This is a genomic window from Paenibacillus sp. FSL A5-0031, assembly GCF_001956295.1.
Lineage (GTDB): Bacteria > Bacillota > Bacilli > Paenibacillales > Paenibacillaceae > Pristimantibacillus.
Genome location: NZ_MRTD01000029.1, coordinates 1 through 57,671, shown reverse-complemented (window position 1 = coordinate 57,671; position 57,671 = coordinate 1). Strand labels below are relative to the sequence as shown.

Annotated in this window: 37 protein-coding genes and 1 rRNA gene (1 of these 38 running past the window's edge); 29 read left to right on the top strand and 9 right to left on the bottom strand. The window is 44.7% G+C overall.

Annotated elements, in window-relative coordinates:
- Positions 1-31 carry the final stretch of a M48 family metallopeptidase gene (locus tag BK120_RS31850; protein ID WP_076271498.1) on the top strand. It extends 623 nt beyond the left edge of the window, so the window shows 31 of its 654 coding nt (coding positions 624-654); its start codon lies off the left edge, out of view; the stop codon is at positions 29-31.
- 161 nt (positions 32-192) lie between these two features.
- Here BK120_RS31850 and BK120_RS31845 read toward each other — a convergent pair whose 3' ends face one another.
- The gene (locus BK120_RS31845; RefSeq protein WP_076271491.1) at positions 193-735 is read right to left on the bottom strand and encodes a DUF6022 family protein; all 543 of its coding nucleotides are present in this window, start codon (positions 733-735) and stop codon (positions 193-195) included.
- 261 nt (positions 736-996) lie between these two features.
- On the opposite strand from BK120_RS31845, the gene BK120_RS36205 reads away from it, so the two are divergent.
- The 9 genes from BK120_RS36205 (at position 997) to BK120_RS31805 (ending at position 8,393) form a co-directional block, all read left to right on the top strand.
- Entirely contained in the window at positions 997-1,119 is a 123-nt protein-coding gene (locus BK120_RS36205) for a hypothetical protein (protein ID WP_256711082.1), read from the top strand.
- A 209-nt stretch (positions 1,120-1,328) separates the two neighbouring features.
- Positions 1,329-1,805 (top strand): GNAT family N-acetyltransferase, encoded by a 477-nt coding sequence (locus BK120_RS31840; RefSeq protein ID WP_076271490.1) that lies wholly within the window; start codon positions 1,329-1,331, stop codon positions 1,803-1,805.
- Between the two features lie 173 nt (positions 1,806-1,978).
- Positions 1,979-3,124, top strand: a complete 1,146-nt coding sequence (locus BK120_RS31835; RefSeq protein ID WP_083682686.1) for a DEAD/DEAH box helicase — start codon at positions 1,979-1,981, stop codon at positions 3,122-3,124.
- A gap of 65 nt (positions 3,125-3,189) precedes the next feature.
- On the top strand, positions 3,190-3,477 hold the full coding sequence (locus BK120_RS31830; protein WP_076271489.1) for a hypothetical protein: 288 nt from the start codon (positions 3,190-3,192) through the stop codon (positions 3,475-3,477).
- A gap of 104 nt (positions 3,478-3,581) precedes the next feature.
- Complete coding sequence (locus BK120_RS31825; protein ID WP_305953931.1) at positions 3,582-4,754, top strand: ABC transporter permease; 1,173 nt, start codon at positions 3,582-3,584, stop codon at positions 4,752-4,754.
- On the top strand, positions 4,754-5,479 hold the full coding sequence (locus tag BK120_RS31820; RefSeq protein WP_179089941.1) for an ABC transporter ATP-binding protein: 726 nt from the start codon (positions 4,754-4,756) through the stop codon (positions 5,477-5,479). Before BK120_RS31825 ends, BK120_RS31820 begins: the two co-directional genes overlap by 1 nt.
- 266 nt (positions 5,480-5,745) lie before the next feature.
- Complete coding sequence (locus BK120_RS31815) at positions 5,746-6,618, top strand: glycerophosphodiester phosphodiesterase (RefSeq protein WP_076271486.1); 873 nt, start codon at positions 5,746-5,748, stop codon at positions 6,616-6,618.
- A gap of 109 nt (positions 6,619-6,727) precedes the next feature.
- Positions 6,728-7,552, top strand: a complete 825-nt coding sequence (locus BK120_RS31810) for a polysaccharide deacetylase family protein (RefSeq protein WP_076271485.1) — start codon at positions 6,728-6,730, stop codon at positions 7,550-7,552.
- Between the two features lies 1 nt (position 7,553).
- A complete protein-coding gene (locus BK120_RS31805) occupies positions 7,554-8,393 on the top strand; it encodes a class I SAM-dependent methyltransferase (protein ID WP_076271484.1) in 840 nt (279 codons plus the stop codon).
- Between the two features lie 101 nt (positions 8,394-8,494).
- Here the strand turns inward: BK120_RS31805 and BK120_RS31800 are convergent, their stop codons facing one another.
- Complete coding sequence (locus BK120_RS31800; protein ID WP_076271483.1) at positions 8,495-9,505, bottom strand: LacI family DNA-binding transcriptional regulator; 1,011 nt, start codon at positions 9,503-9,505, stop codon at positions 8,495-8,497.
- 257 nt (positions 9,506-9,762) lie between these two features.
- Here BK120_RS31800 and BK120_RS31795 point away from each other — a divergent pair, with 257 nt between their 5' ends.
- From BK120_RS31795 to BK120_RS31780, 4 genes are all read left to right on the top strand, one after another.
- Positions 9,763-11,856: an amylo-alpha-1,6-glucosidase gene (locus BK120_RS31795; protein WP_076271482.1), complete on the top strand. Its 2,094-nt coding sequence runs from the start codon at positions 9,763-9,765 to the stop codon at positions 11,854-11,856.
- A 58-nt stretch (positions 11,857-11,914) separates the two neighbouring features.
- The gene (locus tag BK120_RS31790) at positions 11,915-13,234 is read left to right on the top strand and encodes an ABC transporter substrate-binding protein (protein ID WP_076271481.1); all 1,320 of its coding nucleotides are present in this window, start codon (positions 11,915-11,917) and stop codon (positions 13,232-13,234) included.
- Positions 13,235-13,310: 76 nt separating this feature from the next.
- Positions 13,311-14,210, top strand: a complete 900-nt coding sequence (locus tag BK120_RS31785; RefSeq protein ID WP_076271480.1) for a carbohydrate ABC transporter permease — start codon at positions 13,311-13,313, stop codon at positions 14,208-14,210.
- 12 nt (positions 14,211-14,222) lie between these two features.
- Positions 14,223-15,053, top strand: coding sequence for a carbohydrate ABC transporter permease (locus tag BK120_RS31780; RefSeq protein WP_076271479.1), 831 nt, complete (start codon positions 14,223-14,225; stop codon positions 15,051-15,053).
- Positions 15,054-15,472: 419 nt separating this feature from the next.
- On the opposite strand, the gene BK120_RS31775 is transcribed toward BK120_RS31780, so the two are convergent.
- The 3 genes from BK120_RS31775 to BK120_RS31765 form a co-directional block, all read right to left on the bottom strand.
- Complete coding sequence (locus tag BK120_RS31775) at positions 15,473-15,886, bottom strand: DUF5412 domain-containing protein (protein ID WP_372239035.1); 414 nt, start codon at positions 15,884-15,886, stop codon at positions 15,473-15,475.
- Positions 15,887-16,065: 179 nt separating this feature from the next.
- Positions 16,066-16,938 carry a carbohydrate ABC transporter permease gene (locus BK120_RS31770; protein ID WP_076271478.1) on the bottom strand — a complete coding sequence of 291 codons (873 nt, stop codon included), beginning with the start codon at positions 16,936-16,938 and terminating at the stop codon, positions 16,066-16,068.
- A gap of 15 nt (positions 16,939-16,953) precedes the next feature.
- Entirely contained in the window at positions 16,954-17,904 is a 951-nt protein-coding gene (locus tag BK120_RS31765; protein ID WP_076271477.1) for an ABC transporter permease, read from the bottom strand.
- Between the two features lie 141 nt (positions 17,905-18,045).
- Here BK120_RS31765 and BK120_RS31760 point away from each other — a divergent pair, with 141 nt between their 5' ends.
- The 4 genes from BK120_RS31760 (at position 18,046) to BK120_RS35050 (ending at position 24,086) form a co-directional block, all read left to right on the top strand.
- Complete coding sequence (locus BK120_RS31760; protein WP_256711081.1) at positions 18,046-19,887, top strand: cache domain-containing sensor histidine kinase; 1,842 nt, start codon at positions 18,046-18,048, stop codon at positions 19,885-19,887.
- Positions 19,865-21,475: a response regulator transcription factor gene (locus tag BK120_RS31755; protein ID WP_076271475.1), complete on the top strand. Its 1,611-nt coding sequence runs from the start codon at positions 19,865-19,867 to the stop codon at positions 21,473-21,475. The genes BK120_RS31760 and BK120_RS31755 overlap by 23 nt, the downstream gene beginning before the upstream one ends.
- A 105-nt stretch (positions 21,476-21,580) precedes the next feature.
- Complete coding sequence (locus BK120_RS31750) at positions 21,581-23,266, top strand: type 2 periplasmic-binding domain-containing protein (protein WP_076271474.1); 1,686 nt, start codon at positions 21,581-21,583, stop codon at positions 23,264-23,266.
- A 616-nt stretch (positions 23,267-23,882) separates the two neighbouring features.
- Positions 23,883-24,086 carry a hypothetical protein gene (locus tag BK120_RS35050; protein ID WP_144376901.1) on the top strand — a complete coding sequence of 68 codons (204 nt, stop codon included), beginning with the start codon at positions 23,883-23,885 and terminating at the stop codon, positions 24,084-24,086.
- 736 nt (positions 24,087-24,822) lie between these two features.
- Here BK120_RS35050 and BK120_RS31740 read toward each other — a convergent pair.
- Positions 24,823-25,446: a sensor domain-containing protein gene (locus tag BK120_RS31740; RefSeq protein ID WP_076271472.1), complete on the bottom strand. Its 624-nt coding sequence runs from the start codon at positions 25,444-25,446 to the stop codon at positions 24,823-24,825.
- Between the two features lie 129 nt (positions 25,447-25,575).
- Positions 25,576-29,124 (bottom strand): Npt1/Npt2 family nucleotide transporter, encoded by a 3,549-nt coding sequence (locus tag BK120_RS31735; protein ID WP_076271471.1) that lies wholly within the window; start codon positions 29,122-29,124, stop codon positions 25,576-25,578.
- 263 nt (positions 29,125-29,387) lie between these two features.
- On the opposite strand from BK120_RS31735, the gene BK120_RS31730 reads away from it, so the two are divergent.
- The 4 genes from BK120_RS31730 to BK120_RS31715 all read left to right on the top strand — a co-directional run bounded on the left by BK120_RS31730 (position 29,388) and on the right by BK120_RS31715 (position 33,872).
- The gene (locus tag BK120_RS31730) at positions 29,388-31,343 is read left to right on the top strand and encodes an AraC family transcriptional regulator (RefSeq protein ID WP_076271470.1); all 1,956 of its coding nucleotides are present in this window, start codon (positions 29,388-29,390) and stop codon (positions 31,341-31,343) included.
- 78 nt (positions 31,344-31,421) lie between these two features.
- The gene (locus BK120_RS31725; RefSeq protein ID WP_076271469.1) at positions 31,422-32,432 is read left to right on the top strand and encodes a FecCD family ABC transporter permease; all 1,011 of its coding nucleotides are present in this window, start codon (positions 31,422-31,424) and stop codon (positions 32,430-32,432) included.
- Positions 32,425-33,423 (top strand): FecCD family ABC transporter permease, encoded by a 999-nt coding sequence (locus BK120_RS31720; RefSeq protein WP_083682680.1) that lies wholly within the window; start codon positions 32,425-32,427, stop codon positions 33,421-33,423. The genes BK120_RS31725 and BK120_RS31720 overlap by 8 nt, the downstream gene beginning before the upstream one ends.
- A 122-nt stretch (positions 33,424-33,545) precedes the next feature.
- Positions 33,546-33,872, top strand: a complete 327-nt coding sequence (locus tag BK120_RS31715) for a nucleoside triphosphate pyrophosphohydrolase (protein WP_076271467.1) — start codon at positions 33,546-33,548, stop codon at positions 33,870-33,872.
- Positions 33,873-33,951: 79 nt separating this feature from the next.
- Here BK120_RS31715 and BK120_RS31710 read toward each other — a convergent pair whose 3' ends face one another.
- A complete protein-coding gene (locus tag BK120_RS31710) occupies positions 33,952-34,788 on the bottom strand; it encodes an SHOCT domain-containing protein (RefSeq protein ID WP_076271466.1) in 837 nt (278 codons plus the stop codon).
- A 186-nt stretch (positions 34,789-34,974) separates the two neighbouring features.
- On the opposite strand from BK120_RS31710, the gene BK120_RS31705 reads away from it, so the two are divergent.
- The 5 genes from BK120_RS31705 (at position 34,975) to BK120_RS31685 (ending at position 55,107) form a co-directional block, all read left to right on the top strand.
- A complete protein-coding gene (locus BK120_RS31705; protein ID WP_076271465.1) occupies positions 34,975-36,903 on the top strand; it encodes a 3'-5' exonuclease in 1,929 nt (642 codons plus the stop codon).
- Between the two features lie 160 nt (positions 36,904-37,063).
- Complete coding sequence (locus BK120_RS31700; protein ID WP_076271464.1) at positions 37,064-38,893, top strand: sensor histidine kinase; 1,830 nt, start codon at positions 37,064-37,066, stop codon at positions 38,891-38,893.
- On the top strand, positions 38,874-40,025 hold the full coding sequence (locus BK120_RS31695) for a response regulator (RefSeq protein WP_076271463.1): 1,152 nt from the start codon (positions 38,874-38,876) through the stop codon (positions 40,023-40,025). Before BK120_RS31700 ends, BK120_RS31695 begins: the two co-directional genes overlap by 20 nt.
- Positions 40,026-40,224: 199 nt before the next feature.
- Positions 40,225-53,967 (top strand): S-layer homology domain-containing protein, encoded by a 13,743-nt coding sequence (locus tag BK120_RS31690; protein ID WP_179089940.1) that lies wholly within the window; start codon positions 40,225-40,227, stop codon positions 53,965-53,967.
- A 228-nt stretch (positions 53,968-54,195) separates the two neighbouring features.
- Positions 54,196-55,107 carry a Rossmann-fold NAD(P)-binding domain-containing protein gene (locus BK120_RS31685; protein WP_076271461.1) on the top strand — a complete coding sequence of 304 codons (912 nt, stop codon included), beginning with the start codon at positions 54,196-54,198 and terminating at the stop codon, positions 55,105-55,107.
- A gap of 69 nt (positions 55,108-55,176) precedes the next feature.
- Here BK120_RS31685 and BK120_RS31680 read toward each other — a convergent pair whose 3' ends face one another.
- The gene (locus tag BK120_RS31680) at positions 55,177-55,740 is read right to left on the bottom strand and encodes a guanylate kinase (protein ID WP_076271460.1); all 564 of its coding nucleotides are present in this window, start codon (positions 55,738-55,740) and stop codon (positions 55,177-55,179) included.
- A gap of 98 nt (positions 55,741-55,838) precedes the next feature.
- Here BK120_RS31680 and BK120_RS31675 point away from each other — a divergent pair, with 98 nt between their 5' ends.
- The gene (locus tag BK120_RS31675) at positions 55,839-57,158 is read left to right on the top strand and encodes an anti-phage deoxyguanosine triphosphatase (RefSeq protein ID WP_083682674.1); all 1,320 of its coding nucleotides are present in this window, start codon (positions 55,839-55,841) and stop codon (positions 57,156-57,158) included.
- Positions 57,159-57,594: 436 nt separating this feature from the next.
- Positions 57,595-57,671, top strand: a 16S ribosomal RNA gene (locus BK120_RS31670); the annotation flags it as partial.

Genomic DNA, 57,671 nt, shown 5'->3' with positions numbered 1-57,671 from the left:
AGCAAGGCATGGTCAAGCTATGACACTGTAATCATGATAACTGGCCTCCCGTCAAAAGGAGGTTTTTTGCTGTATCTCTATTATATCGTCTATTTTTCAAATGGTTATGTTTACTTCTTATACATACTAATGATTTTTATCACTAATCGAGGGAAATCGTGAACTTTAGATGCAGCGTGCTTTATTTCCGTTCTAGCCTTGCTGGCTCCGCAGGTAATTTTCGTATTCAACGGTAAACTCGAGTGCATGCTCAAAGTCTGGAGACAGGAGAGAAAGTGCCGCTATGACATCTGCTTTCGATGTGGCGCTTAATGCGATGATTTGAGGTTGGCGAGGAATACGGAACAACGTATGATCGTGAAATGTGATGGTGACGATGGTTCCTATTGCCTCGTCATTGGAGGAATAAACCGTGCTCCACATCCAACGCTGCTGGTCGGTTTCTTCCGTATTTCCCCATTCCCGCGACAGGTCGAAATGGCCTGGAAGTTTGGGTTCGAGATGGAAACCGGACTCTTTAAATTGCCTATGAACAGGTAGGAACAACAGATTGAGAAATGTACCATAAGCAGCATCTCCTGCCTCGTTGTAAGCTTTTTGCAGTATATCTTGATGGTTTAGAAGGATGGTTTCCCAGCTTTCATTCATATGATTTGTAATATAGCTTCCAATCGCAGCAATGGTACTTTCGTCACTTTCCTCAAGAAATGCTTTTAATGGATTTGTATGCTTCATACGTAATCCCCTTTCAATTTTCTTCGATTTTTGGAGTTACATTTCAATCTTACAACATTCATGCAAATGAAAAGGTTTGCCGTATTTTTCTTAGAATCAGCGGGTCTTTAATAAACAAAACCTTATCATGGTGGTTTAATCTTCAAAAAATATAGCAAGACGATAAATGAAGTTGAAATGGAAAATGCGAAACATAATGTGCTTAAAAACTCAATAAACAGGGTACATTCATACAAAGACGAATTCAGGGAGGTAGTACCCATGAGCAAGAAAAAACTATTGATAACTGCAATTGGAGCTGGCGTCACTTATTTAATGAAAAACAAGGATGCGCGAGATAAGCTTGTCCATACGCTGCAAAATTTCAGGAAAAAGAATCGTTAATGGAATGATCGATATTGGGCTTGGCAAATCAGCTTAGATGACAATTGGAAAAGAGAACGACTAGTTGGCTTCGATCATTTATGGTAAGATGTCTAAGACTAATAAACGATAAAAAATCAATCAATAGGAGAAGCAGGGTACAAGATGATACCCTGCTTCTTTTTGTTTGGAAACGTTATATGCTTTGAGTAGCAAAAAGGGGATTGAAAATGCCTACTATTATTGCGAAACCATTTGATCAAGAAATGCAAAACCTGTTAAGCGATATACATTCCGCCTATCACGCAGGGGAGCTTAGCCAAAAGGACAAATCAGAGCTTCCGGAAAATATTTACGTCATCGAGGCTGAGGACGAGATGGTTGGATACGGAGTCGTTTGGGAGTACGATAACGCCAAGCAGCTGATTCAGAAAGCAGAACAAGATTATTTTAGCGATGATGAGAAGTATTTGGAGCGGGACTTTTATATTGAGATTAAAAACAAAAAGAACTTTGTATTTATAGAAGCACTTGATGTTTTAAAGGAATTTGAAGGCAAGGGTTACGCTGCTGCCTTTATTCAATGGGTAAAAGCAAAATATCCGAATAAAAAGATATATGTATACACGTTGGATAAAACAAGGAACTTTTGGTATAAGCAAGGCTTTGAGCCTTTGGGAAATACTGTATGGATGACTTTTAACTAAAGGTTAAAAATGGGCCTAGGCTGCTGTCTCAAGGATAGAGGTTTATGTCGATTATATCGTTTTATTATGCTATACTTACTTGTTATGTCTTAAAGGAACGGTTTTTGGAAATGCTATGCGATTATAAAAAGCAGCATGATTGAGAATATAAGGCTTCAAATGAAGGAGAAAAGATGACTTTTAATGATCTAAATTTTAGCCCTGCAATACTGAAGGCGCTAACCAAGGAAAACTACACAAAGCCTACGCCTATTCAGGAGCAGGCCATTCCCGTCGTACTAGCGGGCAGAGATTTGTTTGGCTGCGCTCAGACAGGGACCGGGAAAACGGCTGCATTCGCATTACCCATCATTCAGTTATTAAGCGGCCAACCCGCTAAACCGGGGGCACAGCGACGTATTCGCTCATTGATTTTGACACCTACAAGAGAGCTTGCTCTCCAGATAGAAGAAAACATGCGTGCGTACGGACAATTTACCGACTTGCGCAGTGTAGCTATCGTGGGCGGCGTTTCACAGAAGGTTCAAGAGCGTGCACTTCGACAAGGCGCTGATGTTATTATTGCCACTCCAGGCAGACTTATCGATCTTATTAATCAAAAGTTTGTTGATTTGCAATATGTACAAATATTAGTGCTTGATGAAGCAGATCGAATGCTCGATATGGGTTTTATTCACGACGTGAAGAGAATCATCGCCAAAATGCCAAGAAAAAAGCAAACACTCTTTTTCTCGGCTACGATGCCTCCAGAAATTTCGAAGCTTGTCAAAACGCTGCTTGTTAATCCGGCGAAAGTGGAAATAACTCCAGCTTCCTCAACAGTGGATCGAATAGAGCAATCTGTCTATTTTGTAGATAAAGGTAATAAACAAGATTTATTGAATGACCTGCTGCAGGATAAATCCATCGCTTCGGCGCTTGTGTTTACTCGGACGAAGCATGGTGCAGATCGCGTAGTGCGCGGACTGACTAAAGTGAATATTTCTGCACAGGCTATTCATGGAAACAAGTCTCAAAATGCCCGCCAAAATGCGTTAACTAATTTTAGAAGCGGTGCAACTCGAGTACTGGTTGCCACAGATATTGCGGCGAGAGGTATCGATATTGACGAGCTTTCGCATGTCATTAATTTCAACCTTCCTAATATTTCAGAAACGTATGTTCATCGCATTGGCCGTACAGGCAGAGCTGGATTAAGTGGAATCGCCATCTCTTTTTGCGAAGTGGATGAAATTCCTTATTTGAAGGATATTGAGAAAATGATTCGCAAAACTATACCTGTAGTAACCGAACGTCCTGATGGGGTTCTGATCAGTTAAGCAACGAAGAAAGCCGAAATATAATAAATTGACCTAGGGGTGATCGTCTGAGAAAGCAAAAGCCAATGTCATTCGAAGATTTATTGAAGGAATTGCAAGGACAGAAGTCGATTCAGGAAGATCCGAATCATGTTTCATTTGATGATTTGTTTAAAGAATCGTTTATGAGCAAGCATTCCAGCTTTACAAGCTTTAGCGCGTTTCTTGAGAAGGGCAACTTTCAAGTAGAAACAAGAGAAGATGTTCAGAACATTCCGGATGAACTATTTGATCGTCACGTTGCAAGAGAAACGGATTTTGCCAATTGGCAGTCTATGCTCGATACAGCAACTTCGGAATATAGCGGCAAGTAGAACAGTAGAAGTGCCAGCATTGCATAATTATAGGCAAGTAGAAGCTTGAGCCCATCGCGGCTTGAGCTTTTTTTTGTTTATTTTGAGGTTAATTTCACATTGTAATGAGCCATTCACGCTCTGTTCATATTCCAAACGTAAACTTCAGCTATCAAGAGAAGGAATGGAGATGGTTGAACATGTTTCTAGCGCTGCGCGAATTGAAATATGCGAAAGGCAGATATTTTCTAATTGGATTAATAATGGTTCTGGTCGCATGGTTAACCTTTATGGTTTCAGGATTAGCCAATGGGCTTTCATCAGATAATGCATCCATTCTAAAAAATATGGACGCCGATTATTTCGTGCTTCAGACGGATTCCGAGCATAAGCTGACGCGGTCCGCACTAGGTACCGAGAAGCTGGAAGAGGTCAGGCAATTAGAAGGACTCTCACAATCCGAACCGCTTGGGCAAACGATGCTCTCTGTATATCGGAATGATTCCAAGAAGAAGATAGATATTGCTTTGTTTGGCATCGAGCCAAGCGGGAAGGTAATGCCAAGTATTACTGAAGGGAAAAGCATGGGGGCAAGCAATGAAGTGGTCGTTGACTCCTCTTTAAAAGAACAAGGCGTGCAAATTGGCGATACGCTAGGGGATCAAGAGCTCGGCATTGAATGGAAAGTAGTCGGCTTTGCCACTAATCAGAAGTTCAGTCATACGCCGGTAGCATTCATGGATATCCAAAATTTTAATAAGCTGATGCAAGCATCCTTTGGTAAACAAACAGCTTCCTATAACGCTATTGTCATTCATACAGATAAACTAAACAAAGAATCATTGCAAAAGAGTGTAGCAGATACGGAGGTTATTACAAAAAAAGAAGCGGTACAGGGCATTCCGGGTTTTAAAGAGGAGCAAGGCTCCCTGACGATGATGATCGCTTTCTTAATTGTTATTGCCGCTTTCATACAAGCTGTTTTCTTCTATGTCATTACACTGCAGAAAATTAGCCAATTTGGAGTGTTGAAGGCAATCGGAGCAAAGACGTCCTATCTGGCAGCAAATTTAGTGGGTCAAGTATTGCTTTTGGCCATTGTGGCTGTTGCAATAAGCATCGGACTTACTTTTGGCGTAAGTGCAATTTTGCCAGCGAGCATGCCTTTTGAGTTAGGTGTAAATATATTGTCTCAATATTCCGGTTTACTTATTCTAGTCTCGATTATCGGCGCGTTGCTGTCCTTAAATCGGATTGCAAAAGTAGATGCGATTGAAGCGATTGGGAGGGTTGAATAATGAAGGAAAAACTTATTCTTGAGCATGTAAATAAAGTGTATGGCGAAGGTGAAACGGCTGTTACGGCGCTGCAAAAGGTTTCTTTAAGCGTAAAAGCAGGTGAGTTTGTCGCTGTTGTTGGACCATCGGGTTCGGGCAAAAGTACTTTTCTTTCCATAGCGGGGGCGCTGCTCTCACCGTCAAGCGGACGGATTTTAATTAATGAGAAGGATGTCACGAATTTATCCTCTAGCGAATTAAGTGAGGTTAGAGTCAAAAATCTTGGTTTTATTTTTCAAGCATCCAATCTTGTTCCTTATTTAAGAGTAGTGGATCAACTGCTGCTCGTATCGAAGCTAGCAGGTACAGATGGAAAAGAAGCGCTTGTGAAAGCTAAAGCGCTTCTTGAGAAAGTAGGACTGCTGCATCGGATGAATTATTATCCTGAGAAGCTGTCCGGCGGAGAACGCCAACGGGTTGCCATTGCTAGGGCATTCATGAATGATCCCGGCGTTATTCTAGCCGACGAGCCGACAGCCAGCCTCGATTCTAAACGGGGTAGAGCGGTAGTGGAGCTCATGGCTACTGAGGTTAAGCAACGGGGTAAGGCGGCTGTTATGGTTACCCATGACGAGCGTGTATTGGATTTATGTGACCGGATCGTAACGATCAAGGACGGTATGCTTTTTGAGCAAGATGATCATGCTGCTGCGAGCAATAGGCCAGATGCAGTCGCACATAGGTGAATGAAGGTTGATTAAGCAGTGTTCTCTTGCACGTCTTGCATCAAGCTTAGATGGGATGTTTCTGAAGGTCTATGACCTTTAGGGACATCCTTTTTTTCTGAAATTCCCCTTGAGGAAGAGGGAGTGTGAGTTCATCGGCAGCAACTGTTTTGGGAAAATGCGTTTCGGTTCATACATTGCATGTTTAATAAAGTAAGACCCTGCTGCAGCTAATATTGAATATGCATATAGTCAGGTTGAGAGTTCATACAGAAGGAGATGAGACGATGGGCAAATGGAAAACATCGCGGGTTTGGCGCAGTATTGGTTTGCTATTGCTCATGCTTTGCTGCATGACGTTAATCGTATCTGCTTCTAATCCGAATACCCCTGAAGGTTTTTTAATTATCGCACATCGCGGGGCTTCTGGTGATGCTCCTGAGAATACGATGGCTGCCTTCGAGCAAGCGGAACGTCTAGGTACTGATTTTATCGAATTTGATGTACAGCTAAGTAAAGATGGTGAACTAGTTGTCATTCATGATGATACGGTGGATAGAACGACGCAATATACTGGCGCTGTGGACGATTATACATTAAATGAACTTGAAAATATGGATGCCAAGAATGATGAAAAAACAGACGATACGGATGAGAAGATCGTTTCTTTCGAAGAAGTTATGCATCGTTTTGCTGGAAAGCTAGGCATGCTCATCGAGATTAAAGAATCAAAGCTTTATCCTGGCGTGGAAGAGAAGGTCGCTGAGGTCGTACGTCGTTATGAGCTTTTGCTCCAAGTTAATGGCTTAGAGAAGGGCCGGAATTTTACAGCGGTTGAACATGTCAAAAATAGCGTGGGTATCATTATTCAATCCTATGACTTTCAATCGACCCGTCTGATTCACTCCCTGCTGCCGGACATCCCAATTGCTGCGCTTATTCAAGAGGATCAGCATCCTCTGTCAGAGAAGACGCTGGATGAACTTGTTTCTTTCGCGGATTACATTCATTACAATCATGAATTGCTTGACGAGAAGATTGTAGAGCAAATTCATCATCGCAACCGGAAGGTCATGGCGTGGACGATACAGTCAGAGCAAGATATGATACGGATGAAAAAGCTCGGAGTGGATGGGGTTATTACCGATTTTCCGGGGTAAGGAACATACAAGAAACTCTACTCCCTTCTATACAAAATTATTCAATCAAATACAAATGTTGCCATAATGTGAGGTTTGATGAATAATAGGGGAGAAGGGTGGGATAGTCATGAAAATGGCTTTTACTGTCGATGTAGAGGATTGGTTTTGCAGTCCGAACCTGTCTCTTTCCGAATGGGCTGATTGCGAAATAAGGCTTGAGCAGCCCGTTCATCAAATATTGGACCTTCTGGACGAATATGAGGCGACGGGCACTTTTTTTGTCCTAGGCTGGATCGCTGAGAAAAGGCCTGATTTGGTGAAAGAAATATATCGAAGAGGTCATGAAATTGCATCACACGGCTATTCCCATCGTCTCGTTTATGATCAATCAACACTAGAATTTAAAGCGGATATTAGGCTGTCAAAAGATATTTTAGAGCATTTGATCGGTTCAAAGGTGAGTGGGTATCGTGCCCCCTGTTTTTCTATGACAGATTGGGGACTTGATATTTTAATAGAAGAAGGATTCTCTTACGATTCTAGTATTAGTCCGAATACACCAAATAACCTATATTCCAAGTTTAATTTGTCCTCGAAAGTTGCACATTCTTTTAAAATAAAAGATCATCTTTGGGAAGTGCCGTTGCCTGCTATTCGCTTAGGCGGCGTTAATATTCCATGGGGCGGCGGAGGGTATTTTCGAATTTATCCTTATCGTTTTTTTTATAGCGGAGCAAGAAAAATTATAGGCGATAAAGATTATTTCGTTTATTATATCCATCCCTATGATTTAGACTACGATCAACCGCAAATTTTTAACACCTCTTGGTCAAATGGCATTCGAAGATACTACGGATTAAGGGATACATACGCAAAAATAAAACAATTATTGTCGGATTTCAACTGTATGTCCATAAGTAAATATGATCCTCAAATCGGAGGGATACATTAGCGTGACCACGAAAACGGAGATTATGTCTAACCGGCGTTTATTGGATGGTGTCGCTTATTTATTTTGCAGAGAAATGGGGATTAGAAGGGTAAAGATACAGAAACCATCGACAGAAGAAGTGAATACGCTCCTTATGAACGGCATTGTATCCGAAGATCTTAAGCTTGTGGAAAAATCATTTGGTTACGCTTGTTATGAATATTACAGGCAGCTTTATGATCCCGATTCCTTTGATCACCTTCTTATCGCAGAGGCTAAAAATCGAAAGAAAATGCTGGACTTGTGCTGCGGGGGAGGGGCTACCGTATTCTCTTTACTTCAGAATGAGCCGGATATTATATATGGAATCGACTCGGATGCGTACCAGATTGGTCTTCTAGAAGCACTGCTCCACAGAAGTGAAGCTTCTAGCAAAGTAGTCACAACGGTAGCAGATGCGCACCATATTCCGCTTGCGAACCATTCCGTTGATTTTGTCGTTTGTAGAGTAGCGCTGCAATATCTTCAGGTGGAGCAGGTGCTGCAGGAGGTTTTTCGTGTTTTGTCCCCGCGAGGAAGGGTGTTTTTTCTCGTACATGGCTCGGGATATATTTTGGATTATTTATTTGCGCGCAGAGCTATATTGAATAAAAAAAGTTTGAAATTTGCAATACACAAGCTTTTTCATTTAAGCAGTAAGCCTAAGGCGTTTAACCGCGCGCAAGCGAATTTTTTGACCGCAAAGGATTTGAATGAGAAGCTGGCTGCTGCAGGATTTCGAGACATGAAGGTGCACACCCATAAAGAATGGATGAAAATGGGGGTGTTTCCGGTTTATTTTGCGGTAACGGCGGAGAACTGAATATAGTCTGCTCAAAGACAACAGTAACCCAAGGTAAGTAGACCTTGGGTTATTGCTGCTTGAATATGTACTTTGTTTGCACTTTCGAGTCAAAGCACATATTAAATACTGCGTACGCTGTCTCTAATCATAAGTTCTGTACCAAGCATGACATGGTGAATGATTTCTTTACCTTCGAGCATTTCAATAAGAATTTGCGCCGCTTGGGAGCCTAACTCGTATTTATGCTGGTGAACGGTAGTGAGCGCGGGCGTGCAATAAGCCGTCAAATCAATGTTGTCGAAGCCGATGATAGATATATCATCAGGTACCTTTTTCCCCATATCCTTAACGCCCTGCAAAGCCCCGAGAGCCATTAAGTCGCTTGAGCAAAATATAGCAGTCACTTCAGGACGGCTGGACAATATTTGTCGTGCGGCCTCTCTTCCGCCATGCTCGGAAAATGAACCATTCAGCACAAGTGTTTCATCAAAGGGAACACTGCTGTTTTGCAGTGCTTGTCGGTAGCCCTCTAGTCTAAGCAGGCTTACAGCTGCTTGCTCATGACCGTTTATCATGGCGATTTGGCGATGTCCCGATTCGAGCAGATGGTTGGTTGCTGCAAGAGCACCCGTTGTATTATCCGAAGTAACATATCCAACGTTAGGACCTTGGAGAGTGATATCAATAAGAACGCATGGAATATCAGACGATACGATTTCCTCCAAATAAGGATCGTCTAATCGAATACCCATGATGATAACCCCGTCTACGCCTCGTTCCTGGCATAATGTTTTATATGATTTTACCTTTTGTTTCTGAGGTGTTGTACTGAATAGGACAAGGTCATAATCGAGTTCGCCTGAACGATCATTTATTCCGCAAAGCACTTCGAAAGCGATATTGTCTTTGGAGCTGTCTCTTGTAACATTGGAGAGAAGGAGGCCGAGCGTCTTTGTTTTTTTCGATATGAGCGACCTTGCAGCCATATTAGGGCTATAACCGAGTTGGTCTGCTATAGTCTTAATTTTGAGCCGAGTGCCCTCGTTAACGTCGTCATAGCCGTTCAAGGCACGCGATACTGTAGTAACAGATACACTAGCAGCTTTAGCTATATCTTTAATTGTAACCATACAATACCTCCGAAATGTTGAAAAACATGTAATGTATTATGATAAAAATTAAAAAAAAAATTGACTCTTGTAAATGCTTTCATCATGATCTATAATTCGATTATAACTTATCCGAAACGTTTTGGAAAGTTAGATTGCTTCGTCGAAAATGAGTAAGCATATTTTTTTGCCTCTTTTCCGAAACGTTTCGGATAAACGAATGTTTGTATGATTTAAGGGAATAAAAAAGCTATTACAAGAAGAAATGAGGGAAACACTTGGATTATCGAGTCATCAAAGAAAACGATCTATTCCTCATGACGGACCGGAATGGAGATATTCCGGAAGGTGATGTTTCAGGTCAGGGTCTTTACACAAAAGATACCCGGTTCATAAGCAGGATGGAGATCCGAATCAACGGTCAGAAGCCGATACTGCTGTCTTCAGCAGCGGATGAGAATTATATCTCTACGATTCGCCTTACCAATCCACATATGGAAGAGAAGGGCGAGCTTATCTTGTGGCGTGAGTCCGTAGAAATTGAACGTACACGCTTCATTTATGACGGAGCATTGTATGAGACGTTCAAGCTCACAAGCTATTATCCTAAAGCCATTACATTTGATTTCTCCGTGTTATTGGATGCGGATTTTGCAGATATGTTTGTCGTTCGCGGCTTTCAGCATGGCGATTTGGGAAGAAAGACGGCAGAGAAAAGCGGCCAACGGGAAAGAGTTATTGGCTATCTCGGAGCTGACGATATACGCCGTGAAACGAAGATTAAATGGGATACAAATGAAAGTCGCATAGGCGAGACAGGCGAGCTTCATTTCGATGTGGAACTGAACCATCGGGAAAGCCATGCAATCGCTTTCTATATTGCACCAATCATTGACGGCAATGAGCCGCAGCAGCACGATCCGGCGGAAGCGATGGTTAAGCTTAGACAATCGTACGCGGATTGGAATGGATCATCCACATCCATCCAAACGGATGTACCGCTATTTAACAAGCTGCATCATCGCGGAGTGCAAGACTTAAGAGTTCTGCTTACGGATATCGGATATGGAGCATTCCCAGTGGCAGGCTTGCCTTGGTTCTCAGTTCCATTTGGCCGTGATAGTTTAATTACTGCGCTGCAGATGTTATCCTTAAACCCGCAAATTGCTAAGGGAACTTTGCTCACGATGGCCGCTTATCAAGGCCAGAATGAAGATGAGTGGCGCGATGAGCAGCCAGGTAAAGTGATGCATGAAATTCGGTATGGCGAACTGGCAAGCACAAATCAGGTTCCATTTACGCCGTATTACGGCACGATTGATGCGACGCCGCTATTCCTTCTATTAGCTGCCGAGTATTATCACTGGACCGGAGATGCTCAGTTTGTTAAAGAGCTAATGCCTCATCTTAATGCAGCGCTCGCTTGGGTGAAAGAATATGGCGACTGCGACGATGATTCCTTTGTTGAGTATTATCAGAAATCGTCTAAAGGGATTGCCAATCAGGGCTGGAAAGATTCTGCGGATTCCGTTGTTCACCGCAACGGCGATTATGCAGAGGCTCCGATCGCGCTTGTCGAAGTTCAAGGTTATGTCTACCAAGCGCTTACAAGGCTTGCCCCTATATTCAAGAGCTTAGGCCACGAGGAACAAGCCGCTGGCATGGAGCAAGATGCAGAACAGCTTAGAGTTCGCTTTGAGCGCGATTTCTGGATGGAGGATGAGCAGTTTTACGCGATTGCGCTTGATAAGGATAAGAAACGCGTAGATTCCGTCACTTCGAATTCAGGACATATTCTAATGTCGGGCATTGCTTCTCCTGAGCGTGCAAGCGCTGTTGCGAAAAGACTGGTTGCTCCTGACATGTTCGGTGGTTACGGCATTCGTACGATGAGTACGGAAGCAGCCGGCTACAACCCGATGAGCTACCATGACGGCAGCGTATGGCCGCATGACAACTCCGTTTGTTTGCTAGGTCTTAGTTATTTAGGCTTCCAAGAAGAAGCGATTACCGTCATGCAAGGACTATTGAATGCAGCAGCAAAGTTTGAGTATTACAGATTGCCTGAGCTGTTTTGCGGGTATGATGATTCGCTTAATGCGCCAGTTCCTTACCCCGTTGCTTGCTCTCCGCAGGCATGGGCAGCAGGGACGCCGCTCACATTTGTACAAGCCTTGCTTGGGCTTCAGCCTAACGCTCTAACGAAGCAGATTACAATTAAGCCTTCTTTGCTTCAAGGGATGAACGAGCTTCTGGTAGAGCAAATGCAAATTGGCAGCGGCGCTCTAAGCCTGCGCGTTACTCGCGGTATCAATGGCTCAGAGGTGGAAATACTGTCTAATCTGACAGGATATGAGCTTCTCATTTCATAGGTTTCACGCTTTATGCTTTATATACAAAGTTCATATTACTAAGGAGGTTGTATGTAAGATGAAGAAAACAGGGGTTTCGATTTTATCTTTAATGCTGGTAGTTGTTCTTATGTTAACGGCTTGCGGCAAGGGCAATGAAGGCAACAAAAACACAGGTAATACAGCAACGAACGGCGGTACAGAACAAGAGGCGACAAAAGAGCCAGCCGCTGAGAAGGTAACCGTTACACTTGCAGGTTGGGGAGCAAGTCCAGAAGAGCAGGATTTGCTAAACCAAACGTTGAAGGAATTTGAAGCAAAATATCCAAATGTAAAGGTTAATTATGAAGTAATTGCCGATCAGTACATGGATGTTATCAAAACAAGACTTATTGGCGGTGAAGGCCCAGACGTCTTCTACCTGGATGCATTCGAAGCACCTGCACTCATTGAGCGTAATGTTCTAGAGCCGCTTGATAGCTATGTGACACCAGAATTTGATGTTGCAGACTTTGAACAGCCGATGGTTGATGCTTTCAAACAAGATGGCGTTTCCTATGGTTTCCCTAAAGATTTCTCTACGCTTGCAATGTTCTACAACAAAAAAGACTTTGCAGAAGCAGGAATTACTGCTCCGCCAACAACTTGGGATGAGCTGAAAGAAGCTGCAGTTAAGCTTACTAAAAAAGAAGGCGACAAAACGGTTCGCTTCGGCTTTGGTGTTGCGCCTGAGCTTGCACGTCAAATGTTCATGATTCAAGCATTCGGCGGTAAAGTAGCAGATGAGAATGGCAATGCTGCATTCGCGGCTCCAGATGCTCTTAAAGGTTTGCAGCTTGTAACGGATATGCACAATGTAGACAAATCATCCGGCGAGCCAAAAGAAGTAGGCGCTGGCTGGGGTGGCGAAATGTTTGGTCAAGGCAAAGCTTCCATCGTATTCGAAGGAAACTGGGCAATTCCATTCTTGGAGTCCAACTACAAGGATCTAGATTACGGCACAGCTGAGCTTCCAACTGTAAATGGCAAACAAGGCACTATGGCTTTCACTGTTGCTTATGTAATGAACAAGGAATCGAAGAAAAAAGAAGCAGCTTGGCAGTTGATCTCCTTCTTGACTGGTAAAGAAGGAATGAAAACGTGGACGAGCAAAGGTTTCGCGCTTCCAACTCGTAAATCGGTATCACAAGAGCTTGGCTACGACAAAGATGAGCTTCGCAGCGCAATTGTAGCGGGCGCTTCTTATGCAACGCCTTGGCAAGCAGGCTCCACACTTCCTACAATCATGAGCAACTTCAACAACCAATTCGTTGATACATTTATGGGTAATTCGAAGCTTGAAGATGCAATGAAAAAAGCAGAAGCTGTTGCGAATAAGGAAATCGCTGCAGCGAAGTAAGCGAGGTGAAGGAGGGAGAGCGCAAGACGCTCCCTCCTTCAAACTCTGATTTTGATATGAAAGGAGAAGGTGCAGCATGAGCCATGTCTCTTCATGGAGAAGAAAGCTGAAAAATAACGTAACCGGCTATCTGTTCCTGCTTCCAACCATTCTAGTTCTTGGTACTTTTTTGTTCTTGCCTGTTTTCTATTCCCTTTATTTATCGGGACATAAGGTTAATCTGCTTGGCGAAGTAAGTTACAAATGGGTAGGATTTAAAAATTTCACGCGTATGGCAGGCGATGAAAGAGCCTGGATAGCGCTTAAGAACACGGCATCCTTTGCTTTGTTTGTTGTGCCGCTGCAAACGGTGTTTGCAATTTTACTAGCTGTTATTTTGAATGCTAAGCTCAAATTCAAAAACTTCTTCCGTATCGTATTTTTTATGCCGACCATTACTTCGTCGGCGGTACTATCACTTATATTTATGTGGATTTACAATTCAAACGGTCTTTTGAACCGAGTGCTTGAATTTATCGGTTTGCATGGATACAACTGGCTTGGAGATCCTGCGGTCGCCATGAAGGCGATCATGCTTATGAATATATGGTCTACCGCTCCATTCTTTATGGTTGTTTTCTTGGCTGCATTACAAGACATTCCTGATGCGCTTTATGAGTCAGCTATGCTTGACGGAGCAGGGGGCTGGAGGAGATTTATTTCCATCACGCTGCCGCTAATCAAGCCTGCGACCTTCTTTACGGTCGTAATGGGTATTATCGGTACCTTCCAACTCTTTGACCAATCTTATATTTTCTCAGCAGGTTCAGGCGGACCGAATAACTCGACCTTGACCGTAGCTCTGCTTATTTATCAATATGCTTTCAAAAATCTCGACTTCGGCTATGCCTCTGCGCTCGCTGTCATGCTGGCTGCTGTCATTATGATCGTAACGCTGATACAGCGTAAGCTATTTGCCGAAGAAAAGCTGAACTAGGAGGGCGACTAGATGGTATTTCAACAATCCAAATGGGGAAAGGCGATTCTTTATTTCCTGTTATTCTCATACGGCTGCATCACTGTTGCTCCCTTTCTATGGGCGCTTTCCTCTTCGTTTAAGCCGCTCAGTGAGATTGTTTCCGGGGGCATCAACTTTATTCCGAAAGAATTCACCTTGCAGAACTATTATGATATTTTCGTGAAAGAGCCGCTTTTCCTCAGGTGGATGTACAACAGTGCCTTGATTGCAGTTGTTGCGACGGTTTGCAATACGCTGTTCAACTCAATGGCGGGTTATGCACTAGCACGTATTGAATTTGCCGGCAACAAGATCATGTTCATCCTTATCTTAGCGGTGCAAATGATCCCAGGCCAACTGACGATCGTACCTGCTTACTTAATTATGAAGCAGCTCGATTTGTTGAACACGTATGCTGCACTGACTTTGCCGATGATGGCGAATGCGACGTTTATCTTTATGATGCGGCAATTTTTCCTTAGCTTCCCCAAGGAGCTTGAGGAGGCAGCCGAGATGGACGGGCTTAATCGGTTCGGCGTGTTTTTCCGCATTGCATTGCCGCTTGCCATACCTGCATTAGCAGCTCAAACGATCTTCGTTTTCATGGGCGCATGGAACGAGTTCCTGAAGCCGCTCATGTTCATGTCCGATAAGTCGATGTTTACGTTAACGCTCGGTCTGAATACGTTCAAAGGGCAGTACATTAGCCACTGGAACTACATTATGGCTGCATCGATGGTATTTACGCTTCCAGCGCTGCTAATTTATGCGTTCTTCAATCGATTCTTTATAAAAGGAATTACGTTTACCGGCGGTAAATAACATAGTAACGAAACGGGGCTGTCCTGAGGTCATTTAGACCTCTTGGGACAGCCCCGTTTTGATGCGTTCACGTATGCATAATGATACATAGTGTACTTAGTGGGCAGGCTGTGAACGGTAATAAGGCTATTTTTTAGCTCTATTTATGCGTATAGGGCTGATTGGGCGAAAATAAGACTAGATTGTAGCTCTATTTTTGTCAGAAACGGATACTATGGGGAAATTGGCAGGTTTTGAGCGGTAATAAGCCTATTTTTTAGTCCTATTTTTGCGAAGAGGGCTGTTTTGATGAAAATAGGGCTAGATTGTAGATCTAAATTTGTTTGAGTCGAGTATGGGGTCATTTGGCAGAAGAGACTAAGTCTATACGCACATTCTCGAAATGATAATGTATGCTGTGCAGGCAATGCAGCTCGTCATTATGGATGTCTAAAGTCGAATTTATCGTGAGGAACGTCAAGACTATGACCATTAATGATGACGGTATCGTTATCGCTCCAAGTGATGACCGCTTGATCCTCGTGAGAGCTCCAATAAATATTTTTGGTTTTATGATTGCGTTTATTGAATACCAATTCACCGCGAATCATAAAAGGAGTAGTCGCTCCTCCATTTATAAGGTACGCTTTTAAACTGTAAGTCCCTTCAGGAGAAGCTGCCTCAATAAGAAATTTCCCTTTCGGCAGTCTGCCCATATCATAGAAGAGCCAATAAACACCATAACCAATGGTTAAGGTGATGAATGTGCAGATAGAAATAAATATGATGAGCAGCGTTTTTAAAATTTTCTTTTTCTCGGTCTTCGCTTGAACATCAATATCTTCATCGAACACGGATATTACCTCCTGGAAAATTTGGATAACATTAGAATATCATAAGTTGAACTCAGGAGAAACGAAATGCGAGTCATTACAACAATTAGATATAAAAAATGCCCTGCCGAATAAAACAAAAAGCAGCCCAATCGGGCTGCTTTTTACTTTATTAATCGGAGCTGGGAAGCAGCAAGAACTTATTCCTTAACCGCGCCAATAACAATCCCTTTTACAAAGTAACGCTGCAAGAAAGGATAAACCAACAGAATCGGCAAGGCGCCGATAAAGATCTGCGATGCGCTAATGGTTCTTTGCGACATATTGGCAACCATTTGCGGATCAAGCTTAGTCATATCCTTTTGAACGATAATCGTTTGCATGAAGCTTGCAAGAGGCAGCTTCTCGGCATCCTTCATATAGATAATACCGTCGAAATAGGAATTCCAATGTCCGACCATAATAAACAAGGAAACCGTTGCAATCGCAGGTAAGGAGATCGGCAAATAGATCATGAAGAAAGTACGAAGCTGGCCTGCTCCATCAATAAAAGCAGCTTCTTCCAGATCCTTAGGAACAGTACGGAAGAAGTTTAGCAAAAGAATAACGTTATAAACGCCGACTGTACCTGGTAGGATAAGCGCCCATAAAGTATTCATTAGTCCGAGCTTAAGGATGAGGAGGTAGCTTGGAATAAGTCCGCCTGCAAATAGCATCGTAACGACAAAATACCAAAGATAAACGTTGCGAGCACGGAAGATATGAGAATCTTTGGACAGCGCATAAGCAGCAAGTGTACTAACTAGCATAGCAAGCGCCGTACCAAGGATGGTCCGCTGTGTCGACACCCACAAGGAAGTTAGGAAATTGCTGTTGTCGAACGTCTTGGCGTAGGCTTCTAATGTGAAACCGATCGGCCAAAAAGTGACCAATCCCGCGTTGGCGGGAGCGGACGCACTCATGGAAACCATGAGAAGGTGATATAGCGGCAGCAAGCATAGTATGGAAAGAAGAATCAAAAACACATTGTTAAATATGCTGAAAATACGGTATGGCAGTGTTTTATGGTGCATACGTTGTCACCCTTTCTAGAAGATTCGGTAACCGGCAAATTTATAAGCAAGACGATAAGAAATTACGATTAGAATTAAGCTGATCATCGATTTGAATAAACCTACGGCTGTTGCAAAGCTGAATTGACCGCTGAGTAGACCTTCACGATAGACAAAGGTGTCAATAATATCACCCTGCTGATAAATCAAAGGACTGTACAAGTTGAACACTTGGTCGAAGTTTGCATTCAGTACGTTACCAAGCGCCAAGGTTGCAACTACAATCGCAATTGGAATGAGTGATGGAATCGTAATATGCGTCGTTTGCTTGATACGGCCTGCACCGTCAACTTCAGCAGCTTCATAAAGTGCTGGATTAATACCGGCAAGCGCTGCAAGGAAGATAATCGTATTGAATCCAAATTCCTTCCACACATCACTAAAAATAATGGTGAAGCGGAACCAGGCGCCATCGCCCAAAAAGAAAATCGGCTTAATGCCGAATACATTGCTAATAAATTGATTAATAATTCCTGTCTGTGCGAGCATATCGATCAAAATTCCGGATAGCGTGACCCAGGAAAGGAAATGCGGCAGATAGACGAGCGTTTGGATTGATCTTTTGAGCCCCATGTTCCTGACTTCATTCAGAAGCAAAGCAAAAATGAACGGAATGATTAAGTTCAGCACGATTTTGGAGCAAGCAAAAAATAGGGTGTTCCACGTAATTTGCAAGAAATAATCATTTTGAAACATGTATTCAAAATGCTTCAAGCCTACCCATGGAGAGCCCATCATTCCAAGTGAAGCTTTATAATCTTGAAACGCCATCATAATACCTGTCATCGGTATATAGGAGAAGATGAAAACCGAAAGTACCGCCGGCAGCACCATGAAATGCAGCATCCAAGGTTGTTTATATTTGTGTTTTGTTTTTGCTCGTGGTGTGGTCTCCAAAGTCACTTGCTTTTCTGTGTTTGCTTCCATAGCTATCCCCCGTTCCATAAAATTGGTTTGTGTATAATAAGAAACCCTGCTATATATAGTAACAAGCATTTCTCTTACTGGACTATAGGACAATGTTAGGATTGATATGGTTTTGTTAGGGGATATCGTCTGGAGGAATGAATGATGGAGATTAGTAACGGTCTTGCTTTTGTCAAAAGAAAGATGGGTGCTCGGTTTAGCCTGTTTTCTAAAATGAATGGGTTGATCTTAATTTTGTTCATCCCCATTGTGATCATGTATACGTATTCAAACGACGTGGCCTTTAACGTTGTCAGCAAGGAGCTTAAGCTATCGAACACGAGGCAGTTGTCCTTTTTGTCCAGTCAAATTGACTCGCGGATTAATCAGATGGTCGATTTCTCCAATACATTCTCGAAAGATCCGAATGTGCAGAGATTTAATGGGCTTAAAATATGGGAAGATCGTTATGACCGCATGCAGACCCGCTTTATCGTTCAAGAGAAGATGGCACTGCAATCAGGCGTCATTAACATATGGCCAGTCAGATACACCGTTTACTCGCAGCAAAACAAAGAGTTGATATCAAATTACAACAATCCCGCAGAGTACGATGAGGAATTTTTAAAGCGAAACATGAGCGGGAAATGGACCTATGGCAATGGCGAACCCAAGGCGGAGAATGAGCCCAGTTACTTCCATTGGTTTTATACCGAATCATATGGCCAGCAAGGTAAACTGAATGGCAGCAATCTGGTCATTGAAGCGAGCTTCAGTTATGAAAATATCCAAAACATGCTGGACACCTATAAGTCAGGCGGACAAGGCGATCCGATTTTTTATCATAAAGGGGACGCTCCGATTACGAATCGCAGTGCGGATCAACAGCTTTCAGGAGAGTTGGTTTCCTACTTGGACGAGCAGTCGCTGGAAGATACAACGCAGCAGGTAGTGAAGCTGCATGGTGAGAACTATTTGGTGAGCTCGGTTAAATCAACTTATTTGGGCTGGCATTTGGTTGACGTTGTTCCGCTCGACCAAATATTGAAGCCGATATCGATCACTCGCAATTTGTTTTATGTTTCGATGATTTTGTTATTTGTTGTGGGCATATCTGCTTCCATCCTGCTTTACCGTAATGTGCAGCGGCCGATCAGGCAATTGATCAAAGGTTTGCAAAGCGTGCAGCGGGGGGACTTCTCGTTTCGGATCAGCTCAAGCGTAAATAATGAATTTTCATTTTTATTTTACCGTTTTAACGATATGTCACGACAAATCCAAGACTTAATTGAAAATGTGCTGAATGAAAAAATTCGGTCAAGGGAAGCCACATTGAAGCAATTGCAGGCGCAAATTAATCCGCATTTTCTATATAACTGTCTGGGCTATATAATTAATATGGCACAAATGAAAGAACAGGAAGCGGTTGTGTCGATGGCATACAACTTAAGCGCCTATTATCGCTATACGACTCGAACGGAGAGACAAACCGCCGCGCTGGACGAAGAAATTAAATTACTCATTAATTATTTGGACATTCAGAAGCTGCGCAACGGCAGAATTGATTATACAATAGATATCCCAGCAGAAATGCTGAAGCAGCGCATACCGCCGCTTATGCTTCAACCTATCGTAGAAAATGCGGTCATTCATGGTATAGGAAAATCCTATACATCTGGAGAAATTCGAATTACCGGCGAGATGTCAGACGGGTTATGCAAAATATATATCGATGACGATGGGCCGGAGCTTGAGTCAAGTGCGCTTGAAGCGTTGAATGCAAAAATGAGCGAGCCATTGAAAGAGGAAATGGGCTGCGGTCTTTGGAATACGAATCAGCGTATCATTCATCAATTTGGCGATAAATCTTATTTATGCTTCAAAAAATCGCCATTAGGAGGATTTCGGACAGAAATCGTATGGGAAACAGCATCTGGAGAAGAACAGAGACCTTATCCTACTTTACAAGGAGATACACAACATGCAGATGATAATCGTAGATGATGAAGCACACTGGGTAGAGAATTTATCGATGCACAAGCCTTGGCATACACTTGGTATTGAGCAGGTTCATAAAGCTTACTCTGCGCATGAGGCGCTTCAAATTATAGAAACGAATCCCATTGATATTGTCATATCCGATATTTTAATGCCCGAAATGACGGGGCTTGAACTCATAGAGAAAATACGAGAACGCGATAAAAGAATGAAATGTATTATTTTATCAGGACATTCGGACTTTGAATTTGCCAAAAAAGCGGTTCAAAATCAAACGGTAGATTATTTGCTAAAGCCGCCGTCGGATAACGAGCTGTTCAGCGCGGTTAAGACTGCGATTGATCAATTGCAAGCGGAATGGGAAGCGGTCAGCTCACAAGAGCGGACGGAGTATACGCTGAGGGAGAATCTGCCGCTGCTGCGCGGTCAGTTGCTGATTGATGCGCTAAAAGGCTACCGAATGTCTGCTGATGAATGGACTCGAAAGCTTGAAAGCTATGGCTTGCCGTTCAGTTATGGAGATTGCACATTGCTGCTTGTACGTATGGAAGAGGAATTTGGGCAATATACAAGTAACGGTCAACAGCTGATGGAATATGCCATTATCAATATGGCGGAAGAGATCTTCAGTGAATTTTCTGAAGTATGGGGAGTTAAGGAGGAGCATGGTTATTTGGTGTTCTTGCTTCAACTGAGGGATAAGGGTTCAATCCCTGGAAAAGAGAAGATTTTGGAGAAGCTTGCGATTCAGCTTCAGCATAAAGTAAAACAATTTTTGAAGGGCTCCTTATCCATCGTACTATCAGAATCTTTCAAGTTTCCTGAACAGCTTCAGGATAATTATCGCAAATCGTTCGCTTACTTTAGGCAAATCGTAGGGGACGAGCGAGAATTTGTTATGCGAGTCGGCGATATGGAGCCAAGCGTATCGCATGGTCCGTTGGACGCTCTTTATATGCCGCCGTCTTTGATCAGCTTATTAGAGGCGGGGCGCTGGGAGGCTGCGGAGGATAAGCTGGTGGGCGTTTGCGCGGAGCTCGACGAGAGATGGTCCGACTCATGGGAGCATTGCATGGAGGCTGGATTTTTGATCGCCTCCTCGTTCACACAGCTGGCACATCGGAATGGGCATACGCTGGTCAAGCTGCTAGGGGCAGATATGGAGCCTTTGCAAAGCGGAGAAGCTTTTACATCGATCAGCAAGCTGCGCAAGTGGTCGCTTAACGTGCTTTCGAAGCTGAAGGACGGCACCTCAAGTGAAATTAAAGATATACGTTCTTCTTATGTGAAGAAGATTCAACATTTCGCGGAGGAGCATCTTCACGAAGACGTTTCTTTGCGAGCGCTCGCTGACCATGTGAATTTGCATCCTACCCATCTGTCCAAAATATATAAGATTGAGACGGGTGAAGGCATAAGTGATTATATATCACGTCTGCGCATGGAACGTGCCTGCCATAAGCTAAAAACAACAAGCAAAAAGATTTATGAAATTAGCATGGAAATCGGCTATTTGGACCCGGCTTATTTTATCAAAGTGTTCAAACGCCAGTATGGTGTAACACCGCAGGAATATAGGGACGGCAACCAATAGCCTAACAGAGTCCTATGGAAACTAACAATGTCCTATAGATACCCCCCCGTACAAATTGTTAAAGTTACTCATGTAAGGATCTTACACCGTAGGGGGAAAAGAAAAATGGCTAAATTCAAAAAAGCAGGGCTTCTACTTGCAGCTTTGGGACTCGTTTTCGTTACAGCTTGCAGCGGTAATACCGGCAAGAACGCAAACAAAGAAGAGTCAGGTTCAACGAATACTAGTACTAGTACAGCTGATAGCGCATTCGCCGCTGGCAAATACGATCCACCGATTGAAATCAGCACCGTATTGATGCCGATTAAGAACTATGGCGGTAAAGGCGATACGAAGGAAAACAACGTCCACGATCGTTGGATGCTTGAAACACTTGGTATTAAACATAAGGATACATGGTATCCAGCAAGTGATGATCAATACAGACAAAAGCTTCAACTTGCTATTTCTTCAGGCGAGAAGCTTCCGGATTTTGTAAAGGTACCAACAAACGCTGTATTGACTAACCAACTCATCGATTCTGGTCAGTTTATTGCAATTGATGAGCTGTTTGACAAGTACGCAACAAAAGTTTGGAAGGACCATGCTGAGAAAAACCCTGAGCTTTGGTATCCCTTCACAAGAGATGGCAAGAAATACAATGTGCCATTGATGGAGTACACGAACAATGACAACACGCTGCTTTGGCTTCGTGAAGATTGGATGGAGAAGCTGAAACTAGAGGCTCCAAAAACAATTGCAGATCTAGAAGTCATTATGGACAAATTCAAAAACGAGAACCCTGACGGCCTAGCGCCAAAAGATGTTTATCCACTAGCGATTTCTTTGAAAGGCGCTACGAACACTTGGATGGGCGGACTCGATTGGTTATTCGGTGCTTATGGTTCTGTTCAAGAGCAATGGAACAAAGATAAAGACGGAAATCTTGAATACGGTTCCGTAAATCCAGGAGCAAAAGCAGCGCTTGCTAAGCTTCAAGAATGGATGAACAAAGGTTATATCCATGCAGACTCCGCTTTGTGGGATGAAGGCAAGTCAGCAGAAAGCTGGACAAAAGGCGCAGCAGGCATCTTGCCAGGCGCGAATTGGGTACCAGATTGGCCGGCTCCAGATTTGTTGAAAAACGTACCAGGCTCCAAATATAAAGCTTACCCGGTACCTGCAGGTCCGGACGGTTACATGGGTACAAAATGGCAGAACTCTGGCGTAAACGCTAGTATTATGATCAACAAGGATGCGAAGCATCCGGAAGCTATTTTCTTGTACTATAACTACTTGCTTGAAAACCTAGCGAATCCTACGGTTGGCAGCAAATATGAGCATGGCTTTGCACAAGGCTATGACTGGGATATCGTAGACGGTCAACCAACGAGCAACAAGGATAAAATCCCTGGATTTACGAACGAATTCCCGTTCATTACAGGTCCGGCTCGTATTCCTGATCTATTTATGACAACTTTGGTTAAACTTGCTGACGGAGCTGCTCCGGAAACACCTTACGAGAAACAAACGGCTGAATTCCGCAAACCAGAAAACTGGTATGCAGCAAAAGTCGTTATGGATCAAAAGGATATTCGCAAACAAAACTACTTTACAGGTGCAGCAACAGAAACAATGGTTTCGAAATGGAACTTGCTGCGTCAATCCGAGATGGAAACGTTCAACAAAATCATCTACGGCAAATTGCCGGTTGATGCTTTCGATGAGTTTGTATCCAGCTGGAAAGCAAATGGCGGAGACCAAATCACAAAAGAAGTTAATGAGTGGTTCCAATCCGTTTCTAAAAAATAAAGATCTTGGCCCGCAGAGTCTTCTGCGGGCTTTTTTGTGTGTGTTGGGATGTGCGGTGCGAATGGGGAGGAGGTGGGTGGCATGAACAAGATAAAAAAGGGGGGATAGAGAGGCTGGTGCTTGGAAGGTGGATTATTACGTAGAACAGTGCTGCGTGAAGCGGATAGAGCAGACCTGCTTGAGCGTAACGGACATCAGAGCGCTTATTTGTATCGAATTGGCTGTTTTTGAGGAGCTAACGGACATGAGATCCGCTATTTGGGCTAAAGTGCTTGAATTTTACCCCTTTTTACTAGAATAACGGATCCTATGTCCGTTAAATTCTAGATTAGACATAATTATTGGAAATAGCGGAACCTATGTCCGATAGGTGCAAGCCTGTAAATGCCAAGCACTGTTTTGAGGTGATTTGGTGTCAATGATTTCGATCGCAGAGTATATGGATGAATGTGAGAAAAAGCTCTGAAGGGTATATGTGTGAAAGATGATCATGCTACGAAAGATGCGGGTAGTATGGGTTTGGTAAACAATTGTGTGTGGAGCGGTGATTGTGAAGTGGGAGTGGGCGTGGATGACGATTGTGCTTGGAAAACGGTAGGTGGTGCGATAAACAATTGTGTATGGACGAGTGATGGTGACGACGATCGAGCGCGGAACGAAGCAAGAAATATGGTGGTTGAGTAGACTATTGTATGGGAACTGTGATTGTGGTGTGGGAGAGGGTGTGGCGGTAAATCGTGCTACTAGAGATGTGGATGTTTTGTGTGCGAACAACATTATGTGGAACAATAATGGTGGCTTGCTCGTAGTGGACGATTGAGCACGAAGCGGCGGCGCGGATGTTGTGTGTTTGGCGAAGGATTCGGAGTAGAACGCTGCAATGTGGAATGGATGAAGCATACCTGCTTGAGCGTATCGGATATAATATCCGTTGTGAGGAGGAAATAGTGCTACTAGAGATGCGGATTTTTTTGTGCGAACAACAGTGTGTGGAACAGTAATGGTGGCTTGCCAGTAGTGGACGTCTGAGTTCGGAACGGTGAGGATGTTGTGTGTGTGTGGCAAATGATTCGTTGTAGAATGCTGCTATGTGGATGGATGAAGTATACCTGCTTGAGCGTAACGGACATCAGAGCGCTTATTTGTATCGAATTGGCTGTTTTTGAAGAGCTAACGGACATGAGATCCGCTATTTGGGCTAAAGTGCTTGAATTTTGCCCCTTTTTACTAGAATAACGGATCCTATGTCCGTTAAATTCTAGATTAGACATAATTATTGGAAATAGCGGAACCTATGTCCGTTAGGTGCTAGCCTAAGGATGCCCAGCAATGTTTTTGAGGTTGTGCTTGTTGGAAATAGCGGAACCTATGTCCGTTAGGTGCAAGCCTAAGAATGCCCAGCACCGTTTTATGCTTATGATTGTTGCATGTCCGTTATTTCGAGTATGCAGCAGTATGCAGCATGCTTAAAAAAATAGCTGTTCCAGCACCACAATTGCCATCGTGATAATGTCCTAATAAGATGCTGGGTTAGTTTGTATGGTGTAACGTAGTGGCTAAATGGACTTCGAAATCATCTGAATATATGCGGCATACATGCGTCCGAGCGCTCGCAATAACATCGGTTGTACAAATACGAGTATTAAGCCGATCCCGCCAGCTATCCAAGAGCGCTGTGCAGAAGTAATTTCTGCGTAAAAAGGAAAGAAGGTCCAGGTGGACTGAAATAGATCAAAGTTGAAGAAGTCTGCACTCACCTTATAGGCAAATGGGGAAAGCATGACTGCATAGGCGGTAACCGGCAGGACAATCCCTAGTGTAAACCCGATAATACCTATCGGAAGCTGCAATAGGCTGTACAGAATACCTTGGTAGGTTTGACCTTTTCCAAGAAGACGAAACAATGACCGCGAGCCTTCCCAGCTAAGGGTTAGTTGTTCGTCTACCCGATCAAGCGATTGGGAATTACTTCGACACCAAGCTAGAGTAGATTGTTGTTCCTTGACCATCAACCAGCGACACGCTGCAAGTGTCGCCCACAACATGGGCAATCCAACCCATAAGATGATCAGCGGCAAGCTTACTGATAAACCTGCAACAGCTATTACAAATGCTATGATTCCTTTCGGAAGCGACATTAGAAGCATGGCCCAAGCTTTTACGGCACTTTGTTTTTGCATGTTTAAACCCCTCTCATACCAACACTTCCTTCAGTATAGAGGGATCATTCTACTTAAGCATTGATCCAAAGACTGGATAGCGTGCTCGACTTTGGTCTAGTATTCTTATCGTTTTTTTGGAAAACAAACTCAGACCAACCGCTCTGTATCCTGCGTTCTCTCAACCAACACGCGCATTAAGCCTTTTAAAACATGAATTTTTTGGAAGCAAAAAGAAAATACCTGCTCTCTAGTCAGTTCCAGCAAAATGGTGCGGCTAATGGCTGTACAATCGGCTGACCGCGGCTGTCCGTCGATGATGGCCATCTCACCAAAACATTGTCCAACCTCGAGTGTTGCAAGCTGCTCAGACCCTTTATGCACTTGCACTTTTCCTTCAATAATTCCGTACATGGTGTCACCATCCTCACCAATGCCACAAATTCTCTCACCGGGCTCATACACGGATTCTTCCACCATTCGAGCCAGTTTTATAAAGTCTTCTTGTGAGCAGTGGGCAAAAAGGCTAATCTTCTGCAGCACAAGAATACGCCTAATAATCGTCTCGTTTCGATCTTCAACTTCAATTGACGCAAGAGCATGATCCTCGACAGCGGCTTCTTCTATTGCAGTATCCAGAACGGCTCTTGAAACCTTCTCATTGGTGTTGCGCAATCGAAGCGACAACTGCTTCATCAGCTCCATAGCAATTTCGGTTCGATCAAAAATCATTTCGTAAAATGCACTCGAAGTCAGCTCGTATAGGACGACATTCTCTTCCGCTATAACGGTTGCAGAGCGAACTCTTTGCGTGATGACGCTTATCTCGCCAAAATAATCGTAAGCGCTGAGCTCATTTATTTTGTGGCCATGGATATAAATGCCTGTACGGCCTTGTTCAATAAGATAGAGAGAGTCACCAGCATCTCCTTCGCGAACGATTTCGACTCCTTTATTTATCCATACCTTTTGCAGGCGCATCGCGATGTTGAAGAAATCACGGCCTGTTAAACCAGCAAATAAAGCTACACGTTTGAGCAAATGAATTTGTTTCATAAGTGAATCCTGCATAAGCTTATCGTCTGATTGTGTTAAATAATCAATATTTAGATTAATCCAAGGATCGCCTTGATCATAAAACCACTGTATTGCTTCTTTAACATGCAATTCCGAGGGAGCTTCTTCTCCGGGAGTGGAAGACGATGAAATGATTTTTGTCATGTCAGTCCGCAATTTCCCTTTAAGCAGCTGGTCAATTACTTCAATGGCATTAGCCTGCTGCCTAGCATTGCCATCCTGCCAATTGGCATACACAGCGTGAATGGACCTTGAGTCATAAAGAAAGGCCAGCAGCTGGAAAATCCTTTTTACATGACGAACCCGCATCTGTTCAATCGCCTCAGCTAGATCACTCATACGATTTCTATTACCGATAAGTGCAAGTTGCTCCACCCATTTAAAATAATAGGAAATCTCCTGATCGATCAAATGCTCAGCATGTTTTTTGTCAACCTGATTGGATCCAGCATGAATCCGAGTTGCAGACTCAAGCGTTTTCTCCCTAAGCTCGCTGGAAAAGAGCAGATAATGCCTCAATAAGGCATCAAGTGCAGCTTGTGTTCCAATTTCCTCTAATACACGTGGCAAATGAAGGTTAAGCTCTTTCGCAGTCATGCGGCTTTCAAGTATAGGAATGATGATGGCCTCATCATAGCTTGTTAATGCAGCAGTAGCTTGAAGCCTGACCTTGCTATCATCAAGAAGCGGAATAATGAACCGAACCAGCTCGGGTACTCGCAATGTGGAAGCAGACTCCAATGCCCGTATACGAACGAGATGGGAGGAGTCCTCGAACATCGGGATCAACGGTTTGTAAAAGCTGGCAATGCCAATTTGTCCGAACAAGCCTGCCATGGCAATACGCTCTTCTTCCTGTCCATTTTTGAGCAGCTCCTTTAATACGCCGACGGCTTGGAACATGCCTTCTATGCCGTAATATTTAATTAATCCGACGATGGCTGCTGCTCGTATATGAACATCCTCATCATGCAGATAGGCAGTAATGCGATCTAATTGCTCTTCCAGCGCATAGGCAGATAAGGCAAGGATGGCATGGGCGCGAATGATAACTGATGATGAAGAAAGATGGGCTTCAAGCTTCTTTTCACCAAGGGCAGGCGTGCTGGATTGAAGGTATTTCAATGCCTCGATTTGCAGCTCCTGAACGGGATGCTGAAGCAGAGGCGTGATCTGCTCATTCATATCAAATTCTTGAATGCCGCTAAGAATCGCAAAAGCATATAAAGCTTGCTGCTTGTCATGTCTATGCAGCGCTCCGGCTAAAATCTGAATACTCGCAGGATCTACGAAATCCGGCTCATCTTGAAGGTCCATGCTTTTGGATTGAAGGGTTGATAGCAGCATACTTAAATAGTTTTTCTTAATTTTTATCGCCGCAACTATACAGCAGCCAATCAACGCAAGAATAAAATAACTGATTTGCTCAATCGCGAACCATTGCGAAAGCACAATGAGACTGATTGCCGCGATTCCTTTGGCACCATTTCGTACGATGCCATCGAGGAAACCTTTGGCTCTGCCGCGCCATTCGGGAGCAACGGGAAACATGATGAGCTGACTTACGGAGGAGTATATCGTATCGCCAAGCACCTTATCGCTTGCTTTAACTGCAGTTGCAATGGCAAGCACAGGCATGATGAGGAGAGCGAAGCTTCCTGTAAACAAGACGATCGGAAAAACAAGAATGGCAGTCATGACACCATAGCGGGTTATCATTTTGCCGGAAATGAATAATTGAACAAATAGCGCGAGCAATCCCGCAAATCCATAAAAGCTGCCCATAAAGCTGGCGAGCTCTTCATTTTGCAAGGTACCGCGAAGAATAACTTTGAATTGATAATCAATAAGCGTCAGGGAGATTGTGAGCGTACTGGCCATGATCGCCACATATTTAAGATGAGGCACGCTTTGGAATAAGCCTTGTTTCTCTTCAACGGCTCGCGTTTGTGCTTTGGATAACTTTTTAACAGTAGATTTAATCGCGAAAAACTCGGCAGGATTTGGCACTCCACGCAGCAGCTTAAGGACAAACAGCAGGCAAAGCAGCTGCGCAGCGGCATAGATGAAGATTAAATTTTCGGTTCCTAACGGCTGTACCAGCAGCTTTAGACCAAAGCCGCTCAAAATACCGCCAACTAGTCCACCGCTTCCTACAAAACCAATCATGCGTTTCGCTTTGCGCTGATCCATAATGGAGGTCGCAAACTGCCAGAAGCAGACGATCATCAAAAAGTTTAGTACATCATATCCGACGTAGATGACGGGGAAAATCCAGCTGAAGCCGATCCCGACAGCAAGTCGCGAAAGAAGTGCCAGCACAGAAGCAATGATTATAACTCTAACAACGAGTTGATCGGTGCGGAAGCGTCCGCATAGCTTTTGGTATATAAATCCGGTTAAGAGAAGGGTGGCTGCTTGGGGCAAATACATATACGATAAGACGGATGCGTCGTATCTGCTGAGAAATAAAGTATCTGCTGCTGTTCGACTGAAAGTAGAAGCAGCGACGATGAAAAACAGATAACCGAATAAATAAAATATTTTGCTATATTCCGTTCGATCGGATTGAAATTGACGTGAGAGCAGAGTGAATGGATTAATGATACTTTTCTTAGACATGATACTTGTTCCTCTCCGTTTCTCTTCCTGCCCGCAATAGCTTAAGAAGAATAGTATATATGAAGAAAATACATATTGGAACAAAATTTGCTAGAATACTGCGCGATACGTATGGTCTTCTGGAGCAAGTAGTAGATTCTTTGCTAAAAATAATGTCATGATTTATGCTGTCAGACATTGCAAATGATAATCGCTATCATTTATAATGATAATGAATGTTTATATGTAATGCTTTCACAGGGAGAAGGGAGTGATCCGACACGATGAAAATGAGTGATCACCTAATGTTATGGAATCATGCTTCGATCAAAGTGATGGATATACGCCATACGGTCATGGAACCAGGCGAGGAGCTGCGATCGTATCGCTTGCCAACCAGCGCTTTTTTTTATGCGATTCGCGGCAGTGCGCAGATGTGGTCGGATGGAACGATGCACATGGTGAATCGATTTCATGTTTTGCATGGCGGCAAAGGAATGTGCCTTGATATTACCGCTCATGATGCTTTTGAATATTATATGATTTTTTATAAAGCTATTCTCGCTTTGCCTTCTCGCCAACCTTTAATGAAGCTAATGGAGACGGTTAACCCATTCCAACTGCAATATAGCTTTGTGCCTCATTATCCGATCCCCTTATATCATAGTGTTGAGCTAATGAGCAAGGAATGGCGTGAGCCAGAACTATTGGAGAAATTACATATAAAAACGTTATTCTATCAATTTGCCTATGAGCTTTTAAGTCAAATGAGCAGTCAAAACGTGAAGACCCAAAAGGTGGACCTCGTGTCACAAGTGGTTCGTTATATTCATGAGCATTCTTCAGACCGGGTAACATTGGACGAGCTTGCAGAGCTGCTGGATTGCAGCGTCAGTTACTTATCAAGGAAATTCAAGCATGCGACAGGCAAAAGTCCCATTGAGTATTTGATTGCTGTTCGAATCGACAAAGCGAAGGAACTTTTGCAAAATACAGATGCAACGCTGCAAGAAATAGCCGAGAGCGTAGGTTTCTCAGATGACAGTTATTTCAATCGCATGTTCAAAAAACATGTAGGCATGTCGCTTGGTCAATTTAAAGCAAAGGTTCAAAATAATCCTGTGGATCGTTCAAGATATACAATTGTCCCACGCAGAATCAGGCGTTATAGTGGTAATGGTTATGAAAATCATTATCAATACAAGAAAGTGGGAATATTCAAAATGTATAGAGGATCAAGAACACCAATGGCTGCATCATTATTGCTTTGCTTTGTTTTATTTCTCAGCGCCTGCTCTGCGGGTACGTCAAATACGAGTTCAACAAATGGAGGGTCGTCTGCACCAACCGCTAATGTGTCTGAAGCAGCTGCAACCGACTCCACACCAGCAAATGTTACCCGCGTAGTAAAACATGCGATGGGGGAAGCAACGATAACTGGCGCGCCTGAGCGTGTTGTTATACTTACGAACGAAGGAACGGAAGCCCTTCTTGCTGTTGGCATTAAACCGATCGGAGCGGTGCAATCTTGGATTGGCGACCCTTGGTACGACCATATCAAAGATGAGATGCAGGACGTTACCGTTGTAGGCGATGAACTGCAGCCGAATATTGAAATGATCGCGAGCCTGAAGCCAGATCTAATAATCGGGAACAAGGTCAGACAGGAAAAAATATATGATCAGCTAAGCCAAATCGCGCCGACCGTATTCGCAGAGGACTTGGTCGGAGATTGGAAAATCAACTTTAAGCTTTATATGGAAGCCGTGGATAAGACGGAAGAAGGCGAAAAGGCGATGGCTGACTTCGACAAGCGTGTTGCTGAAGTGAAAGCGAAGCTAGGCAGCAAAGCGGATACGAAAATTTCGGTTGCACGCTTCTCCGCTTCCCAGGTACGAATCTATCAGAAGCAAACCTTCTCGGGCGTACTCTTAAATGATTTAGGATTTGCACGGCCTGAGTCGCAGGATAAGGATTCATTTATTGAAGTGATGTCCAAAGAAACTATTCCAAGCATGGATGGAGACGTATTATTCTACTTCGTCACGGAGGCAGCTGGGAAGACAGATGCATCCAAGGTGGTAGAGGAGTGGATGAACGATCCGTTATTCAAAAAACTAAATGTCGTGCAAAACAACAAGGTAATAAAAGTAGATGAAGCGATTTGGAATTCTGCTGGAGGCTACAAGGCTGCAAATTTATTGCTGGATGAGATTGTTGCCTATTTTGATGTAAAGTAGCTTAGCATTGTTAGTCAGCAAGCTGACGTCGTGACTATCAGACGTCAGCTTATTTTTGATGAAAGGGGTGAAGTTAACATGGCATTAAGGCTCCATAGCCGTAAAAGAAAGCTGGTGAGCCTGGTGGCAGGCGCCGTGTTGCTGCTTATCGGTATGCTCGTTAGTATTCTATATGGCATCCATCAATTCGAATTAAAAGATTTATGGCGTGCCTATACGCAATTTGACGGTTCGGATGCACATCTCATTATTAGAAATACGCGAGTTCCTCGAGCATTAATTGCGGCAGCAGTAGGGGCGAGTCTTGCTATTGCGGGTGCAATCATGCAAGTGTTAACCAAAAATCCGTTAGCTTCTCCATCTATATTTGGCATCAATTCAGGCGCTGTTCTATTTATTGTTGTCAGCTTGGCTATGCTAGGCTCCTCACTAACCATGAACGGAATGGTTTGGATTGCTTTAGCAGGAGCAGCCACTACTTCTTTGCTTGTTTTTACACTGGGAATGCAGGGGAGAAGCGGTTTTGAGCCAATTAAGCTTACGTTGGCCGGGGCTTCTGTAGCTGCTTTTGCTTCCTCTCTATCCTCAGGCATTATGCTGATAAATAAAGAATCTCTTGATTCGGCATTGTTTTGGATGGTCGGTTCTGTATCTGGGAGACAATTAAATCATCTAACTATCGTATTTCCTTATATGCTGCTAGGATGGGTCCTAGCGCTGCTATTGGCAGGGTCTTTAAACGTGATGGCTTTGGGCGATGATAGTGCCAAAGGCCTTGGTCAGCGAATGATGCTTATCCGGGTTGTATCTGTCCTTGCTGTTGTACTTCTAGCAGGAAGCTCGGTAGCGGTGGCTGGGCCAATTGCGTTCATTGGATTAATTGTGCCTCATCTTTGCAGATATATAGTTGGAAATGACTATCGCTGGTTATTTCCTTATTGTGCGTTGGTAGGAGCAATCCTCCTCGTATTCGCTGATATCGCTTCGCGGTTTATCCTTATGCCCAAGGAGGTACCTGTAGGTGTAGCTACTGCGCTTATTGGTGTTCCTTTCTTGATTTATGTGGCGAGAAGGAGTAAACATGCATAGAGGAATAGGCAAATCTATCTTAATACTCGCAATATTAAGCATCGCACTGATTGCGTTGTCTATTCTTTGTTTATCCATAGGCGGTGTAAGCATTCCTGTTAAGGAAATCTTCCTTTCACTGCTGGGTAAAAATAAAGAGGGCAGCGACTTAATTATTATGCAGTTTCGTATGCCACGAATTGTGGCAGCTGTTTTAGTCGGCGCAGCCTTGGCGGTTGCAGGTGCTGTGCTTCAAGGCGTGATACGGAATCCGCTTGCATCACCAGATTTGCTGGGTGTGACCGGCGGGGCGTCAGTTGCGGTTGTAGCTTTTATGACGCTATTCACAGGATACAGTGTTCACTGGATTCCTTTTATAGCTGTCGCGGGGGCATTCGTTATTGCTGCTCTAAACTATACGCTAGCTTGGAAAAATGGGGTTTCACCGTTCAGGCTCGTACTTATTGGTATTGGCATATCGACTGCAATGGGGGCACTTACGATATTTCTGCTTATTAGCGGACCAGCCTATTTGGCTGCACAAGTGCTGAACTGGATGACGGGAAGCATCTACGGGACGAGTTGGAAATATATTGAGGTGCTGTGGCCTTGGGTCGCCATTTTCATTCCATTATCCATTCTCTATGCAAAAGAGCTGAACGTACAATCCTTAGGTGAAGCAACGGCAATCGGGTTAGGCAGTCGACTTCAATTAAGCCGTATGATTCTGATGTTCTATAGCGTAGCGCTTGCAGGAGCAGCGGTCGGAATTGCCGGAACTATTTCTTTTTTAGGTTTATTGGCTCCACATATGGCTAGAAAGCTTATCGGCCATTCTTATAAACTAGTAATCCCAGTATCCGCTCTTCTGGGTGCGATGATATTGCTATTGGCTGATCTGGCGGGGAGAATGCTTTTCCAACCGCTTGATATTCCAGCCGGCGTCTTTACCGCAGGTATAGGCGCTCCGTTCTTTATGTACCTTTTGTTTAAACGGAAAGCTTTTAAATGATGTTGTTCGCTTAAAAAGAAGAACGGCGACCGATTATGGTCGCCGTTTTTTCTTGTATAATCATTCTAGGAAGCTTTATAGCCAAGCAGGCAAAAAAAGTTAATATAACAAGGAGGCAAGTTATGCCCATTTATAATAAATTAGTCCGCGATCGGATTCCAGAAATCATAACGAAACAAGGTAAAATGTTCACTACGAGAATACTTGAGAACGAAGAGTATCTGAAAGAGCTGCGTACGAAGCTGGTAGAAGAGACGAATGAATACCTTGAAGCAGATTCTAAAACGGAATCGGTCGAGGAGCTTGCGGATATTATGGAGCTGCTTCATGCGCTTGCTGAATTCCACGACGTAACGATTGAGAAGCTGGAGCAAATTCGTGCGGAGAAAGCAGAAAAGCGCGGAAGCTTTAAGGAACGTATATATCTTATGGAGGTGGAGGAGAGCTAGCTAAAAAGAAAATCCCCCCGTATTCTGAACAATTCAGGGGGATTTTCCGTGCTAATGGCAGCAACGATTGAACATGCTTCTATCCTAATAGCCTTATTTTCTGCTGCTTAAATTCATCTTCCGTTATAAGATTATCTCGCAACAATGAGGAAAGTTTTAATAATTCATCGGCAACTGAAATTTGATTAGCGTTAGGCTGCTTTTCCGTTTCATCCACTTGCTTAATTAAAAAACTCAACATAGCATGCCAATGCGTAATTTCATTATCAACGGATTTGAACATTATATTGTCTTTAGTAATGCCCTTTGGGAAATTCTCAAACGTAATGCGATGGAATGGTTTTGACATATTATTAACAACGATAAGAAGTTGAACTTTCTTGATTAGATCAAAAGTGGTTCTTGAAGCGCTTAGGCCACCAATAATAGCTCCAGTATTTCCAGCCATAGATCTGCCAAGCAAAGCTCTGCCAATGATGTCCGTTCGTGAGGAAGAGGTTTCTGTAAAACTGTCATGAAGAATGGTTGACTGTAAAATATCTTTATAGAAGAAAATCTCGCATTTGTAATTGTATTCATTTTTGCTTAATAAAGGCTCAGTATTAGTCTCCTGATTATAAATGATACATATTTTTTTATTTGTTTCATCCAATGCAATATAGCTTTCTTTATCAACCGACATAAATTCTTGTGAAAGTTTAAAATCTTTTATACCTGGCACCATATCTTTAATTTGTTTTTCAAGATTTATCGATAATTGATAATAATTTTTGCTTTTCCGATTAGCGGCAGTAAGTGTGAATAATATAAAACCTGAAAATCCAATTAGCATGATGGTTTCATGACGCGCAAACAAACCAATAATACCGACAAGCAAAAATACTGCCAAAAAAAATACAGATGGATTTCTATACATCGTTTCTCCCCTATCAAAAATGAACGCAAATGGTTGGATTTAATCATTCGTTTACTTATTAGGAATATCGTACCATGAAAATCTTCAATTTGTCATAACAATCTTCTCTCCATTTTCTCCTGCCAAACGCTTAAAGATGGTTTATACTAAAAACAACAGAAAAAATCGAATTCGAGGTGAAAGAGAATGGCATATATGGTCCCAGAGGTTATCCGGACGAGTGCGACTGCTGGGGAGCGGTTATTGTTTCGTACGCTGAAGGATTATCTGCCGAGCGATTATGCGGTTTATTTTGAACCGGAAATTGGGGGGAATCGCCCTGGCTTCGTAATCATAGGCCCAGATCTGGGATTGGTCGTTCTTGAAGTGAAGGACTATACGAGGTCTGCTCTATTCGAGGTTGATCGTGACGAGTGGCGTTTGCATGCATCTGGAGGTCAGATCGAAGCTGTAATGAACCCTTATCAAGAAGCAAGGGAGAGCTTGCGGCAGGTGGCGGGCGAGCTAAGAAATGATGACAGCCTCATTGAACAGAAAGGCAAATTTCAAGGACAGCTCAAATTTCCGAACGGCTTCGGAACGGCTTTTACACGGCTGAAGCAGAAGGATTTTATAGAAAATGGTTTGTACGATGTTATTGCAGAGCAATTTGTGCTTTGCCGCGACGAGATTGACCCTGAGGATGCTGGATTTACAGCCGATTCCCTCATTGAGAAGATCCATGGCATGTTTACGGCACGCAAGCGCAGCAGCTACATTTTATCGCAAGAGGAGATCAGGCAGATTCGTAATCACCTCATACCTGAGGCGCGGATCAGCGCGGAATTTCTGCAGCCTACAAATCAGAAGCAGCAGGAGCAGTTCGTCCTGTCGCATCACAATATTAAGGGTATGGATCTGCATCAGGAAAATATGGCAGAACAGCTTGGTGATCGCCATCGGCTTATCCGCGGCGTGGCGGGGAGCGGGAAGACGCTTGTCCTCGCCAGCCGAGCCAAACATTTGGCCAATCATCATCCAGACTGGAAGATTCTAGTCCTCTGCAGCAGCATCGCCTTGTCCCGAAGTCTTCGGCAAATGATTGACCGGAAGATGGAGGAACCGGAGGATTTGCTTGATTGGATTAGACTAGCGGAGCAAAAGGAAGGCAAGCCTCGCGACCAAAACGTCGAGGTCTATAATTTTCATGAGTGGCTGCGAGCAGTGCTGAACGTGAGAGATACGGATGTCGCTAAGCTTATTGGCAAGCTGGAGAAGAAGGAAGCTATTTTACCTACCTATGAAGCAATCCTTATTGATGAGGGTCAGGATTTTCAGCCAGAATGGCTTAAGCTTCTAAGTTATTTGCTTAATCCAGCGACACAAAATTTGCTGCTGGTTGAGGACCGGGCACAATCGTTCTTTAAACGGAAATCGAGCTTGCTGCAGGACACGGGGCTTGATTTTCGCGGACGTTCACGCATTCTCTCCGTTAATTATCGCAACACGGCTCAAATCGCGCAGTTTGCTTGGGATTTCTATCAACGGCATTCTCTGTTTCAGAACAAGGTTCAGTACGGAGTGTCGAAAGGGGTAGAAATTATACCTCCTCAGAGTACACGGAGAAGCGGGCCTGAGCCAATGTTGGAGCGTCGCGGGAGCTTTCAGGAAGAGATGAAGACTGTCATTGAACAAATGCGATCCTTGCATGACCATCATAAGATTGCTTATTCAGAGATGGTCATCTTATATCGAGTGAAAGACAATTACTACTCCTCCTTCACGGATATGATCAAGAGGGCGCTTAAGGGGCAAGGGTTACCCGTATATTGGATCACAGAAAATACTGATTTGAACCAGGAATCAGACATAGCCGGCGATGCGATTAACGTATCGGACATTGACAGTGTGAAGGGGCTCGATTTCCGAGCGGTCTTCATCGTAAATGCCGAGAACATGCCGTTCTCATTGGAAGAAGTGGAGGAGCGGGAAGTATCGCTGTTTTATATTGCAATGACACGCGCATTGGACTGGCTGCACATCTCCTACAGCGGGGATTCCAAGTTTACGCTTTATTTGGACGAAGTGCAGCAGCAGCGGCTGAAGCAGGAGCATGCTATAAAGAAGATGGGATGAAGCGAAAGGCTAATTCCATGCTAATGAAAGGCTGTCCGATAACGCATCGGACAGCCTTTTTTTGCTGTCGAGAGCTTGAAGAGGGTTGGCTGAGGCTTCACAAGGAATTTGAAGAACTTTGTCGAATGATAGACGAATCGAAAAAAAGGGAGGCATTGTCATGGACACAAGACAATGGATGTCAATATTGCTGTGCTTCGCGACCGCAGTAATGCTGTTCGTGGCGTTCCTCTCCTACCGGAACCGTCATATGCAGATGGCGAGGACCATGATTTATATGATGACAACGGCGTCTTTTTACGCACTCGGGTACACCTTTGAGATTTTTAGCGACAGCTTAAGCGGTGTGAAGTTTTCTCTACAGATCGAGTACATCGGTATTCCCTTTGTCTCTGCATTTTGGCTGCTGCTCGTTATCCAGTTCACAGGACTTGCGCCACGCTACCGGAAGCGGCTTGCGATCTTGCTATTTATCGTCCCAACAGCGACTTTCCTCCTTCATCTCACTAACGATTGGCATCATCTTATTTACAAAGAATACGTCCTGAACGCAATCAAGACGGTTCCCTTGTACAATACGGTGAAGGGTCCATGGTATTCCGTACATGCGATCTACAATTATACAATTCTGCTTCTCGGTATTCTTTTGTTTATACCCATGTATTTGCGCGCATTGCCAATCGTGAGGACACAGATCGTCGTCCTTATTTTGGGCGCGGCCGCTCCTATGCTGTTCAATATCGCCTATATGTTCAGCAAAGTTATCGATTTCACACCACTCGGCTTCGCTGTATCGGGCGTTGTTTATGCTTGGGGCATTTTCCGGTTTAGGCTGCTTCGTTTAACACCTCTTGCATATGCCAAAATGTTCGATACCATACGCGACGGTGTTGTCCTGCTCGATTATGAGGATCAGATTGTGAACCACAATCGCGCGGCAGAAGAAGTGTTTCCTGAGCTTGCCTCGGCAAAAAGTTTTCCTGCTCTCATCAGGGACTTGCTGCCAGACTGCCCTGAGCTGCTCGAGCGAATTGCCGCAACGGAATTCCGAGATGATCGGTTTTCGCTTCAGCGCTTGCAAGGCGATCGGCAAAGGTATTATATTTGCAGCTTGGATTATATTTATGATACAGGTGTGACCCCTATTGGAAAAATGTTGATGCTCAGCGATATTACGGAGCTGAAGGAGAACGAGGAGAGGCTGCGCGAGAAGTCTGAACGTTTGTCTCGGCTGAATGCCTTCAAGGATAAGCTGTTCACTGTAATGGCTCACGATATCCGTGATCCGATCGCTCTTCTTGTCAGCTTGACTGAGCTGCTGGGCGATGAGCCGAGCGACACCGACATCGCGAATGCTGAAGTGTTTCAAGAGATTAGGAGGCAAGTTCGCGGTACCTATCATCTCGTTGATAATTTGCTCGATTGGTATCGCAGTCAGAATGGGGAAGTGGCGTTTCGGCCGCTCACGTGGAATTTGCAGCAGGTCGTTCGCCAAGCCATCTCGTTAGCCGGAGCAAGGGCTGGCATGAAGAACATCAGTATCACAGAGCATATCGACGAGAGGCTGACAGTGAATGCAGATAAAGAAATGCTCGATCTCATTTTCCGGAATTTGCTTTCAAATGCGATTAAGTACACGGACATTGGCGGGGAAATTGCGATAAATGCATCTATCGATCGGGACCAGGTGACGGTGACTGTACGCGATAATGGGAGCGGGATAGACGAGGAGACAGCACAGCTGCTGCATCATGATGAACTGTTTTTCAAGGAGCCCGGATTTGCCAGTGGAGAAGATGGTGGAGAGATGAGGTTTGGTCTTGTATTGACCCGAGAATTTCTTCGCATGCATGGCGGCAGTCTTAGGTTCGATAGCTTGCCTGGCGTAGGCACAACATTTTTGTTTACGTTGTCCGGCTCATCTAGTCGCGGCGGCACGATTGAAAGGGAAGGAACGGCGGTGATAGCTGATGAAAGTTATATTGATTGACGATGAGCCCGTCATGCACTTAATCATGCGGAAGATGCTTGTGAAATATGCTGAGCTTCAGGTGACGGGAACGTTTTTGAATACGGATGCTGCGGCTGCCTTTCTGAGCGAAAATCCCGACGTCGAGCTGGCGTTCGTGGATATCTCTATGCCGGGTGATAGTGGACTTACATTCGCCGCAAGGCTGGACGAAGCAGGCTGTAAGACACAAATCGTGTTCGTCACCTCGCATAAGGATTATGCGCTAGAAGCTTATGAGTTGTCCGTGCTTGATTATTTGGTGAAGCCGGTGACTCAGGAGCGGCTGGAGCGGACGATTAACCGGGCACTGGAGAGCAGGAAAATCGTTCAACCGCTGCAGCAAGCAGATACTGCGATTCGGGGTATGAGCCGTGTTAGCATTGCCACGCTGGGCGACTTTTTTGTACGCAATGAATCAGGACGTGTAAAGTGGATTTCCAGCAAGAGTGCTGAGCTCTTTGCTTACTTGCTGCTGAATCGAGGCAGACGAATTTCCCGCTCCCGTCTGGTTGCAGATATATTCGCCGGTATGGCGAGCATGAATGCCGAAAAATATTTAAATACAACCGTGTACCAGCTGCGTAAATCATTGGAGCCGATAGGGCTCCGGGAAGCTATTCGTTCTGAGAATGACGGTTATGCGCTGGAACTGGACGATGCAGTTATTGACTACGTGGAGTTCGAGCGTCAAACGGAAAATCTGGGAAGTATCGACGCGGGCAACGTGGAAGAAGCACTTATCGTTGAAAGGCTTTATACGGGTGATTTGTTCGGCAGCAAAGCTTACGTATGGGCAATTCATGAGACGGATCGGCTGTCAGAGCGGTATGCTTCTTTTGTCAAAAATGCAGCAGAGACGCTGCTCACCCTGTCGAACACGGCTGCTGCGTCGAAGCTTCTTCTGAAGCTGCATGCCCGCAATCCATTGGAAGAATCGGTCGTCGGACTGCTGATGAAGAAGCATGGACAAGAAGGGGATAAGAAGGGTCTGACCGCTCAATACACGGACTACGTGAGGCTTCTCAAGAGGGAACTGGGCATTCGTCCATCCCAAGACCTGCTTTTGTTATATGATTCTCTCGTCAGCGGACTATCCGAAGGCGGCAAATAAATATTTTAAAAAGGTTGCAAAAACCGCGAAGCCTTGATGCTGCGCGGTTTTTGTCGTTTTACGCGAAAATCTTTTATTATTCTTTCATCGCAGCCTATTAGACTTGAGCTTAAGTGCTGTTAACGTTGCCGAACTTGGGCTCTATCAAATACAGAGTAAGCTCTCAAGCCAATTGGCAGAGATGGAAGGGGAAATCATTGTGAGGAAACGAAAAGTTAGAATGTTAAGGAGCCTGCTGCTCAAGTGGATGATGATCACTAGCTTAGTTGTCGGTCTTGTGGCTCCCGGCATAGGCAATGCGAGCGGACAAGCCTTTGCGGCATCTGCAATTCCGGCTAAAGTGCCCGCCGCATTCACAGATCTAGCGGGCCACTGGGCGGAGAAGACCGTCAAGGAGTGGGCAGGTCAAGGTTTAATCGAGGGATTCCAGGACGGAACCTTCAGGCCGAATCAAGCCTTAAGCCGGATTGAATACGTAACGCTGGTCAACCGGCTATTCGCTTTCAAAGGGGCGGGGACTAAGCAGTTCATGGACGTCGCTCCGACCGCTTGGTATGCAGTGCAAGTGCAAGCAGCCGCGGAAGCAGGGTACATCGAAGGCTATGGCAATGGAACATTTCGGCCAGAGCAGAAGCTAAGCCGAGTAGAAGCAGCTGTTGTGCTTTCGCGCCTTGTGCCGGTAATTGGCAAAGACGGGGAGAGCCTGCTCAGCGAGTTTAAGGATCAGGCGAGCATTCCGGGTTACGGACGCGATGCATTGGAAGCCATTGTTGAAGCGGGCTACATTAGCGGGCTTGCGGACGGCACGCTTCGGCCGGTTCAGCCGATGACAAGGGCGGAAGCCGTTATGATGCTCGATAGAGTGCTGAAGAAATCAACTAGGTCAGAAAATGGAATAACCGTTAGCGCAAAGATTCTTGAAACAGGCGGCACATGGGGCAAGGCGCAAGGGAACTTTGAAGTCGCCGGCGACTTGACCATTCAGGCTCCAGGCACAACTCTTCGCAATGTGACGATTAAGGGAAATCTCATCATTGGGAAGGAAGTCGGCGAAGGAGATGTATTCCTAAAAGGTGTGAAGGTACTTGGCAGCACGTTTGTAAAAGGTGGCGGGCAGCACAGCATACACATTGATGATTCGCAGCTAGCAACTGTCGTCGTCGACAAAGCAGATGGACGAGTTAGGGTTATTGTCGGTGGAACAACGATTATAAGACAGTTGGATGTACAATCGGAGGCAAATATTGAATCTCCGTTATCGGAAGGCAGCGGGATAGAGGGAATTACGATCTCCTCTTCCGGCGAAGTTATTTTGTCCGGCAAGTTTAAGCAAGTCGAGGTTAAGAGCGATGTGCAGTTAACCATTGCTTCTGGATCGGTAGAGAAATTAATCGTTAGTGAGCAGGTTAAGACATCAACCATTTCACTTTCGGAAGGCGTCAACGTTAGCAGCATGGAACTGCATGGACCAGCGAATGTGAAAGGCAAAGGAACGATTGAGAAAGCAATTGTCGATTCTCTGGGCGTTGTTTTTGAGAAGGAGCCTGCTCAAAAAGAAGTAACCGAGAAAGGTGGCCTAATTGGAGGTGGAGCATCCGGAGGAACTGGTTCGCCGGGCGGGCCAACGAGCCCGACCGATACTCCTAAACCAACCGATACACCCAAACCAACAGAAACGCCAAGACCAACGGATCCGGTTGATGTAACAGTAACCGCGACTGCGGGTCAAGCAGGAGTGACGGGATTCAGACTCGCGTTCAGCTCGCCAGTACCGGGGCTCGCCGCAACACATCTGACACTGAAAAACGCTGCGAACGGAAACATTACCATTGCATCAGTGGCTACGCTTAACGGAGGCAGCTCTTACTTTATTACAGCCGCTCTCACGGAGGGCGAGTCTTATAAGCTGACGATAGCTAAGGCTGGGTTTCAGTTTGGATCTGAGATTCTATTTCAAGTTCCGATGACTGAGCAGCCTGCCATTTCGGTTGCAGCGTCCGTATATGGAATCAGCAACGCGGGATTCTCATTGCTGCTGAGTCCGTCAGTTGTTGGATTGACACAAGCTGAATTTACACTTAAGCACGGCAGCGAAAGCATCGCATTAGGTTCCGTAACGGAGGGTATGGGCGGCAGCGCTTATGATTTATCAGCGTCACTTGCCGAGGGTGAAACGTATTCGCTTACGGTTGCCAAGGAAGGGTATCATTTTGGCAACGCGGTATCGATATTCGTGCCGATTACTGATCCAGAGGTTGTATCAGTAGTCGCCTCAATATCCGACGTAAGTACAGCTGGCTTTACAATGAAGCTGGATACTCCTGTCGCGGGGCTGACAGAGGATCATTTGTCATTAGCCTTAAATGATCTGGGCACTGAGATTGGAGTGTCGGAGATTACTACTGATGATGACGGTAGAACTTATGCTGTCAAAGCGGAAATGGCCGAAGGCGAGACATACTCACTAATAATTAGGAAAGCCGGATACAGCTTTGGCGCGGCTCTTATCGTTGCGGTTGCTTCTTCCAGCACCATCCCTGTCCATGCGTCGGTTAGCCGCATCTCGACATCCGGCTTTATGCTGGAGCTCGATCGTACCGTCCCAGCTATCGATGCTCTAAGCTTTATTTTAAAGAATGCTGCTGGAGCGGACATAGGCATTAATATGTTAAGCGCGGTATCTATCGGCAAAGAGTATGAAGTGTATTCCTCCCTAACGAAAGGCGAGACGTATACCTTATTGCTCAATAAAGAAGGTTATGCTTTTGGCAGCGAAATTGTCTTAAAGGTAGAACCTTCCCCAATTCTATCAAGTGTAGAGTGGGTCAATCGTCAAGGCTTTCAGTTGAATTTCCCAAACGACAAGGTCGATTTGGCTAAGGCCTTGATCACAATAGAGGATGGAAACGGCAAATCGCTTGCTGTCACTTCTGTCCAAACGAACGCGGATGGGCATTCGGCTATCCTATCAACCGATTTAATGGCTGCTGGGAGCTATCGGTATAGAATTGATGTGGATGATGACCGCTATACGATCGGTACGCTTATCGTTCCAGAGAAGATAGCCGTATCGAAACAAACGACGTTTGAACCATCCAATGCAGGGATTATCGTTCACTTCAGCATACCAGTCCCAGGGTTAACAGCAGCTGCGTTTTCCCTAGCGAATACAAACGGTGATCAAATTGCAATAGACAGTGTATCGACTCTGGATAATGGCAGCATTTATTTCGTTAATTCGGCGGCCATGCAGTATCAACCCTTAACACTAAAAATAAGCAGTGAGGGTTATGACTTCGGAAACAGTGTAAACGTTGTTCGGACAACGATTAACCCATGGTATATAGGCGTTGGTCCGAATAATGTCATGGTTGGGCTTAACCCGAATATAGCAGGTTTGACCGCAAATGATTTCAAGGTCATGGATGCGCTCGGGAATGCGGCAGCCATAACGAATGTCGTGTGGGATCCTCAGCAAAGATTTTATGTTGTCTCTTATAACGGTTTGAGAGGAAAACCATATTTTATTAGCGTTGTACGTGAGGGCTTCGACTTTGGTTTACCGAAATCGGTTACGCTCGCGGAGAAGAATACAATAACTGATATTTCCTATACAGGATTCACCTTTGTTCTTAATCCTCCTGCTTCTATTGATACGGTCAACGGCTTTGTTCTCAAGCGGGCCGACGGAAGCAGCATAAAACTCCGCTCTGCAGTGACAAGCGACGGCGGTTGGAGTTACCGGATTGCTGCTGATCTGACTCCTGGTGATTACGTACTGAAGGTCAGTGCGACAATGGATCAGACGATTTATAACGTTCATGTTCCGGTCGTTACAACCATTTCGGCGGATCAGATAGTCGATACGGGACTTCGGGTTAAGCTTAGCTATGCCATTGCAGGGTTATTGCCCGGTCAGTTTCTTCTGACTCGCAAGAGTACAGGAGAGCGGGTAACGGTACAAGACGCTGTGACAATGGATGGCGGTCTTACCTACAGGCTGAAGGCTGACTTGCTTGGCGGCAGCTATAACCTGAGTCTTCCTGGTCATCTTCCATCGCAGGGGATCGACTTTGAAGCCGGAGAAACAATCAACGCGGGGAAAGCGACCATTAGCAAAGTAGCCATGAATGGCTTTGATCTGACATTTGAACAAGCGGTTCCTGGATTACTGCCTACTCATATTCAACTGACAGATAATCAGGGCAATGGGGTTAGCGGACTGGTGCTGACAACCGCCAATGGAGGATTATCCTACCGTGTCAGTGCAAACCTGATCAGTGGTCGCGACTATACGGTTTCCTTCCGCAAGGATTACGTGAAGTTTGACGGGCCGGCGACGTTTTACGTCAATCAATTGGTCACCGGGGTTATTACTGACGTCTCCAAAGACGGGGCAGTAGCTGTTACTTTCTCTACTCCTCTAAGGCAAATAGAGTACGGACAGGGTCTTGCGGTGAAAGATGAACAAGGCAAACGTTATCACCCAAAAACGCTCGTCATGTCTGCCGATGGAATGAGCTTCGAGATGTCTTTTGGCGGTACGTTTGCTTTGACACGCGGACAAACATACGCCTTTGATATTGAGGTGGATGGTTATTCGTTCAGCCACCTGACCTTTACCGTGCCTTCCGAAGCAACCGTTGCCGGATTTTCTGCTTCGGGTGTTACCGTACATTTTGACATTCCAGTTATCGGACTTGGGAAGAAAAATTTCGTCATTCGGGGAGCTCAAGGGGAAACGATAAACGTAGCTTCGGCGAACACAACGGATTTCGGAAGCAGCTATGTATTGGAAGCAGCGCTGATTCCTAGTAAATCGTATATCGTTCTGGTAAAGCCGGATTTGACTTATCAACGTTACGAGCCAGTATCCTTTGTGTTTACCAAGCTCATTACCGCTTCTGTATCCGAGATGAAGAAGGATAGCTTCAAACTAAGCTTTAGCGAAAAAGTTGCTGATTTGAAGCCAGCCGACATTATTTTGCGAAAACCAGACGGTCAGCAAATGCCGTACACGGAATACTCTTTATCAACAAAAGATCAGGGTTTAACTTATATGGTGGCGATTAAGGCCATGACTGGTGCAAAATATTCGCTTGAGCTGAACCGAAGTGAATTTACGCTGGCGTCGCCGATTTCGGTGGACATTCCGGTAACAGGCTCACTTCAATTGAGAGGTACGACAGCAACGAAGATTTATGTCGATGTCTACCCGCTTATTTCAGATTTGACTGGGGACAACTTTAAGCTGACAGACAGCAAAGGTCGGCCGATCGGATTTACGCTTCATTACGAAGGAGGCGCATCCTATTCTCTCATTGGCAATTTTAATGTATCCGAGACATATAGCCTGGTCATCACTTATCCGGGATATGACTTTGGAAACCCGCTGATCGTTGGGCTGAAGGTTCGTGCCGATGCGATACTGTTACGCCAGTCGCAGCAGGGATTCACCATCTATTTCTTCCCGTCGATTCCGAATCTTCAAGCCGCAGACGTGAAGGTTAAAGACAATAACGGAAATACAGTCGCTATCGAATCCATCCAGACGAGTGATGACGGAGCAAGCTATACTATTACGGTTCCTTTAAAAGGAGGAATTACCTATACCGCTAGTGTAGAGAAAGAGGGCTACATGTTCTCTACGCTCGACAAGATTACACTGAACTCGAGGTCCATTTCGGCCGTGCAAGCAACGGCTTCGAGAGTCACGTTGCATTTTAAGGAACAAACGATGTTAAATACTTCGGATATTCATATAGTGGATGAGAACGGGGTAAACGTTGCGATTCGCACAAACGTGTCAAACGACGGAGGTTATTCGTATGAGCTAGGCGTCGCAATCGTTCCTGATAAGGTCTATTCGGTGTTCATCTCAAAAATGGGCTACGACTATGGTGATCCGCTAGCTTTCTCCATTCGCTCTGTAGGCGTTCGTTTTGGCGGGATGATTAGCGGGAACAATCAAGCTTTTATATTGCATTTAGATCAGCCAGTTCCTCATTTGCGAATAAGTGACTTCCAGCTTAAACGTGTGGAGGGCGGTACAAAGGCAATTACCTCCGCAACCACGAGTGATGGGGGTAATAGCTACCTAATTGAAGCAGAGTTTTGGGGAGCGGAGCAGTACACAATCACCGCTGCCAAAGCCGGGTATGATTTCGGAAGCGGAGTTGTGGTTAACGTTCCAATCATTGCAAATGCTGCAGTGCTAAGTTCAGGCGCTTCGGAAATTGTCATTGGTCTTAGCCCTGCTGTACCGGATTTGGATGTAAGCCATGTGGCTATCACAGACGAGGAGGGCAATCGGCTTACTGCAGCTTCAGTCATTACGGAGGATAGCGGACTAACATATCGGATTAAAGCCTCTTATAAAGGAGGCAAAACTTACTCTTTTGCGCTAAGCAAGAGCGGGTATGATTTTGGACAAGCGTTGTCGGCTTTGCTGCCAAGCGCGATTTCGGTGACGGTGGAAGGCGCTGCCGAGTCGGGACTTGTCGTCTCTGTTGCACCGGGACTAAGCGGACTGTCTGCGAGCAGCTTCGCGCTAAAGGATGCCGAGGGCAAATCGGTAATTATAAAAGCTGCAACAACAAATAACGGTGGAAGAACGTACACATTATCCGCAGCGCTTGAAGGCGGGAAAACATACAAACTGATCATAACAGCAGCAGGATATGATTTTGGAGCGGCATTGAACGCTTTTGTGCCCGTACCAGTAAATCCAACTCTATCAAGTGTCAGTAAGGATGGGTTTAACGTGTTGCTTGATTCTGCTGTTCCAGGCTTGCGTGCAAGTGACTTTAGCTTGCGTAATGGCCAAGGCGCTGCGATTGACATAACCTCTATTACAGCCGAGAACGCTGGTATCGAATATGCGGTGCATGCCACACTCGAAGAGGGAGCGGCTTACAGTCTGACATTAACGAAGAGCGGCTACGCATTCAGCAGCGGACTTCCGGTTCTTGTTCCAGCTGCACCTATACCGGAGGCGCAGCTGCCGATTCGTATGACAGCAAGCCATATTACAACTAACGGCTTCACATTGGAAGTAAGCAAAGCAGTCCGTAATATGGATCGCACATGGCTTACACTGCTTGATGACCAGGGGCGAGGAATTGGATTCCAGCTTGTAAATCCGAACGGGAACAACCCAGATGCGCCAGATGCAGGACGAATCTACAACATCATTACTCCGCTGTCAGCAGGTGTGAATTACAAGCTGATTGCTCAAATACCGGATCGTGTGGTGGAAGGACCGCTGGATGTTTATGTTCCGATGACGGAATATCCGAAAAGTTTAGCTGCGACTAGAAACGGCTTGACGATCACTTTCGTTGGAGCGGGTCCAAAAGATCTGCAGCCGGAAGATGTGAAGCTCTTGTCTAAAGATGGGACAGAGGTCACAGTCACTGGAGTGACAGCGGGTGCAGAGACAGGGTCGTTTTTAATTAAAGCGAATGTGGTTGAAGGGCAAACGTACACCGCAGCTTTTAGCAAGCAAGGCTATATCTTTGCTGGGCAGGAAAAATTAAATGCCGCTTATGTGCCGATTGTTATCTCTGTATCGCTTGTAAGAGTGAATGAAAATGGATTTAATCTGCTTCTTAGTGCTCCGATAGAAAATTTGAATATCGAAATGCACAATGGCAGCGCAGTCTGGTATCGCCCAACCTCTGTTTCAACGCCGGACTTTGGGCAAACCTACTTTATTAATGAATATATCGGATACAATAAGGAGTTTAAGCTTCGTCTGAGCAAGGACGGGCATGACTTTGGAGGGGATACGATCATCAGCAACGTGAGCACACCTCCCGAGCTGATCGATGCAGTGTCGAGTGAAAACGGAAAAGCCATTACCCTGACCTTTGATATGCCGCTGGCTGCTGTTAATTCGGGGTCAACGTTTTCTGTGAAAATTAACAACCAATGGCAAAGCGGGGTTATGACTAGACTGACCTCCGATGCTACGAAAATCGAGTTGACTTGGAGCAGCAGCGGAGCGGTTATCAGTTCCACTTCGACGATAGCCGTCGCTTATAGCGGCATCAACCGGGTCAAAGCAGTTAATCAGACGTATTTGGCCACTTTTGGAGAATTCCAGGTAGCTAATGTCGCTACGCTGGAAGGTTTCCTGCAAAGCCATTCCACCCAGTACGATGCTGTTTACCCTGTGCATGTACTGCGGGTTGATTATGGCAAGACTGCGTTAGAGTCATTAAGACTGCTCCGGCAAGCTGGTTTTACCCCAGCGAACTACGCAAAAGCGGTCAAAAAAGAATATGGTTTGGATTGGAGTGCGTTCATCCGCCTATTATACGAAATAGATACAGATGCGCCTACCTTGTTCCAGGCTTTAAGCGCGTCTGGCTATATTTCCAACTATGTCAATCTGATACCGGATTTTGTGACAGCTGGCTATGAAGCTGAAGACATTGCACTGCCGCTTCGTAATCTTGGCTATCAGCCTCGAGATATAATGGCGTCGTTTAAGCTAACGGGGGTAACAGCCGCTGCAGCAGCCTATGTTCTGCGTTATACGTATGCAGAGATTGGCGGCAACGCAGCAGCGGCATTGAAGCTAGGCAAGTACAGTATTAGCGAGATTAGAGATGCTGTTCAATCCGTTTACGGCTTAACGAACGAGAGCACCATCGAAGCTTTGGCTGCTGCGAAATTCACGGCAGCAGAATCCGCAGTTGTCATAAAAGAGGCTTATGCCGCATCTAGCGTAGATAATGCGAAACTGCTTGGCAGTGCTGGTTATCCTGATAACAATATAGGAATTGCGCTGCGAGATCTGTATTCGTTCAGCGACGTCAACGAGGCTGTTCTGACTTACTTGGGAGCAGGCATTGAGACTGGACAAGCTTACGTTATCTTAAAAAGCACCTTCGATAAGCAACAAACAGCTTCAGCTATGCTAACGGCAGGTGTTGCTGCTGCCCAGGTCGCCAAGGGTATTCAAGCCTCCGGGGATGGTGCAACCGTCATCGTTGGCGCAATGAAGAGCGGATCGTATGAGATCGGTGATATCGCCAGCGCCGTACTCGGCGCATGGGGTTCCGAAGCGGCTGGCCTAAGTGAGGCTATGAGAGGGTTTACGGATCATGGTTATGACATGGAAAGCAAGGCGCAATTGCTTCGAGAAAGCTTCGGGGCTGATATCGCAACGACCATCAGCGTGCTGTATCCGGGGGTGAAGGGCGACCAAAGAAAGACGATGCTGTTGTCATTAATCCGCGCTGGTTATGAGCCTGCGGAACTTACGGCTTATATTCTAAATAATCGAGTGGCCAGCAGCCGTTCGGAAGCTCTGACGCTGCTGAGGCAGTCGGGTATGTCTACCGCGCAGGGATTAAGCACAATTCGAAATGCCGTCATTCTCGGAGGCGCGTCCTTCACGATGGAGGATGCGGTGGAAGTTATCTTCCGCAGCTATGACCGCTTCGAAGCTGGAGATGTATTACATGCGCTTCGAACAACTTTTGCAAGTGATGAAACGGTAAGTATGGATGCCACTACTCTGGCCCGTTCGCTCACAAGCATCAAAAGCTGGGAGAAGTTAGCCATCGGCCAAGCTCTAAAGGCTCAGTTAGGCTTGACGCTGCAGCAGTGGGTAGAGCTTGAAAGGACTAATGCATTCGATTATTTTAAATGTCCTTGCAGTGTATCAACGGTTGTAAAGGACTCGCAGTATCTGTTCCCTGGTACGTCAATACAGGAAGCGACAGTGGCGATGAGCCTCTCTAGCTTCTATACGCTGGATGACATTATTGAAGGAACAATTAATCTTTACCCTACTGGCGGAGTTCGTGCGAAAGGATTGCCGTATTTGACCGCAGCGCTAAAAGACTCGGGGTATAAATTTGCGGAAATTGCACAGGCATTTGAAGTGCGGGGCTGGACGGAATGGATTGGTGCTTTCAGCAAACAAGGCATAGCCGCTAGTGAGGTTGCTGCCTATCTGAACCAACGGACCGAACCGCTGACGATAGGGCAAGTCATCACACGCCTTGCTCCATACTCGGTAAGGGATATTGCATTAGTGCTTAGAACGGAATACGGCTTGCCATCGTCAGAGGCGTCTGCGCTTCTACTTGCCAGCTATTCGTCAGAGGAAGTAGGTACTGCCATCGCTGCTGCTTATGGCGGAGACCCTATGACGATTTGGATCAAAGTGCTGAAGGAGCAAGGCGCAACGGCCATTTCTGTCATTAATACGCTGGGTGCGCTGTATCCGTCTTATTTTGACTCAGGCAAGGTTGGGCCGGCACTGATTAAGGGTGGATATTCGAAAGAAGAAGTAATGGAAGGACTTCTCATCCACACCCGAAGAATGGGTAATATGAAATCGACCATAGCGATTCTGCAGTCTTTGTACGGACAAGAGCAAGTGACGATTGCTGGTCTGCTTGACGCTTCGTCCAGCAAAGAGCCTAAGGATGGTATTGCATTTCTTAGAATGAGCGGTTATTCCTTATCCGTTGTTGCTCACAGCCTGAAAGATTATTATCAGCTTACCTCCAGCGAAGCTTCATATTTGCTGGCAAAAGAATATCCTAACGACATCGACGATATTCTGCTTGGCCTTGCATCCTTATATGGTCAAGGACTTGATGAAACAGTTGCAGGCGCGTTGGAGCAGCAAGGCATCACGACCTTTGATGATGCGGTTAATTATCTATACGTCACAGGTTTCCCGATGAAAGATATCGTGAGCGTTGGCAAAAACCATTTTGGCCAATCGCCTGGGGTAATCGCGCTCCGCTTGTCAGCGGTATACTTGTCGTCAAGCAATGTGCTTATTCAGGCAGTAGCTTCAGCTTTTAATCAATCCGTTGAGTTAACGATGTATCAGCGGCAGGCAGCAGAAGGATCAGTATCCTTTGCCAGTGGAATTGAACTTGCTTATAAGGCTCAATTCAGCTTAGTTTCGATCGTGAAGATGGCAAAGGATGGTTATGCTATTTCATCAGGTGCAGCTCTTCAAGCACTGCTGGATACTGGTCGGTATCGCCAGAGCGACGTGCTTTCTGCTATATCGAATGTTTACGGCAGCTCACAAAACGCAAGCATTGTTGATTCTTTAGAGGCTCAGCACCTGGTGACATTAAAGGATGCAATACCTTATCTGACAAAGATGAGATTCAGCCTCCGGGATATGATTCAGGTAGGGAAAGATTATTACAAGCTCGATTCCTCTAAAGTGGTACAAGCCTTAATGGATGGTGCAGTCGATGAGGAGAGTCGGATTTTGGCGGAAGTTTCTGCTGTTTACGGTTTAGCGTTAGAGCAGGTTACGATTCAAGCCATGATCGATCTGGGCATCGGAAAGTTGGCGGATGCGATTCCACAGCTTAAGCTCAGCTACAGCTTGCGGGATATTATCCGAATTGCCAAGGATTATTACCATATGACAGCAGGTGAGACACTAGCCATTCTCTCCGAAACAAATGGATATTCATTTAATGAGCTAGTAGCAACTGTATTTGAAGTTTACGGAAAACCGATCGAGGAAAGCTTATCCAGTCTGCTTAAGAAGAGCAGAATCAATACGCTGGAGGAGGCTGTTCCGCTCCTGAGAGGCATGGGCTATACGCTCCATGATATTGTGGGCGCAGCTAAGGATTATTTTGGATTTGCAGCAGACAAAACGTTAACGGTTCTAACCGCTCTCCAAGTGGACAACGAAAAGGTTATTGAAGTAACGGTAGCTGCCGTTTATGGGCAGTCATCAGAGTCTACGGCGCTGCAGTATCTAGAAGAAGGGGGAATCACGGACGCAGCAGCGGCCATTCCTTACTTGTGGAATTCAGGCGTTCCGATGATAGATATCGTACGCGTGGTTAAAGGCTTTTACGGCAAGACAGCCGGCGAAACCGCAGCATTGCTAATTGGCAGTGAGCTGTTCGAGCTGAACGTCATTCTGAGCAGCGTAAATGCAGTGTACGGACAAGCGGTGAACGGCGCTTTAATCGAAGTGATCAAAGCAGGTGGAGCAACATCAGCTGAAGCTATGGCGGATCAGCTCTTGCATGCAGGCTACCGCATGGAGGACATCGTTAAGGCGAGCAAGGAGCAATATGGCAAGACGAGAGAAGAGGCGCTTGCGATTCTTCAGGGACTTGCCGTTTATCAAGAAGCAGCCATTCAATCAACGCTTAATAAAGTGTACGGAGAGGCTTTTGCTCCGGTGAGCATTATCAAGGATGTACTTAAGCTCAAAGGTGTTGCGACGCCACAAGGAGCGATTGTGTTCTTGCGGGATGCCGGCTATGAGATTAAGGAAATTGTTCAGTATCTTAGGTTTGACTATAAACTCGACTCAGGTGCAGTTACAGAGTTGCTCTCTCCCTATTATCCGGGGGAGGTAATTGGACTTGCTATAGTGGGTGTTTATTACACCAACACAAACCTAAGGGTATTGGAAGATATTTTCCCGGCAACCACTGCATTTGTACCACTCAATGTTGTGCGGTTTATGAAAGCCAAATTCACTGTCGCCGATATCGTACTCGCTATGAAGCTGTTATTTCAAATGGATGCAGCCACGATAATGGAAACTATTCCGGAAACTTTGATTCCGCAGGATCAGGTTCGGATGGCCGCAGGTGAAGTATTCGGCGGCAATCCGCTAATTGCTTACCTCGCCCGTATGAAGTCGAAAGGAACGGACGCCGCCGGGATTGCTACCGAGCTTGAACGGCAAAACCTGCTTGGTCCTGATCGTTCCGGATATTTGATCGACACGTTATTGACGCTTGGTTTTGATCGAGCCAGCATTATCCGTGCTTTCTATATGTTCTTCAACGCTGGCAGAGGGACGGCAACAACAATCGAGGAGCAATCGGCGCTGTTCGTCAAGCTGGGGTATTCGAAAGCGGGAGACATCATTGACGTTCTGAGGCAGAATGGGTACGTAAACAGTACCAGCTATGCATATCGCGTATTCACAACCGTCAAGATGACTTTATCGAGCGTTTCTATGGTCGATATTGCGAAGGAAATGAAAAATCGCGGTTATGACGGTAGAGAGATTTTGAACACGCTGAATCGGTATGACGCGCGAGAAGATTCGATCTTTACGCTTCTAAAGGAGTATGGTTATAACGCAGAAGAGGCGCTGCGGTACATGAAAGAACGGACGCTCGAAAATAAACTATATTGGCTGCATAAAAACGGATACGCTGTCGGTGAATACTTAAGATACACCTTCAATTGGGATAACGACACGATTTCTATTTTGAGGCAGTTGGGCATACCTTCCACTGACCTCTCGAAGGCTTTGCACAGCAGTGGCTACAGTCTTTATTCTATTTCCAAGTTCTTGTACGACGGAGGATTCAAGGAAATTGCTGAGCTTACTAGAGCGCTGCTGGCGGTAAATGCCCACGTACAATGGGTTCCTTACAATCTGCTTGAGCTGGGTCACTGGTCGCTTAAGGAGATAGCTAAAGGGATGCTTGACTCTGGGCTGATCACTCTCGTAGAGCTTAGCGATGCCATACGGATGGCTAACAACAACAACTTGGATGAGACGTATCTGATTATTAAGGAAATATCGACACGTGAGCAGCAAGCTTTTTACGATGATCTGTCCAGTGCGGAACGCATGCTGCTCAGCAATAATGAAATTGCCATTATCGTTACATTGACGACTCTTCGGGGCGACAGAGTAAGGATAGGTGAGGCGACTAAGCTAATGCGAAATACAGAGAGAGTGGACTATAAGGACTCCGTCATTATGACAGCTCTTTCTGGATATAACGTCCTCGATGCTCTTGATGCGGTATGGGATGTTTATCGCTTTGAAATTGGTGTCGCTATTCTTAAGACGATGATCGGTCAGACTTGTACGAAGGTACTAACGGAATTCAAGGATTACTACAGGCTGGGAAATCTGGTTTACAAGATCGTATCAAGAGTGATGAAATAATTTATTCAACCACTGAAGCAGAATTTCGCTATTGCTAGAAGCACCCTGTCAAAGCCATTACTCATGATGGCTTGATAGGGTGTTTTTTATTATGATTTAGTTTCGCAGCTAACTTAATTTATTCTACTCCGGGATTGTTTGTTTTCCTGTAGTTGACATAATGTATCCTTCACTTTAAATTGAATATAAATACATTATAATGTATAAATATTCACAAGAGGTGAAATCATGACTCATTTATTATCACTAAGAGAGTACGACACTGACACCATTCACTCCATCATCAGGCAAGGAATCGAGATAAAGAACAGCCCAGAACGCTATTACCATGCTGCAGAGCGTAAAGGTCTTCTTATGCTTTTTCAGAAAACTTCTACTCGTACGAATCTATCGTTTCAATCCGGGATTAACCAAATGGGCGGATACTCAGTCGTTATGGATTGGGATTCCAGCAACTTCAGCATTTCCCCTATCCAGTATGAAGCGCAGTATGCATCAAGAAATTGTGATGTGATTATGGCGAGATTAAAGAAACATTCCGATGTGCTCGAATTAGCCAAGTACTCCAAGGTTCCTGTCATTAATGGCTGCTGCGACAAATACCATCCTTGCCAAGCGCTAGCGGACTTGATGACAATCTATGAAGTCGCTGGTCATTTTGAGGGAATAACGCTTACGTATGTCGGAATTCATAACAATGTAGCCAATTCGTTGGTCGCAGGCTGTATGGCGGTTGGCATCAAGCTGTTGCTGGTTACTCCGATTATTAACGAGCCCTCATGGGATAAGGAGCTTATGCAAAAGGCTTTTCAAAGTGGATTTGTTGAAAAGGTTGTTGATTTGCCTAGTGCGGCAGCTAGATCTGATTTTGTATATACTGACACTTGGATTGATATGGAGTTTTATGACGAGAGTCATTACCAGGATGAGAAAAATCGAAGAATGGAGCAGATGCTTCCTTTTCAATTGAACAAAAGCAATCTTGCTGGTCACTCACCCTACTTAATGCATGATATGCCTATTCATCCCGGTTTTGAGATAGAGGAGGAGTTAGTGGAATCGGAGCGTTCCATCATTTATCAGCAGGCTGAGAACAGGATGCATGTTCAAAAAGCGTTGCTTATGTATTTGCTTAAATAAAGTTATCAAAAAAGCTCATCCACGCATAATAAGCGTAGTTGAGCTTTTGATTGTTTTTTTGGGATGTTCTCAAAATGAACCATGAGCAGCTATGATCTCTCTGACCTGTGTCATTGTATCATTAAAGCGGGTGTCATCATGGTTCCATATGACCACATCAGCATGCTGCATATACTCGCTCTTTAGTTCAATTTCCTCCGCGCGTTGCACCCTTTTGGAGATTTCCTCAGGAATTCCGCCTCTTATTGCCAATCTTCTCTTAATGGATTCAACATCCGCACCTACATAGATCGCAATCACATGATCATAACGCTTCTTTAAAGCGAGTACGCCAGCAAGGTCCATTACAATATGGGCATTCCTATTTTGATCGAATACTTCTTCAATGCTGGATTTTAGTGTGCCGTAATAATGCTCGTTGTATCGTGTCCATTCAATAAAGGCATCTGTACGAATGTGATTTTCAAACTGGCTCGTTTCCATAAAAATGTAATGAATCCCGTCTGACTCATTCGGCCTCGGGAGTCTGGTTGTTGAAGTAATAATCTTTTGAAAGCCGCTAAGGGTCAGCTCTTTCTGTATTTCGGATTTACCTGAAGCGGAAGGGCCATAAAATGCGAATATTTTCCCCAAACGAAAGCTCTCCTTTATGAATTGTTCATCGATCTCTTCTATTAAAGACCATATATTGTTAAAATGTTTCTAAATGACAAGGAGCTGGGAGCGAGCCTATGATTCTCTATAAACATTCTTCAAATTCATTTTATAATGATACGGATATTCAGAGGCATATTAATATAGAAAATGCGAAGCAAAGAGTTTCAGTTCGGGATGATTTTGAACGTGATTTTGGCAGAATCATTCATTCAGCAGCGTTCCGTCGCTTACAGTCCAAGACGCAAGTCATTGGAATCAGCGAAGGAGATTTTCACCGAACAAGGCTTACACATTCCCTTGAAGTATCTCAAATTGCAAGAGGAATTGCCACAACCTTAAATGAAAAAAACAATATTTTTAAAGAGACGGAAAGTAAAATAGATATTTCTCTTATTGAGGCAGCTGCTTTAGCTCATGATTTGGGACACCCGCCATTCGGGCACCAAGGCGAACGTGCATTGAATAAATGCATGAGTGCATTCGAGCTTAACTTTGAGGGGAATGCGCATACGTTCAGGCTTTTGACGAATACGAATAGCGATGGGGACGTGGAAGCGGGGCTTGATTTAACAAGAGCTGTTTTATTGTCCATTTTGAAATATCCAGCCAGCATGAAGCAAGTTAATAATCCTGAGATTACGGGAAAACCGCCTAAATGCAGTGTTTTTGAAGAGGACGAGCATATATTTCAGTGGGTGATTGAGAGCTTTTCGCCTGAAGAGAAGGCCTACTTCATGCAAGTTTCCGACTTGCAGGCTGGTAAGCATAAGAAGACTTTAAATAAAACGTTTGAATGCTCCATTATTGAGCTTGCAGACGATATTGCTTACGCAACCTATGATTTAGAGGATGCCTTTAAGCTTAATATGATCAAAATAGATGATCTATATGAGGTAGCAAATAAGCATAAGCATATTTCATCCGCTAGAATTGCGGAGTCTTTACGGGTTTTTATGGAGAACAGCGGGGAGCGGCATAAACAGACGAAGCGTTTTTTCGCTGATTTGGTTTCTGGATTCATACATGAGATTACGGTTGTTGAGACCCAGCCTGCATTCTCCTCCAGCCGGTTGCGCTATAAGGCAGTAATTACTGAGGATGCTATGGAGCTGCTGGAGGATTTGAAGAAGCTGGTCGAAACGCATGTAATCTTCTCACAGAAGGTTCAAACCTTTGAATGGCGCGGCGGCAAAATAATTGAAAAGCTCTTCGATGCGATGTTCAATGATCCAAACCTGCTTCCAGAAGATAAAAAGCTAAGCTGGCATGCAGCTGATGATCGGATGAATGCAAGATTGGTTTGCGATTACATTGCTGGAATGACAGATACCTATGCATTAAAAATGTATTCTCGTTTATATGAAGCTGCTGGAGGCAGGTTGTTTGATATTTAAGTTTGAATAGTTATAAGCAGACGACCAATTTGTTCTTATCTATTAAGTGCTAGGCTACAACAGCTGTACGCAAGCACATTCGTCTAATGAAGGGATGTGCTTGTATGGTATGAATAAAGGCACATTCTAATAGAAGAAGAGCAAGACTATAGAACATAAATCTCGCAATATTTAAAGTTTATAAACTATTTTCAAAAAAACACTTGCATTACTAGATGAGTACATGGTATATTCTATTTCTGGCCGAGAGACACACGCGGACAGCAAGCAAAACAAGCATAACAAACGAAAGAATAGATTGCTCTTTGAAAACTGAACAACGAGTAATAACTGCCCTTACGATTCTAACGAATCGTGAGAAAAGCGATAAAAAAGTAATGAGCAAGTCAAACACATGAAGCTTTTCTCTTCGACATCGCGTCGAAGCGAAAACTTCCATTTGGAGAGTTTGATCCTGGCTCAGGACGAACGCTGGCGGCGTGCCTAATACATGCAAGTCGAGCGGAGTTGATG

Bases quoted from the DNA above. Each gene is read 5' to 3' on its own strand.
- BK120_RS31760 (WP_256711081.1), top strand. From the start codon at position 18,046: ATGATGGAGATTAGTAACGGTCTTGCTTTTGTCAAAAGAAAGATGGGT.
- BK120_RS31790 (WP_076271481.1), top strand. From the start codon at position 11,915: ATGAAGAAAACAGGGGTTTCGATTTTATCTTTAATGCTGGTAGTTGTT.
- BK120_RS31715 (WP_076271467.1), top strand. From the start codon at position 33,546: ATGCCCATTTATAATAAATTAGTCCGCGATCGGATTCCAGAAATCATA.
- BK120_RS31845 (WP_076271491.1), bottom strand. From the start codon at position 735: ATGAAGCATACAAATCCATTAAAAGCATTTCTTGAGGAAAGTGACGAA.
- BK120_RS31730 (WP_076271470.1), top strand. From the start codon at position 29,388: ATGAAAATGAGTGATCACCTAATGTTATGGAATCATGCTTCGATCAAA.
- BK120_RS31735 (WP_076271471.1), bottom strand. From the start codon at position 29,124: ATGTCTAAGAAAAGTATCATTAATCCATTCACTCTGCTCTCACGTCAA.
- BK120_RS31765 (WP_076271477.1), bottom strand. From the start codon at position 17,904: ATGGAAGCAAACACAGAAAAGCAAGTGACTTTGGAGACCACACCACGA.
- BK120_RS31840 (WP_076271490.1), top strand. From the start codon at position 1,329: ATGCCTACTATTATTGCGAAACCATTTGATCAAGAAATGCAAAACCTG.
- BK120_RS31810 (WP_076271485.1), top strand. From the start codon at position 6,728: ATGAAAATGGCTTTTACTGTCGATGTAGAGGATTGGTTTTGCAGTCCG.
- BK120_RS31780 (WP_076271479.1), top strand. From the start codon at position 14,223: ATGGTATTTCAACAATCCAAATGGGGAAAGGCGATTCTTTATTTCCTG.
- BK120_RS31750 (WP_076271474.1), top strand. From the start codon at position 21,581: ATGGCTAAATTCAAAAAAGCAGGGCTTCTACTTGCAGCTTTGGGACTC.
- BK120_RS31830 (WP_076271489.1), top strand. From the start codon at position 3,190: ATGTCATTCGAAGATTTATTGAAGGAATTGCAAGGACAGAAGTCGATT.
- BK120_RS31755 (WP_076271475.1), top strand. From the start codon at position 19,865: ATGCAGATGATAATCGTAGATGATGAAGCACACTGGGTAGAGAATTTA.
- BK120_RS31835 (WP_083682686.1), top strand. From the start codon at position 1,979: ATGACTTTTAATGATCTAAATTTTAGCCCTGCAATACTGAAGGCGCTA.
- BK120_RS31700 (WP_076271464.1), top strand. From the start codon at position 37,064: ATGGACACAAGACAATGGATGTCAATATTGCTGTGCTTCGCGACCGCA.
- BK120_RS31675 (WP_083682674.1), top strand. From the start codon at position 55,839: ATGATTCTCTATAAACATTCTTCAAATTCATTTTATAATGATACGGAT.
- BK120_RS31740 (WP_076271472.1), bottom strand. From the start codon at position 25,446: ATGCAAAAACAAAGTGCCGTAAAAGCTTGGGCCATGCTTCTAATGTCG.
- BK120_RS31725 (WP_076271469.1), top strand. From the start codon at position 31,422: ATGGCATTAAGGCTCCATAGCCGTAAAAGAAAGCTGGTGAGCCTGGTG.
- BK120_RS31685 (WP_076271461.1), top strand. From the start codon at position 54,196: ATGACTCATTTATTATCACTAAGAGAGTACGACACTGACACCATTCAC.
- BK120_RS31705 (WP_076271465.1), top strand. From the start codon at position 34,975: ATGGCATATATGGTCCCAGAGGTTATCCGGACGAGTGCGACTGCTGGG.
- BK120_RS31785 (WP_076271480.1), top strand. From the start codon at position 13,311: ATGAGCCATGTCTCTTCATGGAGAAGAAAGCTGAAAAATAACGTAACC.
- BK120_RS31820 (WP_179089941.1), top strand. From the start codon at position 4,754: ATGAAGGAAAAACTTATTCTTGAGCATGTAAATAAAGTGTATGGCGAA.
- BK120_RS36205 (WP_256711082.1), top strand. From the start codon at position 997: ATGAGCAAGAAAAAACTATTGATAACTGCAATTGGAGCTGGCGTCACT.
- BK120_RS31770 (WP_076271478.1), bottom strand. From the start codon at position 16,938: ATGCACCATAAAACACTGCCATACCGTATTTTCAGCATATTTAACAAT.
- BK120_RS31695 (WP_076271463.1), top strand. From the start codon at position 38,874: ATGAAAGTTATATTGATTGACGATGAGCCCGTCATGCACTTAATCATG.
- BK120_RS31815 (WP_076271486.1), top strand. From the start codon at position 5,746: ATGGGCAAATGGAAAACATCGCGGGTTTGGCGCAGTATTGGTTTGCTA.
- BK120_RS31710 (WP_076271466.1), bottom strand. From the start codon at position 34,788: ATGTATAGAAATCCATCTGTATTTTTTTTGGCAGTATTTTTGCTTGTC.
- BK120_RS31825 (WP_305953931.1), top strand. From the start codon at position 3,582: ATGAGCCATTCACGCTCTGTTCATATTCCAAACGTAAACTTCAGCTAT.
- BK120_RS31800 (WP_076271483.1), bottom strand. From the start codon at position 9,505: ATGGTTACAATTAAAGATATAGCTAAAGCTGCTAGTGTATCTGTTACT.
- BK120_RS31720 (WP_083682680.1), top strand. From the start codon at position 32,425: ATGCATAGAGGAATAGGCAAATCTATCTTAATACTCGCAATATTAAGC.